Here is a 57,671-nt window from a genome sequence, read left to right as displayed (position 1 = left end):
GCGCGGAACAGGCGCTGTGGCAGCGTTTCCGCGCCGCCTGCGACGATATCTTCGCCAAGCGCAAGGAAACGGCCCACGCGGCCGACCACGAGCGCCGCGAACACCTGCATGCGCGCGAAGCGCTGTGCGCCACGCTGGAAACGGCCGTCGTGCCCGAGGGCGACGACAAGTCCCGCACGGCCTTCATCCATCACTTGCTGCGCGACACGCGCGCCGCCTGGAACGCCACGGGCCCCGTGCCGCGCGCCAGCGAAGCGAAGATCGAGCAGCGCTACCACGCGGCCGTCGCCGGCGTGCAGGCGCAAGCGGACGCCATCGCCGAACGGGCCGGCGCGGCCCAGGCCAACGCCTTGCGCGACAAGCTGCGCCTGGTGCAATCGCTGGAAGCGTCGCTGGCCGAGGGCGGCGCCGATGCCGACGCGTCAGCGTGGAGCGAGCGCTGGAGCGCCTTGCCGCCGCTCGACACGCAATATGAACGCAGCCTGCTGCAGCGCTTTGCCGCCGCCCAGGCCGCGCTGGGCGAGGGCGCTTGCGCCTACGTGCAGCAATTGCAGGCCAACGAGGCCCGCTTGCTCGAAGAAGTCTTGCGCCTGGAAATCGTCGCCGGTGTCGACAGCGGCGCCGAATTTGCCCGCGACCGCCTGAAAATGCAGGTGGAAGTGCTGCAATCGTCGCTGAAATCGGGCCAGAAGCCGCTCACGCAAGTGTCGCAGCTGATGCAGCTGTGCGCGATTGCCGCCGCCACCGATGCGCGCACGGCCAGCCGCATCGAAACCCTGCTGCGCCGTATCGGAGGGCATGCCAAATGAGTACCAGCGTCCGCGTCCAGCAAGCTGATTTTGACTTGAGTCAAGAAATCGCACAATTGCGTGCAGGCAACCCCAAGGTGGGTGCCGTCGTCGGCTTCGTCGGCACGGTGCGCGACATGAACGAGGGGCTGGACGTGGCCGCCATGGAGCTCGAGCATTATCCGGGCATGACGGAAAAGTCCATTGTAGCCATCGTCGAGCAGGCGCGCGCGCGCTGGCCCCTGTCGGGCGCGCTGGTGATCCACCGCGTGGGGCCGCTGTTGCCGCAGGAGCAGATCGTGCTGGTGGCCGTCTCGTCCGCCCACCGGGGCGAGGCGTTCGCCGCCTGCGAGTTCATCATCGACTACCTGAAGACGGAAGCGCCGTTCTGGAAGAAGGAAGATACGCCGGAAGGCGCGCGCTGGGTCGATGCGCGCGACAGCGACGAGACGGCGCTGGACAAATGGGTGACAAAAGCAAGCACCATTTGAATCGTATCTGCCGCGCACGCTAGCATTTGCCCAAATGCAGCGGTTTTCTGCTTTGTGTATGCTTGAAAAGTACTGCCTCACCCCAATTTGGTTAACAACTAATTAACCGGGAGCGCTTTTCATGCGACAAGACAAACTCACTACCAAATTACAGGAAGCCCTGGCCGATGCGCAAAGCTTGGCCGTGGGCAACGACAATCCCTATATCGAACCAGTCCACCTGCTGACGGCCCTGTTGAACCAGGACGACGGCGGCGCCCGTTCGCTCTTGCAGCGGGCCGGCGTCAACGTGGGCGGCCTGTCCAAGGCCCTGGGCGCGTCCATCGAACGCTTGCCGAAAGTGTCGGGCACGGGCGGCGACGTGCAGGTCAGCCGCGAATTCGTGGCTCTCTTGAACCTGGCCGACAAGGAATCGCAGAAGGCGGGCGACCAGTTCGTGTCCAGCGAAATGGTCTTGCTGGCCATGACGGACGACAAATCCGACTGCGGCAAGCTGGCGCGCGAAAACGGCCTGACCCGCAAGGCGCTGGAAGCGGCCATCGAGGCTGTGCGCGGCGGCAACAAAGTCGATTCGCAAGAGGCCGAAGGCCAGCGCGAAGCCTTGAAAAAATACACGCTGGACCTGACGGAGCGGGCACGCAAGGGCAAGCTCGACCCTGTCATCGGCCGCGACGATGAAATCCGCCGCACCATCCAGATCCTGCAGCGCCGCAGCAAGAACAACCCCGTGCTGATCGGCGAACCGGGCGTGGGCAAGACGGCCATCGTCGAAGGCTTGGCGCAGCGCATCGTCAACGGCGAAGTGCCGGAATCGCTGAAAGGCAAGCGCGTACTGTCGCTGGACATGGCGGCCTTGCTGGCTGGCGCGAAATTTCGCGGCGAATTCGAGGAGCGCCTGAAATCCGTGCTGAAGGAACTGGCCATGGATGAAGGGCAAACCATCGTCTTCATCGATGAAATGCACACCATGGTGGGCGCGGGCAAGGCCGAAGGCGCGATGGATGCCGGCAATATGCTGAAACCGGCGCTGGCGCGCGGCGAACTGCATTGCGTGGGCGCGACCACCCTCGACGAGTACCGCAAGTACATCGAGAAGGATGCCGCGCTGGAACGCCGCTTCCAGAAAGTGCTCGTCGACGAACCGACCGTGGAAGCGACGATCGCCATCCTGCGCGGCTTGCAGGATAAATATGCGCTGCACCACAAGGTGGAAATCACGGACGCGGCCATCATTGCCGCCGCCGAGCTGTCGCACCGCTATATCACGGACCGTTTCCTGCCCGACAAGGCGATCGACCTGATCGATGAAGCGGCGGCGAAGATCAAGATCGAGATCGATTCCAAGCCGGAAGTGATGGACAAGCTGGAACGCCGTTTGATCCAGCTCAAGATCGAGCGCGAAGCTGTCAAGAAGGAAAAGGACGAAGCGTCGTTGCGCCGCCTGGCCTTGATCGAGGAAGAGATCGTCAAGCTGCAGCGCGAATACAATGACTTCGAGGAAATCCTGAAGGCGGAAAAAGCCGTGGTGCAGGGCAGCACGCACATCAAGGAAGAGATCGAGCAAGTCAAGCTGCAGATGGAGCAAGCCACGCGCGAGAGCAACTGGCAGAAAGTGTCGGAATTGCAGTATGGCAAGTTGCCGCAGCTGGAAGCCCAGCTCAAGCAGGCTGACAGCGGCATCCCGAAACTCGACCCTGACCAGCCGAAACTGCTGCGCACGGAAGTGGGCGCCGAGGAAATCGCCGAAGTGGTGTCGCGCGCGACGGGTATCCCCGTGTCGCGCATGATGCAGGGCGAGCGCGACAAGCTGCTGCATATCGAAGAGAAGCTGCACGAGCGCGTCGTGGGCCAGGATGAAGCGATCACGGCCGTGGCTGACGCCATCCGCCGTTCGCGCGCCGGCCTCTCCGACCCGAACCGTCCATATGGTTCCTTCATGTTCCTGGGACCGACGGGTGTCGGCAAGACCGAGCTGAGCAAGGCGCTGGCGACTTTCCTGTTCGATACGGAAGAATCGATGATCCGCATCGATATGAGCGAGTTCATGGAGAAGCATTCCGTGGCCCGTCTGATCGGCGCGCCGCCGGGCTACGTGGGCTACGACGAGGGCGGCTACCTGACGGAAGCCGTGCGCCGCAAGCCGTACAGCGTGATCCTGCTCGACGAAGTGGAAAAGGCGCATGCCGACGTCTTCAACGTGCTGCTGCAAGTGCTCGACGATGGACGCATGACGGATGGCCAGGGCCGCACGGTGGACTTCAAGAATACCGTCATCATCATGACCTCGAACCTGGGTTCGCATAAAATCCAGGCCATGGAAAGCGATGATCCCGGTGTCGTGAAGCTGGCAGTGATGGCCGAGGTACGTTCGCACTTCCGTCCCGAGTTCGTCAACCGTATCGACGAAATCGTCGTGTTCCACGGCCTCGACGAGAAAAACATCGGCGCGATCGCGAAGATCCAGCTGAAGATCCTCGAAGAACGCCTGGCGCGCATGGACATGGCGCTGAGCTTGACGGACGCGGCCTTGCAGCAAATCGCCGAGGCGGGCTACGACCCGGTGTATGGCGCCCGTCCGCTGAAGCGGGCGATCCAGCAGCAGATCGAAAATCCGCTGTCGAAGCTGATTCTGGAAGGCAAGTTCGGCCCGAAAGACGAAATCCGCATCGACGCCCAGAACGGCAACCTCGTATTTACGGGGGCGCAAGTGGGGCTGGACAAGGTGTAATGTTGCTTGGGGTCTGACCCCGGCAGTGAAAGCAGGGCGGTATCAGGCTAGACCTGATGCCGCCCTTCTTGTTATGATCGGCACTATTTTCTGACTAATTCCGGAGGCGGTACGATGGCAAACACATGGCAAGCAGGGCGGCGCATTGGAGTGGGACTGACCTTGGCGGCGGCCGTACTGGCCTTGCCTGGCCAAGCTCAGGCTCAGGAAGAAAAGGTTCTGAACATCTATAACTGGTCGGACTATATCGGCGACGATACGATCAAGAATTTTGAGAAGGAAACGGGCATCAAGGTACGCTACGACGTTTTCGACAATAACGAAATCCTCAATGCGAAACTGGTGGCGGGCAAGTCCGGCTACGACATCGTCGTGCCGACGGCCCAGTGGGCGCGCCTGCAGATCGATGCGGGCCTGTTGCGCAAGCTCGACAAGAGCAAGCTGACGAATCTGGGCAACCTGGACCAGAACCTGCAGGCCAAGCTGTCTAAGATCGACCCGAACAACGATTACCTGGTCGACTGGCTGTGGGGCTACACGACGGTGGGCATCAACGTCAACAAGGTCAAGGCCGCGCTGGGCGGCATGCCCATGCCTGATAACGCCTGGGACTTGATCTTCGACCCGAAATACGCGGCGAAGCTGAAATCGTGCGGCGTGTCCTTCCTCGACTCGCCGTCGGAAGTGCTGCCGGCCGCCCTGCAATACCTGGGCAAGCCCGCGTACTCGAAAGCGGCCGCCGATTACCAGGAAGCGGGCAAGGTGCTGCAGGCGATCCGTCCCTACGTGACCCTGTTCAGCTCATCCGGCTACATCAATGACATGGCCAACGGTTCCGTCTGCGTCGCGCTGGGCTGGTCGGGCGACATCAATATCGCACGCCAGCGCGCCATCGATGCGAAAAACGGCAATGTGATCCAGGTGCTGGTGCCGAAGACGGCCGCCCTGATGTTCGATACCATGGCCATCCCCGCCGACGCGCCCCATCCGAGCAACGCGCACCTGTTCATCAACTACATCCTGCGCCCGCAAGTGCATGCCAGCCTGAGCAACAAGGTGTTCTACGCGAATCCGAATCCGGCCAGCATCAAATATGTGCGCAAGGACATCGGTGAAAACAAGGCCATCTTCCTGTCGGACGCCGACAAGCAGCGCATGGCCGCACCGGAAGCGACCACGGCCGACATCCGCCGCTTGATGACGCGTATCTATACGAAGTTCAAGACGGGAGTGTAAAGTACTAGCTCCCTACAAAACTGTAGCGAGCGGAAGGGAGTTGTGATCGAGAAGCGGAACTGTGCTGTGCACGGGGCCGCCGAGGCAGTGAGCATCGCAGATTGCAAATCGCGACGCGCAGTAAGTTTTGTGGGGAGATACAAGGATGGCGCGAGGGACGGGCCTGTAGGCTGTCGCTGGCGCCATGCGATATTGCCGAGGCGAACACTACTCGTGGTAGCGATCCATCAGCTTGTGGTGACTGCCGCGCATTTCTTCGATCAGTTCAAAGGCGACGAAGCCGATGATGGCGGCGAAGATGGCGATGAAGAGAAAAACGACGAAGGTTAACATGGTCTTTCAGCCGCCGTTGGACGGCTGTCCGCTGGGTTGCTCAATGTGCCAGAGCAGCGCTCCAACACGTAGTTGATGCAATTAAACTCTAGCAGATCGGCAGCGCTTTACAAGGCCGCCGAGTTGTAATTCTTGCTAGTATTTGTCCCAGCGCACTTTTTGCGCATTTTCTCTATTTCACCACCCTTATTTCACCACCAAGTCATGCGCCATCACGGCCTTCAGATACACACTGATGGGGGCGCCTGGTGCGCGCTGCGAGAACCCGTCCATCCTTGCGCTGGCCTTGCGCATTTCCCTGCTCGAGCACCTTTATTTCACCACCAGGTCATGCGCCATCACGGCCTTCAGATATACACTGATGGGGGCGCCTGGTTCGCGCTGCGAGAACCACCACGCGCTGGCCTTGCGCAGTTCCCATTCCTGCTCTTCTCCCGTCAATAGCAGGGCGGCGGCCTGGCCCAGGGTGGGCTGGTGGCCGACGATGAGCACGGTTTCCTTGCCGCCGGGCCAGTTGGCCGCCTTCAGGATATCTTCCGCCTCGGCGCCGGGCGCCAGTTCCGGCATCAGCTTGAACTTGCGCCCCAGCGCTTCCGCCGTTTGCAGGGTACGCAAGGCGGGGCTGACGAGGATGCGGCAATTTTCCGGTAGTTGCGAGGCCAGCCATTCCCCCATGCGGCGCGCCTGTTTCTGGCCTTTCACGGTCAGGGCGCGTTCGAGGTCGGGGACGCCCGGCTCGGCTTCTGCGTGTCGCCACAAGATGAGATCCATGCTGTGCTCCTCTGTGTAGAATTGCCTATTCGCCGACCTCCGCGCCCGGCGTGCCCAGTGAGTGCATCAAATACTGCTGGGCACTGAACGGCGTTTGCTTGCCGCGCGGCTTGCGGCGCGCGTAATGGCCCGTCGGCTCCAGTTCCCATGCATTGGTATTATCCTTCAAATACGGATTCAGGCCCTCGGCGATCACGCGCCGCTTCAGCGCCCGGTCCAGCACGGGGAAGGCCACTTCCACCCTGCGGAACAGGTTGCGGCTCATCCAGTCGGCGCTGGCCAGGTAGACATCGTGCGCCAGGTCGTTGCGGAAATAGTAAATGCGGCTGTGTTCGAGGAAACGGCCGATCACGGAGCGCACCTTGATGTTTTCCGACAGGCCAGGCACGCCCGGCTTCAGGGTGCAGGCGCCGCGCACGATCAGGTCGATCTTCACGCCATCGGTCGAGGCCGCATACAGGGCGCGGATCACGGATTCATCCACCAGCGCGTTGACTTTCACGATGATGCGCCCGCGCCGGCCCGAACGGGCGATCTTCGCCTCGTTGCGGATGGCCTTGATGATCTCGCTTTGCAGGCCGAACGGGGCCAGCCACAAATGGTTCAGGTTGTGCGGCTTGGTCAGGCTGGTCAGGTGGATGAAGACTTCATTGACTTCCACGGCCAGGTCCTGGTTGGCCGTCAGCAAGCCGAAGTCCGTGTACAGCTTGGTTGTCGTGGGATGGTAGTTGCCGGTACCCAAGTGGGCGTAGAAGCGCAAGGAGCCTTCTTCGCGGCGTATGACGAGCGCCACCTTGGCATGGGTTTTCAGGCCCACGACGCCGTACACGACTTGCGCGCCGGCTTGCTCGAGCTTGTCGGCCCAGTTGATATTGGCTTCTTCGTCGAAACGCGCCATCAATTCCACGATGACGGTCACTTCCTTGCCCATCTTCGCCGCCGTAATGAGCGACTCCATCAGGTCCGAGTTCATGCCCGTGCGGTAAATCGTTTGCTTGATGGCGACGACGGACGGGTCGTAGGCGGCGCTGCGGATGAAGTCGATCACCGTCTGGAACGACTGGTAGGGGTGGTGCAGCAGGATGTCGTGCTTGGTCAGGGCGGCAAAGATGTCGTTGCCGATGGCTTTGTGCGCGAGGCCGGGGAAGAACGGCGGGAAGCGCAGCTCGGGCTGCTTGACGTGGTCGATCATTTCCGACAGGCGCACGAGATTCACGGGGCCGTTGACGCGGTACAGGCGGCTTTGATCCAGATTAAACTGGTCGAGCAGGAACTGCGACAATTCTGGCGGGCAATTGCGCGCCACTTCCAGGCGCACGGAGGTGCCGAACTGGCGACCGACCAGCTCGCCTTTCAGGGCCTGGCGCAAATTCTTGACTTCATCTTCGTCCACCCACAGGTCGCTGTCGCGCGTGACCCGGAATTGCGAATAGGCAATCACTTCGCGTCCGGCGAACAAGTCCGAGATATGCGCATGGATGACGGAGGACAATAAACAGAAGGACACGCCGTCGCCTGAAATCTCGTCCGGCAGCTTGATGACGCGTGGCAAGACGCGGGGCGCCTTGACGATGGCGATCGCCGTGCCGCGGCCGAACGCATCCTTGCCGCTCAGCGAGACGATGAAATTGAGACTCTTGTTGACGACCTGCGGGAACGGGTGGGCCGGGTCGAGGCCGATCGGCGTCAGCAGGGGGCGCACTTCGCGGTCGAAATATTCCTTCACCCACGCGCGCTGCGCCTCGTTGCGGTCGCTGTCGCGCAGCAAATGCACGCCCGCTTCGCGCAGGGCCGGCAAGACGTCGTTATTTAATATCTCGTACTGGCGTTCCACCAGCGCATGGCATTCCTTGCCGATGCGCTCCAGGTTGGCCGCCAGGGCAGGGTGGCCGGCCAGCGAACCGCCGATGCTGCCGGCCGCCAGCAGGCTGGCCACGCGCACCTCGAAGAACTCATCCATATTACTGCTGACGATGCACAGGTAGCGCAGGCGCTCGAGCAGCGGAATGTTCGGGTCTTCCGCCTGGGCCATCACGCGCCGGTTGAAAGTCAGTTGCGACAGCTCGCGGTCAAGCAGGATGCCCGATTTGGTCACTTCCGTGTGCAGTTCAGGTTTCATATTCTTTTGTCTTTGCAGATAGTTAATTCTAGCCGTATTTCATCATGTATGACGCGCTGTGAGTGTAATCATGAAATATGACGTAAGCGTGACATAAGCTGTCATAAAGCGTCGCCCGGCCTGTCATTTTTCATGCCGAAAAGGGGTATTCTCGGGGCGTAGCCAATTATTTCAGGATTTTTTACCCATGTCATAAAGCTGTCATATTCGCTTGCTAGACTGCGCAGCATTCAACCGGGACTTTGAGCCCTAACAACCCTGAGGACTTGATATGCAAATGAAGCAAATGTTCAAATTTATCGTCGTGGGTGCTTCGGCAGCGATGGCATTTTCTTCCGCTTCCGTCATGGCGGCAGATATGACAGGTGCTGGCGCAACCTTCCCGTACCCTATCTACGCCAAATGGGCTGAGACGTACAAAGCCAACACGGGCAACGGCCTGAACTACCAGTCCGTCGGTTCCGGCGCCGGCATCAAGCAAATCAAGGCCAAGACTGTTGAATTCGGCGCCTCGGACATGCCTTTGAAGGCAGAAGAGCTGGAAGAAGCGGGCCTGATGCAGTTCCCGGCCATCATGGGCGGCGTGGTCACCATCGTCAACCTGGACGGCGTAACCCCAGGCCAGCTGAAAATGACGGGTAAAGTCGTTGGCGACATCTACCTGGGCAAGATCACCAAGTGGAGCGCGCCGGAAATCGCCGCACTGAACACGGGCGTCAAGCTGCCGGACACGGAAATTACCGTGGTACACCGCGCCGACGGTTCGGGCACGTCTTTCCTGTTCACCGACTTCCTGTCGAAAACCAACCCGGAATTCAAATCGAGAATCGGTGCTGGCTCGGCTGTGAAATGGGCCGTGGGCGTGGGCGGCAAGGGTAACGAAGGCGTCGCCGCCAACGTGCAGCGTATCAAGGGTTCGATCGGCTACGTCGAGTGGGCTTACGCCAAGAAAAACAAGATGTCGCACACCCAGCTGCAAAACAAGGATGGCAACTACCTGCAACCTGACGACGAAAACTTCAAGGCAGCAGCCGCTTCGGCACCTTGGACGCAAACCCCAGGCTTCGGCGTGGTTCTGACCGACCAAGCTGGCAAGAACAGCTGGCCGATCACCGGCGTGTCGTTCATCCTGATGCACAAAGTCCAGGCTGATGCGGCCAAGGCCAAGGAAGTCCTGAAATTCTTCGACTGGGCCTACAAAAACGGCGGCCCAGCTGCCGTCGAACTGGACTACGTGCCAATGCCAGCATCGGTCGTGAAACTGGTGCAAGAGTCGTGGAAAGCCAACCTGAAAGACGCATCGGGCAAGTCGATCTACTAATCCGATAGTCTGCATGCCTGACTAAGTACCCATCCTTGCCCCCGCCAGCAGCACGGCGGCGGGGCAGGGAGTTAGCCAGGACCGCCCGCAAGCCCTTGCAGACGGTCCTGGCTAAAAGAGTAACTAAAAGAATAAAAGCAACGACGCCTGACAAAACCGTAGCGAGCGGAAGGGAGTTGCGGTCGAGAAGCGCAACTGTACGAAGGTACAGTGAGCATCGCAGGCCGTAAATTCCGACGCGCAGTAGGTTTTGATAGGCGTATTAAAACAGCAATACCGGCAGTACCACCCACATCTGGCACAATATGAGCGCACAATCTACCTCCTCCACGATCCCCATGCCAGGCGGCACCATGACCGATTCCATCAGTCACGCGCAAATGCTTTCCACCATGCGCAAGCAGCGCATCCAGGATTTTCTGTTCCACAAGGTGACGATGCTGTTCGCCCTGTCGGTGCTGATCGTCCTGGTCGGCATCATCATTTCGCTGATCATGGAATCGATACCGGCCTTCCAGACCTTCGGCCTGCATTTCATCGTGTCCGCGGAATGGGATCCCGTCAATGACCAGTACGGCGCCCTGATTCCCATCATCGGCACCCTGGTGACGTCCGTCATCGCCTTGCTGATCGCCTTTCCCGTCAGCTTCGGCATCGCCCTGTTCCTCACGGAAATTTGCCCGGCCTGGCTGCGCCGCCCGCTGGGCACGGCTGTCGAGCTGCTGGCCGGCGTGCCATCGATCATCTACGGCATCTGGGGCCTGTTCGTCTTCGCGCCCCTGTTCGCCGACCACGTCCAGCCGCTGCTGAAAGCCACCCTGGGCAATGTCCCCGTCATCGGCCAGCTGTTCAGCGGCCCCATGATGGGCATCGGCTTGCTGACGGCCGGCCTGGTGCTGGCCATCATGATCATCCCCTTCATCGCTTCCGTGATGCGCGACGTGTTCGAGATCGTGCCTGCTGTGCTGAAGGAATCCGCATACGGCCTGGGCTGCACGCGCTGGGAAGTGGTGCGCAAGATTGTCTTGCCATACACCAAGACCGGCGTCGTCGGCGGCGTCATGCTGGGCCTGGGCCGCGCGCTGGGCGAGACCATGGCCGTCACCTTCGTCATCGGCAACGCGAACAAGCTGTCGTGGTCGCTGTTTGCCGCCGGTAACAGCATCACCTCGCTGCTGGCGAACGAATTCGGCGAAGCGCAATCGGCGCTGCACGTGTCCTCGCTGTTCTCGCTGGCACTGATCCTGTTTGTCATCACCTTTATCGTCTTATCCGCCGCCAAGCTGATGCTGGCTGGCATGTCCCGCAAGGAAGGCACGAAATGAGCCAAGTAAGCACTCTCGACGTTCCGGCCAAGCCGGCCATGAACCCCGTCTACCGCAAGCGCCTGCTGATGCACCGCGTCGGCATCGCCCTGTCGGTGGCCGCCATGGCCCTGGGCTTGGCCGTGCTCGTGTGGATCCTGTTCACCCTGGTGATCAAGGGTTTCGGCGCCTTGTCCGTCGACCTGTTCACGCAAACGACGCCGGCCCCCGGCAGCGAAGGCGGCGGTCTGATCAATGCCATCGTCGGCAGCGCCCTGATGGTGGGCCTGGCAACCGTCGTCAGCACCCCGATCGGCATCCTGGCCGGCATCTACCTGGCCGAATACGGCGAAGAAAACAAGCTGGCGCAAGTGACGCGCTTCGTCACTGACATCATGCTGTCGGCGCCATCGATCGTCATCGGCCTGTTCGTGTATGCGCTGTACGTGGCGCACGTGAAACACTTCTCCGGCTACGCGGGCGCCATCGCCCTGTCGCTGATCGCCGTGCCGGTGGTGGTGCGCACGACGGACAATATGCTGCGCCTGGTACCGAACAGCCTGCTGGAAGCCGCATTTGCCCTGGGCGCGCCGCGCTGGAAGGTCGCCACCCTGGTGCGCTTGCGCGCCGTCAAGGCGGGCGTCATCACCGGCGTACTGCTGGCATTGGCCCGCATCGCCGGCGAAACGGCACCGCTGCTGTTCACGGCCCTGAATAACCAGTTCCAAAGCTTCAACATGAATGCGCCGATGGCCAACTTGCCGTCCGTCATCGCATCGTTTGCGATGAGCCCGTACGACAACTGGCGCTCGCTGGCCTGGGGCGGCGCACTGCTGATCACCTTCAGCGTGCTGGCCCTGAATATCCTGTCGCGCACCGTGTTCAGCCAAAAAGTCCCTAATTAAACAGATACCGAGCGAAGCGAACCCATATGAATACGCAAATGAATCCAGCACAAGACCTGGCACCAAAGAAAAAAACCATCGAAATTTCGGGCCTGAACTTTTTTTACGGCAAAACGCAAAGCTTGCATAACGTCAACCTGGACATCCACGAAAAGAAGGTTACCGCTTTCATCGGCCCGTCCGGTTGCGGTAAATCAACCCTGCTGCGCACCCTGAACCGCATGTACGACCTGTACCCGGGCCAGCGCGCGGAAGGCTCGATCCTGTACCGCGGCCGCAACGTGCTCGACGCCGACCAGGACGTCAACATGCTGCGCGCCAAGGTCGGCATGGTGTTCCAGAAGCCGACGCCGTTCCCCATGTCCGTGTACGACAACATCGCCTTCGGCGTGCGCCTGTATGAAGACTTGTCGAAGGGCGAGATGGACGAGCGCGTCGAGTGGGCCCTGAAAAAGGCCGCGCTGTGGGGCGAAGTCAAGGATAAGCTGAGCAAGAGCGGCCTGTCGCTGTCGGGCGGCCAGCAGCAGCGTTTGTGCATCGCGCGCGGCGTGGCCGTCAAGCCGGACGTCTTGCTGCTCGACGAACCGACCTCGGCGCTGGACCCGATCTCGACCTCGAAAGTGGAAGAGCTGATCAGCGAATTGAAACAGGATTACACGATCGCCATCGTGACGCACAATATGCAGCAGGCGGCGCGCTGCTCCGACTACACGGCCTATATGTATCTGGGCGAGCTGGTGGAATTCGGCGAAACGGACCAGATCTTCATGAATCCGGCCCGCAAGGAAACGCAGGATTACATCACGGGCCGCTTCGGCTGATCCGCCCCGCGCATACACAACAACTGAATACGGAGAGACAGCATGATAGGCGAACATTCATCCAAGCAATACGACAACGAACTCGAAGCGATCCGCTCGAAAGTGCTCCTGATGGGCGGCATCGTTGAAACCCAGTTCCTCGACGCGATGACGTGCTTTCGCATCGGCAATCCGGAACGCGCCGACCGCGTGATGCGCGAAGACGACGTCGTCAACCAGCTGGAAGTGTCGCTGGACGACGCCTGCAGCCATCTGATCGTGCGCCGCCAGCCGGCCGCCAACGACTTGCGCACCATCATGGCCACCATCAAGGTGATTACCGACCTCGAGCGCGTAGGCGACGAGGCGACGAAAATCGCCCGCGTGGCGAAGAATCTGCACAAGCGTGGCAACGGCGTCGTCAACCATTACGAAATGGTGCGCGGCATTGCCAATACGGCCACCGACATGCTGCACGATGCGCTGGACGCATTCGCGCGCAACGATGGCAAGCAGGCCTTACAATTAATTGCACAAGATGCCATCATCGACCATGAGTTTCGGTCTATCATGCGCAACTTGATAACCTTTATGATGGAAGACCCGCGCACGATTTCGGCGGCGCTCGATACCCTGTGGGTGGCCAAAGCCATCGAACGGATCGGCGACCATGCGAAAAACATCGCCGAATACGTGATTTACGTGGTTGAAGGCAAGGACATCCGCCACACCAAGGTGGCTGCTCCCGCCATTTCCGAGGAGCTCCCTGAGTAAGCTTTATGGCATCTGATAAAACCACGGTATTGATTGTTGAAGATGAGCCGGCCATCGTTGAACTGGTGACCTATTCGCTGCGCGAATCCGGCTGGAATTGCTGTTCTGTACAAAACGTCGCCGATGCCTGGGAATTCATCCAGCATCGCACGCCGCACCTGATCCTGCTGGACTGGATGCTGCCGGACCAGACGGGCTTGCGCCTGCTGTCGCGCATCCGCGCCGACCGCAATTTCGCCGCCATCCCCGTCATCATGCTCACCGCCAAGAGCATGGAAGAAGACAAGCTGGCCGGCTTGAACAGCGGGGCCGACGATTACGTCACCAAGCCGTTCTCGCCGCGCGAGCTGCTGGCGCGCGCCAAGGCCTTGCTGCGACGCAAGAGTCCGGAACACGCGCAGGCGCCCATGCGTGCCGGCAACGTGGCCCTGGACCCCGTCAGCTGCACGGTGATGATGGATGAACAGAAGATCGATATCGGCCACGCCGAATACAAGCTGCTGAAATTCCTGCTGGCCCATCCGGAACGCGTGTTTTCGCGCAGCCAGCTGCTCGACAAGGTGTGGGGCGACCATGTGGTGATCGAGGAACGCACGGTCGATGTCCACGTATTGCGCTTGCGCAAAGCCTTGAAAGAGGCGGAAAGCCTGATCAAGACGGTGCGCAGCGTCGGCTACATGTTGTCTGAAAAGTAAAGTTTGACTCTATGAATCCGAAATTGCTGTTCTGGGTACCGGCCGCCCTGCGCATGGTGCTGGCGCTGCTGGGCGTGGCCGTCGTCTGGTATCTGTTTGGCGCCACGTATGCGCTGGGCATCGCCTTCGTGCTGATGGCCATGATGGTGTTCGTGCAGCTGTCGTATCTGTTCCAGCTGAGTAACTGGCTGGACAATCCGCAAAGCGCCAAGCTGCCCGACGGCTGGGGCGCCTGGACCAGCATTTTCGCGCGCCTGTACCGCATGCGCCGCGACGACGAGAAAAACCAGGCCGAGCTGACGGAATGGCTGGCGCGTTTCCGCCAGGCCATGCACCTGCTGCCCGACGGCGTCGTCATCATGGATGACGTGCTGTTCCTCGAATGGTGCAATCCTGCCGCCGAGAAACACCTGGGCCTCACGCACGAGCGCGACAAGGGCATGCGCGTGACGAACCTGATCCGCAGCCCCGAGTTTATGGATTACATCATCCTGGGCCGCTACGACCAGCCGCTGACGATCACCTTCCGCAACCGCAAGCTGATCGTGCAGATCATTCCATTTGAAAACCGCCGCCAGATTCTCGTCACGCACGATGTGACGGAGACGGAACGCATCGAAATGATGCGCCGCGACTTCATCGCCAACGCCTCGCACGAGCTGCGCACGCCGCTGACGGTTATTGTGGGCTTCCTGGAAATCGCTTCCGCCGAACTGGACCTGGACGCCGCCACGCGCGCCGCCCACCTCAAGCTGATGACGGAGCAGGGCCACCGCATGCAGCATCTGATCGAGGACATGCTGACCCTGTCGCGCCTGGAATCGGTCGACTATCCGCTGCGCCCCGAGCCCGTGGACGTCAAAAAGCTCATGCAGCAAGTCTTGCGCGACGCCAAGGGTTTGTCTGCCGGCAAGCACGAAGTGACCATGGAGTGCAACGGTCCCGATGTGCTGGGCAGCTACGACGAGCTGTATAGCGCGTTCGGCAACCTGGCGTCGAACGCCGTGCGCTACACGCCGGCCGGCGGCACCATCACGCTGCGTTGGCAGGATGGCCCGGCCGGTCCGCAATTCATCGCGCAAGATACGGGCATCGGCATCAGCCAGGAACATATTTCGCGCCTGACGGAACGTTTTTACCGCGTCGACAAGAGCCGTTCGCGCGAAACCCAGGGCACGGGCCTGGGCCTGGCCATCGTCAAGCACGTGCTGCTGCGCCACGGCGGGACCCTGGCCATCCAGTCCGTGGCCGACAAGGGCAGCAGTTTTATTGTCAGCATGCCAAAATCGGTCGTCACGCCGCTGCAGGGCGAGCTGCTGGTCAAGTAGGCCGGGGGCATGGCCCCCCATGTTTCCTGCGCGACTAGTGCAAGGTTGGCATAAGTCGTTACAATCAGGCCATGACTTTAATCAACGCCTCTTTTCGCCACGCCGGCGCGCAGCAACTGGCCCAGTCGCTGCAGGCCGCGCGCCAGGATACGCTTTCCCTGTTCGACTGTTATGTTACTGCCGGCCTGGACGTGGTGGCCGGCATGCCGCGCCATTCGCGGCTTACGCCGCCCCTCTGGCAACTTGCGCAGATCGCCTGGTTTGCCGAGTGGTTCATCCTGCGCGAAGCCGCTACCAGCCACCCGGCCGACGCCATTTATAACTCCCTGCTGACGCGTGGCGACGACTTGTTCGACGCCAACATGGTGGAGCACCGCGCGCGCTGGAAGCTGGAACTGCCCAGTCCGGGCGCCGTGAAGACGTATTGCCGCGAAGTACTCGACCGGGTGCTGGACAAACTCTCGCGCGAAGCCAATGTCGACAGCGCCCTGGCGCCGTACCGGCTGGCCCTGGCGCATGAAGACTTGTGTGGCGAAGAAATGCTGGCCGGTTTGCAATGGCTGGGCCTGGAAGCACCGGAGTCCCTGTCGGCCAGCCCGGCCTTGCCGCCGGGCGCGGGCGAGATCGCGTTTCCTGGGGGCACCATCGAACTGGGCTCGCCGCGCGGGGCCGGTTTTGCCTTCGACAATGAATCGCCGCCCTACAGTTGCTACGTGGCGCCGTTTTCCATCGATGCCTGCGCCGTATCCAACGCTCAGTATGCCGATTTTGTCGCGGACGGCGGCTACCAGAACCGCCAGTTCTGGAGCGCTGCCGGCAGCGCCTGGCTGATGCAGCAGGAGCGCTCGTCGCCCCTGTACTGGCTGCGCGAAGCGACACAGTGGCGCACCATGCGTTTCGGCCAGCGCACGACCTTGCCGCCGAACGAAGCCGTGCGCCACATCAACCTGTTTGAAGCGCAGGCGTACTGCGCCTGGGCGGGGCGCCGCCTGGCGACCGAGGCGGAATGGGAGTATGCTGCGCTGTCCGGCCATCCGCGCTTTCACTGGGGCCAGGTGTGGGAGTGGACGGCGACGCCGTTCGAGCCGTATCCGGGCTTTGCGGTGGACGCCTGGCGCGAATATTCCGCGCCGTATTTCATGCAGCACCAGGTGCTGCGCGGCGCCGCCTTCGCCACGCCGCCGCGCCTGCATTCGGCCCGCATGCGCGCCTTCCACGCGCCCGAGCGGGGCGACGTCTTTGCCGGCTTGCGCACCTGCGCCTGGTAAGTCCCGGGACAGCCAGCCGCTACCCTTTTCAGGAATTCTTTTGAGTACAGATAACGCCCCGCAGTTCATTCCCAAACGCATCACGCCCACGCTGGAACAGGTCGCCATCCAGACGGCGCAAAAGAAAGTGGTGCTGATCGACGCCAATGCCGGCGCGGCCAAGACGACGACCCTGGCCCTGCGCCTGGCCGAGGCGCTGCACCGGGGCCGCGCGCCCGAACGCATGCTGGCCCTCGTATTCACCGAGGCGGCACGCGTGGCCCTGCGCCAGCGCCTGCTGGAAGTGGGCGTGCCGCTGGGCGTCGTCAAGCGCCTGACCATCGACACTTTCGACGCCTTTGCCGCCAAGGTGCTGTTGCAGCTGGAAAACATGCAGGTGGCAGCCATGCGCAGCGATGAAGAGTTGCGCCCGGTTGCCTGGGAAGCACTGGAAGTCGTGTCGGAAAAGTATGCTCATCGTTACCCGCTGGAAATCAATACGACCAACGGGGCGATTGCCGAGTTTTTGAAACTGCAATTGCGCACCAAGGCGCGCCTGGATTTCCAGAATCCCGACTTCGAGAGCAATTCCCTGGATGACAATCTGGAGCTGCTGGGCATGTCGCGCACGCATTATCTGTGGCTGCGCGAATACGAAGGCTTGCGCGGCGCCGACACGGGCGATATCCAGTTCCGCGCGCCATTTGACGCCACCTACGACCTCGTGCGCATGCTCGACGGCGACGAGCCGCTGCGCCAGCAATTGCCCGCCTTCCAGATCATCGTCGCCGATGAATTGCACGATTTGAACGAAGCGTCGTTCCGGCTGCTGACCATGCTGATACGCCGCGGCAACGCGTTTTTCTGCGGCGCGGGCGACAAGGATCAAGTGATCTACACATGGTCGGGCGCCGACCACCGCTTCCTGCGCCAGCGCTTTGAGCAAGAGTTTCCCGCTTTGCAGCGCCTGCCGCTGACGGCCTCCTACCGCTACGGCCCGCAGCTGGCGCACGCCGTGGGTGTGCTGAAAAACAAGGCCAGCGTCTCGGCCCTGTCGCGCGCCACCCACATCGAGCTGCTCGAGTACGACCATGCGCAGCCGCAAGCGTGCAGCGCCCAGCTGATCGCCGCGCTCGAGCACGCGCATGCAGGCACGACGGCCATCTTGCTGCGCGACCGCGATCAGGCGATCCGCGTGGAAACGGCGCTGTTCCAGAGCGGCATCGCGTATGGCCTGGTGGACATGAACAGCTATCTGCTGAGCCTGGAGGTGCTGATGCTGCGCGGCATGGTCGCCATCGCCGGCAAGGATTTGCACGTGATCAAGAGTGGCCCGCGCCGCGGCGAAATCCTCGAAGCCCTCGTGGCCTTCGCGGAAATCCCGTTTACGCGCACGGAATTGCAGCAAGCCAAGGCCGACGTGGCCAACTATCCCGACTTGTTGGAAGGTTTCCTGACGAACCAGTTGGCCAAGTCGCAGAACCAGGACAAGGCGGCGCTGACCCTGGCCGCCGTCGACTACCTGCGCGCGCTGCCTCCCGACGCCCTGGCGGGCGACGCCTTGCAGCACATCTTTGACTTGATGCAGCTGGAACAGACGGCGCGCCGCATCTATGTCGACCCGGCGCAGGCGCGGGTCGTCGCCCGTTCCCTGCACGGTTTCATTGCCGTGTGCCGCGAAGCGGGCGTGGCGCTGGGCGGCTTTGCCGGCTGGCTGGGCGAGATGGAAGATGCCGTGACGGTTTCGACCGGCAAGGCCAAACTCGTCATCGCCTGCATCGACCAGATCAAGGGCCTCGAATACAACCACGTGATTTTGCCTTACCTGGCCGTCGACGAGTTCCCGCGCAGCAAGACCGACCCGCTGGAAGAGGAAAACCGTTTCTATGTGGCCGCCACCCGCGCGCGCGACAGGCTCACCTTGCTGACGCCGCAAGACCCTGCTTACCAGAGCCGCTACATCGCCGCCTTGCAGCTCAAACAGAAGATTGTTGCGCCGAAGTCATAGATCTTTTGCCGTTCGGCTTCTTTTTGCGAAAGACGAAAGCGGGCATACTGGACTGGTGTGATTCACAGCAATCTAACCAGACAGGGAGCAGGATATGAAAGTATTTTTGACAGGCGCAGCAGGTTTCATCGGCAGTTCCATCGCGGCGGGTCTCGTGCGCGCCGGCCATCAGGTCACGGGCCTCGTGCGCAAACCGGAGCAGGTGGCCGAACTGGCCAAGATCGGCGTGTTGGGCGTGCAGGGCGAGTTGAACGACCGCGCATTGCTCATCGAGCAGGCGAGGGCGGCGGACGCCGTCATCAACGCGGCCAGCAGCGACCACCGGGGCGCCGTCGAAGCGATCCTCGACGCGCTGGCTGGCAGCAACAAGCCTTTCCTCCACACCAGCGGTTCGTCCATCGTGGGCGACGCTTCGGGCGGCGAGGGCACCGAGCAGATCTATTATGAAGACAAGTTGCCGGCGCCCACGGCCGACAAGGCGGCCCGCGTCGCCATCGACGACCTGGTGCTGGCCAGCGCAGGCAAGGGCGTGCGCGCCAGCGTGCTGTGCAATACCCTGATCTACGGCCATGGCGCCTTGCCGCGCGACAGCGTGCAGCTGCCCCGTCTGCTCAAGCAGGCGCGTAAGAGCGGCATCGTGCGTCACGTGGGACCGGGCCGCAATATCTGGTCGAACGTGCATATCGACGACGTCGTCAGCCTGTATTTGCTGGCCCTGGAAAAGTCGCCTGCCGGCACGTTTTACTTTGTCGAATCGGGCGAAGCGGCCTTCCGCGACATGACGGCCGCCATTGCCACGGCACTGGACCTGGGGCCTGCGCAGGATTGGCCGCTGCCCGAGGCGATAGCCGAATGGGGTTACGAGATGGCTTCCTACGGCCTCGGCTCCAATAGCCGCGTGCGCGGCGAGCGGGCGCGCAAGCTGCTGGGCTGGCAGCCGCAGGGACCGTCCGTGCTGGCATGGATCAAGAATGACATGCTGCACCCGCCGCATGCCAGCGCCGTTTGATGCAGCTCAGCAAAACCTCATCAGTGTGCGCTAGCGAACGGTGCTTTGTGGCGATCGGGAGTATGATGGCTTTGCTTGATTGAGACGCACTGCCGTGAAGTTGGCGGCATGTTCGATCTTCCAGCAGGTCAGCCGGTCGCCTCAAGGATCGGCACCAGATTCTTGCTGCCGGCGCGCTTGCGCCATGCGGCTGTGCACTGCAACTCCAGGTCGCGGTGTGGACTGCGAACCCCTTCAAGGCCGGCTCTAGCCGGTCTTTTTTTTGCCCGTTGTTTCCATCGCTGCGCCATTCACCGCTGTCTTTCCGCCATTCGCCGAAGCGGTGTTTTCCCATCCCCGAATTGCGCGTATCTTTACGATCAACCAACTTCAAGGGGTGACCGTGAAACCTGAACCAGCTTATTGCCGCCGTACCCAGCTGCTGTGGGGCGTGCTGCTGATCGCCACCGGCGCCATCATCCTGCTGGACCGGCTCGATATGATCTATCTCCATGATTACTATGCACTATGGCATTATTGGCCGGTGATACTGGTTGTTTTCGGCTTGAACAAGCTGCTCACGCCAGTGTCCGCCAAGCAGGTATTGAGCGGCCTGTGGCTGATCTTCTTCGCCGCCTGGTGGTATGTATCGTATGAAGAACTGTGGAACTTGAGTTTTTATAACAGCTGGCCCGCCTTGCTGATCGCCTGGGGCGTGGGCCTCGTGCTGGAGCCGCTGTTGAACAAACATTTTATTGCCTACCGGGAGTCCGAGCATGAAAAATAAACCGCCGCTGCACTCGCCATCGCAGATCGTGCTGGGCGTCATCGTCATCGGCCTGGGACTGCTGTTCTTGCTCGATAACCTCGGTTTCATCGATGTGCGCTACACCTTCCGCTTCTGGCCCACGGCGCTGATCGTGTTTGGCCTGCTGAAACTGTCGCAAAGCCGCAGCGCGAACGGTTATTTATTGGGCGGCATGCTGGTGCTGCTGGGCGTGGCCTGGACCCTCAAGCACATGGGCATCTTCTACATGAACTGGGACTTGCTGTGGCCGCTGCTGATCATCGGCCTGGGCGTGGCCGTGGTGTCGAAGTCCCTGCCCGGCGCGCAGCAGCGCCAGCGCCGCCGGCGCTTTGCCGCGCAACAAGATGGAAGCGCTGCGCCCGACTCGTTCGGCCAGGCCAGGAATGGCGCCGTGTCGCTGGACAAGGATGCCGCCGATGCCACTGCGGCGCCCGGCGCCGGCGGGCAGGCGGACGATGACAGCATCATCGAAGTGACGGCCATCCTCGGCGGCTATGTGCGGCGCGTGTCGTCGCAGCGCTTCAAGGGCGGCGATATCAATGTCATCATGGCCGGCTGCGAAATCGACTTGCGCCAGGCGTCGATCGAAGGCGAAGCCGTGCTCAACGTATTTGCCCTGTGCGGCGGCGTCACCATCAAGATTCCGCCCGACTGGAGCGTCGTGCTGCAGGGCACGCCCATCCTCGGCGGCTTTGAAGAAAAGACCATCGTGCCGCCGAATCAGGCCAAGCGCCTGTATGTGACGGGCTACGCCATCATGGGCGGCCTGGAAATCCGCAACTAGGCGCGCATGTCGGGGGCCTTGTCGAAGCGGCGCGGCGCCGTGGTGGTGTTTTTGGTCTGCATCGCGCTGGGCCTGGCCCTGGCCTTTATTCTGGCCTGGGTGGCGCACGCGCCCTGGCTCAATGCCGTCGTGCTGGTGGTGCCCGCCACGCTCGTGTATGCGATCGGCTCGGGGTTTTCCGCGTTTTACCTGTGCCGCGCCTACCCCTTGCACGCCCGCCATCCGCTCGCCATCGCCGGCGTGGTGGGCGTGGCGGCCCTGTTCGCGGGCTTGCTGTGGGCCACCCTGCTGCAATTTCTGAGTAGCGTCAGCCTGTTGCTGGAGCTGCGCTGGCTGGGCGTGAACCTGACGCAATCGCTGCTGGCCCTGTTCTTCGGCCTGGGCGTGCTGCTGTATTGCCTCGCTGCCGCAGTGCATTATCTGTTGCTGGAATTCGTGCGCGCCAGGATGGCCGAGCAGCGGGGGCTGGAAGCGCAGCTGACGGCGCAGGAAGCGCAATTGCGCATGCTGCGCACGCAAATCGATCCGCATTTCCTGTTCAACAGCTTGAACTCCATCAGCGCCTTGACGTCTATCGATGTGGCGGGCGCGCGCCAGATGACGGTGCAACTGGCCAGTTTCTTTCGCCAGAGCCTGAGCCTGGAAGCGCACAAGCACATCACCGTGGAGCAGGAACTGGTGTTGATCCGCCATTTTCTTGCCATCGAGCACGTGCGTTTTGGCGAACGCCTGCACGTGGCGGAAAGCATCGACACTGCCGCGCTGGCGTGTTTGCTGCCGCCCATGCTGATACAGCCGCTGGTGGAAAATGCCGTCAAGCATGGTATCTGCGGCTTGACGGAGGGCGGCCTGATCGCCATCGAGGCCCGGCGCGCAGGCAGCCTGCTGCAGATCGCCGTGCGCAATCCCGTTGATGCAGATCAAGGGCCTGCCCGCGGCAATGGTGTGGGCCTGGAAAATGTGCGCCAGCGCCTGGCTGGCGCGTATGGCCACGAAGCCAGCGTGCACTGGGGCCGGCGCGACGGCCAGTTCGAAGTGATGATTTCCATGCCGGCGCAGACCGGCGACACGGAGGAAGCATGATGCAGGCAAGAATGCGGGTCGCCATCGTTGACGATGAGTTGCTGGCGCGCAGCGTGTTGCGCGAATACCTGGCGCGCCACGACGATATCGACATCGTGGCCGAGTGCGCCAACGGCTTCGAGGCCGTCAAGGCCATCGCGGAGCTGGAACCGGAACTGGTGTTTCTCGACATCCAGATGCCGCGCCTGGACGGTTTTGAAGTGGCGGAACTGATCGGCACAAAGACGCGCTTGATCTTTGTCACGGCCTATGACCAGTACGCCTTGAAGGCCTTCGAATGCCATGCCCTGGATTACCTGCTGAAACCGTTCAGCGAACAGCGCTTCGACCAGGCGCTTGCCCATGCGCGCGCCAGCCGCAGCACGCCCGAGACGGTGCTGACGGTGGCGCGCGAAGCGGCCACGCGCGCAGCGCCACTGGACCGCGTGCTGATACGCGACGGCGCCAAGGTCCACGTCATCGCCAGCGCGCGCATCGATTACATTGAGGCGCAAGATGACTACATCAGCATCCGCTCCGAGGGCAAGTCCTACCTGAAAAGCCAGACCTTGGCGGAGCTGGAAACACAGCTCGACCCCGCCAAGTTCCTGCGCGTGCACCGGTCATACCTGCTCAATATCGACGGCATCCGCCGCATCGAGGCAGCCACGAAAGACAGCCACGTGGCCATCCTGCGCGATGACACGAGGATACCAGTGAGCAAGGCGGGGTATCAGAAGCTGAGGTTACTGGTTGGCTAAGTAATCCTCAGGAAATTATTGTGAAATTATGACGAACAGAACCGGATGCTATGCAAGGCGCCCGGTGCGACGCAGTGCGAGCACTGCTAGCAGCGGGCAACGCCGCAGAGCGCCGGTTATGGAAGTCAGAAATCACAATAATTTATTGGGGGTTACTTAGCTGCACATCCCACCACGTGGGCAGCAGCTGGCGGATTTCCGGGCGGGAAAAACGGTCGTCGATCAGGTAGACGACGCCCTTGTCCGATTGCGTGCGGATGACCCTGCCTGCCGCCTGCACCACCTTTTGCATGCCCGGATACAAGTACGTGTAGTCGTAGCCGGCGCCGAAGATGTCGCCCATGCGCTGGCGGATCTGTTCGTTGACGGGGTTGATCTGCGGCAAACCGAGGGTGGCGATGAAGGCGCCGATCAGGCGCGCGCCGGGCAAGTCGATGCCTTCGCCAAACGCGCCGCCGAGCACGGCAAAGCCGATGCCGCGCGTGTCCAGGCCGAAACGGCCCAGGAATTGTGCGCGGGCAGCGTCGTCCATGCGGCGCGGCTGTTGCCAGAGTGGCACGTCCGGGTAATGCTGGGCGAACAAGTGGGCCGTCTTTTCCATGTAGTCGAAGCTGCTGAAGAAGGCCAGGTAGTTGCCCGGCGTTTCTGCGTATTGCTTCGCCATCAGCTGGGCGATGGGCAGCAGCGAGGCGGCGCGGTGCTGGTAGCGCGTGGAAATGCTGTCGGCCACGCGCACGGACAATTGCTCCGCCTGGAACGGCGATTCCACGTCGACCCAGGCCGTATTTTCCGGCATGCCCAGGGTGTCGCTGTAGTAATTCCACGGACTCAGGGTGGCGGAAAACAGGGCCGTGCTGTGGCTGGCCGCGAAGCGTTCCTTGAGGAAAGGCGCCGGGACGATGTTGCGGAGGCAGACGGTGGAACCGGTATCCGTTTTGCTGACGTCGAACAGCGAATGCTCGCCAAAGCTTTCCGCCAGGCGGTTGATCAGCAGCACGTCAAAGTAAAAGCGCTGCAAGTCCTCGTCCAGTGCGGCGGCATGCTCGGCCAGGTAGTCGCCGATGGCCGTCGCCACGCCTTGCAGGGCGCCAAAGAATTTGTCCGGCAACGCCGCATGCACGTGGTAATCGCCATCCTGCTCTTTCAACAAGGCCGTCCACTGGCGCGACAGGCGGTCCAGCGGCTTTTTCAAGCCCTCCGGCGCGAACTTGCGTAGCATTTTCAGGTCGATCTGCGCCAGCTCGGCCGAATACATGCTGCGCGCACGCGACACCATATTGTGCGCTTCGTCGACCAGCACGTTGACTTTCCAGTCGTGGGCCAGGGTCATGCTGTACAGCATCGCGCTGAGGTCGAAGTAATAATTGTAGTCGCCGATGACGACGTCGCTCCAGCGGGCCAGCTCCATGCCCAGGTAATACGGGCAAATACCTTGCTGCAATGCGATGGCGCGCACGGCTTCCTTGTCCAGGATCAAACCGCTGGCCAGCGCCACCTCGCGCGCCAGCGGCAAGCGGTCGTAAAAACCCTTTGCCAGCGGACACGACTGGCCATGACAGGCTTTGTCAGGATGTTCGCAGGCGCTGCTCTTGGCGCTCAGTTCCAGCACGCGCAGCGGCAGCAGGGGCGCGCTATCCTTGAGGATGGCGCAGGCGTCGAGCGCCATTTGGCGTCCCGGCACCTTGGCGGCGAGGAAAAACAGTTTATCCAGGCCATGCGCGGCCGTCGCCTTCAACATGGGAAACAGGCTGCCCACCGTCTTGCCGATGCCCGTCGGCGCCTGCGCCAGCAAGCCGCAGCCACGGCTGCTGGCCTTGTACATGGCTTCGGCCAGCTGGCGCTGCCCCGGGCGGAAGTCGGCATGGGGAAACGCCATGCTGGTCAGCTGCGCATCGCGGCTGGCGCGGTGCGCCAGTTCCTGCTCGGCCCAGTCGAGGAACAGCGCGCAATGCTGTTCGAAGAACATGCGCAGCGCCTCGGCCGTGCACTCCTCGTGCATGACCGTTTCCTTCTGGCTCGCGATGTCGAAATACACGAGCGCCACGCGCAGCATGGGCAGGTTCAGCTGCTGGCACAGCAAATGGCCATAGATTCGCGCCTGCGCCCAGTGCAACTGGCGGTGGTTGGCGGGCATCGTGTCCATCTCGCCCCGGTAAGTCTTGATCTCTTCCAGCTGGCGCCGCGCCGGGTCGTAGCCGTCGGCGCGGCCCCGCACGTGCAGGGGGCCGAAGTTGCCGGACAGGCTGATTTCGCGCTGGTAATCGTCGTCGCGCCGGCCAGTGACGGTGGCGTGCCCGGCCATGCCTTCCTGCGCCGTGGGCGAGGGGGTGAAGCGCAAGTCCAGGTCGCCTGCCTTGGCCGTGAATTCGCACAGGGCGCGCACGGCGATCGTGTACTTCCTGACGCTCATGCGGCCGCCTCCCACTGCAGGTAGCACACGCTGACGGGCATGGCGTGTTCGGCGCAATACGCGATCCAGCGCAACTGGTTGTCTTGCAGGCGGTCGCCCGGACCCTTGACTTCGATCATGCGGTAACGCCGTTCGGCCGGCCAGAACTGGATTAAATCGGGAAAGCCGCTGCGGTTGCTTTTGATGTCGAGCAAGATGCGCTCGAACGCCTTCTTCAGGTGGATGGCCGGGATGCAGGCCAGCGCCAGATCCAGCAAGCCATCGTCCAGCACGTCCCAGCTGACGAAGGGCGAGACGATGCCGTGCTTGGCGGCAAGCGTGGCGCGGATGGCGGCGTGGTAGCTGCCGTCGTCCAGTTGCGCCAGGCAAGCGGCAAAGTCCAGGCTGCGGCGCTGGTAAAAATCGGCGCTGTGCAAGTCGGCCGGGCCACGGTGAAATGGGTGGAAGAAGGCGCCCGGCATGGCCTTGAAGATGGCGGGCCAGCAAAGCAGGCCGAACAGCGAGTTGATCAGGGTGTTTTCCACGTAATACACGGGCGCGTCGTCGTGGCTCAGGTGCTGCTGCACCACCCCTTCCACATAGCACGCTTGTTCAGGGCAGGGCAGCAGCAGGTCGATGCGTTCCACGCTGGCCGCCGCGCTGGCCGCCTGCTTCGCATGGCCCAGCTTGCGCCGCAAACGGGGGGCCATGCGCATCAGCAATTGCTGTTCCGCTTCGCTTTCCGGCGCGGCCAGGGCGATCGTCAGGCGCTCGTAGGCTGCTTGCGGCTGCTCATCCTTTTCCAGCACGCGGATGGCGCGGCCACGCGCGCCCGGATAGCGGCAATCGGCGTAGGCGCGGTAGGCGGCCGGCCAGTCCTGGCATTTTTCCAGGTGCTGGGCGATCTGGAAGCGCAGCTTGTCGCGCCGGCTGGCCAGCCAGGTATTGTCCTGCGACAAGGGCAGCGCCGCCAGTTCCTGCAGCACTTCGTCCGCGGGCGCGCTGTCATTGTAGCGTTCGCGGCACTGGTGCAGCACTTCATAGTGCTCGATATCCTGGCGCGTGCGAAAACCGCGCGAAGCGGGCGAGAATTCCACTTTTTCATATTGGTACACACCCAGGTCGGACAGCACGAATTCCGACCAGTCCTGGTGATAGTTGCCAAAGTAAATCAGGCGCAATCGGTCGCACAGCGCTTGCAGGCCGAGGCGGTACAGCACGTCGCCGGAGGCGGGATGCCAGGCGGAAAACGGCTTCTCATTCACATGCTGTTCGCGCAAGGTGTCCAATTGTTCCGCCTTGCGCGCCGCCTTCAGGGGCGCGGCGAGGTCGAAGGCCTGGGCGATTTCCGCTTTCAGCAGCAGTTCGAACAGCTCGTCTAGAGAAATGACCGGATCGGCCACCACCCAGCCGGTGGCCAGCAGGGGCAGGGCGGCTGAGCGCGTGTCGCCGATTTCCGGATAATTGAGCTTGCTTGCGCGAAACAAGCAACCCTTGCGCATGACGAGGCGCACGAACAGGGCGCGCGACGGCAGCGGTAGTGCGCCGAAGTCGGCGATGAACTGCGTTTCCTCAACACTCAGCAGATCGGCGTAACGCGCGCTGATCCAGTTCAGCACATCCTGGAAATTATCCAGATAGTACAGGGGATTTTCCAGGACTCTCAACATGGGGGCAATAGGCAAGGTGATCGGTTTTACTGTGTTTATATACAGTTTAAACCTTCAGCCGCCGCTTGCACAGCGATTTTGTGTTCAGCCAGCCGTGCTGTAGGCAAAACAGCTGTCGAACTTTTCGTAGGGAATCAGTTCCGCGCGCAAGCCAGCCAGTTCGATATCGGTCAGCAAGCCCCGGTGCGCTTCCTTGCGTCCCTTCGGCAACAGCACGTCGTAATCGATGATGTCCCTGGCCAGCAACGCTTGCAGCACTTCGGCCTGGCGCGCCGTCAGGTAGCGCGCATGCGTGCCCAGGGTGTTTGCCAGTTGTTCCTTGAATTCCCCGTCGCTGACGTCGTTGTACGTATCCTGGTCGGCCATGCTGTTCAACAACATGTGAAACAGGAACTCCTGCAGGTTCTTTGCCAGGTATTGGGCTTCATCCTGGTCATGCCACAGCAGCACGACGGGCATGTCGCCATCGTGCTGGCCAGATGCGAAGAAGCAGTAGTGGTCGCCCGCGCCCGTTTGCGCGAACGGGATAAAGCGGAAGGCGGGATCGATCTGCCGGTAATCGTCGGGATCGGCCAGTTCTTCCATGGCTGCCGCTGCGGCTTTGACGCTCAGCAACTCGAAATCGTCCGCATGCAGCAGCAGGGTGGGCCGCTCGGTCAAGGTGGGATAGACCAGCTTGTACCAGTCGGGGCCGTATTCGCCCACGGCCAGCATGCCGTCGCGGTCCAGCTGCCGGTACAGCGCAGGATAAGTGAAGCCGTGTTGCTGTTCAATTTCTGCCAGTGTCATGTTTTCCCTGTTCAACGTGAGTCATGCGGCAATGATAGCCGAGGCGATGGCGCGCACGGCTGGTCCCACGGCGACAATGATGCGCATAATTAATAAACATTTTTGTTTACTTATGTGGCGTGCTCACGTAGTCTGGCCAGACCATCTCCATCGAGCCCGCATGAAAAACATCATCCTGATTTCCGCCGCCTGTTTGCTGGCGTTGCTGTCGACCATCGGCGCCTCCCTGCCGTACCCGATCCTGCCGCCCCTGTTCGCGGCCGAGGCGCCGAATGCTTTCAACAATTTCCTCGGCTTGCCATCGAAACTGCTGTTCGGCCTGGCGCTGACCATCAACCCGCTGGGCTTGCTGATCGGCTCGGCTTTGCTGGGGCCGCTGTCGGACCGCTATGGCCGCCGTCCCTTGCTGATGCGCACAGCCGTGGGCGCCGCCATCGGCCACGCCTTCACGGCCTGGGCACTGGTGATCCAGTCCTATCCCCTGTTCATCGTCGCCCGTTTCATCACCGGTTTGCTGGAAGGTAACGGCGCCGTGGCGCGCGCCATGCTGGCCGACCAGCTGACGGGGCCGTTGCGCCTGCGCGCCATGTCCTGGCTGAATGGCGCGTTCTACCTGGGCTGGCTGGTGGGGCCGATCCTGGCGGGCGCCACCCTGCATTGGGGCGTGACGGTGCCGTTCTGGATCGCCGCCGCCGCCCTGATGCTGGTCGCCGTGCTGGTGGCCGCGGGCTTGCCGCGCGAAACTCCGTCCCTGCTGACGACGTCGTGGTGGCAAGTGGCGCGCGACCGCCATTCGCTCAATTTGCTGCGTCATGACGAGCTGCGCACCCTGTTTATCGTGCAACTGGCGCTGACCTGCGGCGTGGCCAGTTTTTACGAGTTCTATCCGCTGTGGCTGGTCGAGACGGCCAATTACCATGCGCAAGAGATTGCCTGGGTGAATGTGGGCCTGTGCGGCACGATGACGATCACTTCGCTGCTGGCGGGCGGTCCCAGCCGCCATGCACCGCTGCTGCGCGCCAGCTGGTATGCGTGCGGCGTGGCGCTGGCCGTGGGAATCTTGGCGCTGGGCAATATCTGGGTGGGCATCGCCGCCATCGTGCTGTTCGGCATTCCGAATGCGCTGTACAACACGGTGATCCAGGGCTGGTGCGCCGAGCGCTTCAGCGCGCATGGGCAGGGCGCCGTGATGGGCTTGCTGGCTACCACCTTTTGCATCGCCAACATCGTCGTCGCCCTCAGCGGCTCCGTGCTGACCCTGATCGATACGCGGCTGATCCTCGTCGCGGGCGCCTGTTCTGCCGCCTGGGCCGCGTGGCGCATGGCCGCCTGGCGCCGCCAGCTGGCCGGCGCCGTCGATGCCGAGGCGGTGGCATGAATACGTCCGAGCAGACGCTGTTCTTGCTGAAGATGCGCGGGCCGCAGACGGCGCAGCAACTGGCGGCTTTGCTCGATATCACCTCCATGGGCGCGCGGCGCCAGCTGGAAGCGGCGCAGGACAAGGGCCTGGTGGCTTGCGGGGACGTGGCCGACAAGGTGGGGCGCCCGTCGCGGCGCTGGCAGCTGACGCCAGCGGGCCACGCGCGCTTTCCCGACCGCCATGCCGACCTGACCCTGGAATTGATCGCGCAAGTGAAAACCCTGTTCGGCGACGAGGGGCTGGATAGACTGATCGGCGCGCGCGAGCGCAGCAGCGAAGCCGCCTACGGCAAGCTGGTCGACCCTGGGCTTGATCTGGCGCAACGGGTGGACAGCCTGGCGCGGGCGCGCGATGGCGAAGGTTACATGGCCCATGCGGAACCGCAGGACGATGGCAGTGTCTTGCTGGTGGAAAACCATTGCCCGATCTGTGCGGCCGCCAAGGCGTGCCAGAATTTCTGCCGCGCCGAACTGGCCATCTTTCAGCGGGTATTGGGGGACGATTGCACCGTGGAACGCAGCGAATATCTGCTGGAGGGGGGGAGGCGCTGCGTGTACCGGATCATACCTATCGGGACCTGAAGAATCAGGCCCCGATAGCTGCAAACTGACTTCTTGTCAAATTACTTCTTGGCAGCCTTCGGCTTGGCGGCAGGCGCCGCCTTTTCAGCCGCGGCGGTGGCGCCGCCCGTCGCCTTTTCCGTGGCTTGCGCCACTTGCGCGCTGGCCTTGGCGATCTGCTCTTCTACCGTTTTCACGGCCTGTTTCGTGGCCTTGGTCACTTGTTCGTAGCCGAGGAAGGCGTTGTCGATGGCGGCCTTGACGATGGCGACGGCGTTTTCCGAGCCTGGCGGCACGTTTTTCGTCACGTCGTAGATAAGGGCGCTCAAATTGCTTTTCGCTTCGGCTACATGGGCTTCGGCGGCCGTCGTGAATTCCGTGTGGATTTCCTTGATGATGTCGTCGAGTTGCTGTTTATACGCTTTCGCGCCGGCCACGCCCGGTTGCAGCTGGGCAGCGGCGGCGGCCATGGCGGCCTTCGGATCCTTGGCCTGACTGATTTCCTTGCTGGCGGCCAGGCCATCCTCGATGCCGGACTTGGCGGTGGCCATGTTCAGCGCCAAGACCTGTTCCACGCCTTGCACGGCCTTGGAGGTGAGGGTGTTGAAGGTCATCAGCTGGAATTCAAACAGGGCCTTGGTGGCCGTTGCGAATTGTTCGGGATTCGTAAACATGTGGTCTCCTCGGTTTGAATAGATACGTTCTTATCGTTCCATACTCTTTCGACGCCGCATTGCCATCGCTTGCTCTCAAGCCGGTGCCCCGTGTGGTCATGGCCCCATTATTTAACAAGCGCCGGTTTTTCGCAACGGCTATCTTTGTACGGTCCCGAGGCCAGTTCCCAGCCAAATCCCAGGGTCGATTGGGCGCACGACAGGGTGCCGTCGATCTTGCTGCGCCATTTGTACCAAGGGGCAGGTCCGGCCATTGCGCCAGCGCAAACTGCCAGCAGGGCAGTGGCGATAAGGTATTTCATGGGTGCTCCGAAAGAAATGCTTGCTGGCATTGTAGCGCGCTTGCCCGTCAGGGGGCGGGCGCTTGCGGCGCGGCGGCGGGCAGCTGCAAGGTGAAGGTGGTGCCGCTGCCGTCGCCGGTGCTGCTGGCAACATGGATATGGCCGCCCAGCACGCCCGTGACGATGTTGTGCGCCACATGCAGGCCCAGGCCCGACCCGCCGGAACCGAGCTTGGTCGTGAAGAAGGGGTCGTAGACATGCACGAGGTCATCGGCGGCGATGCCGACGCCCGTGTCGGCGATAGACAGGGTGATCGTCTGCCCGTCGTCGCTGCCGCGCGCGGCGATGGCGATGGTGCCGCCGCTGCGGCCCTCGAAGGCATGGCGCAGGCAGTTTTCCAGCAGGTTGCTCAGGACCTGGCCCAGCGGACCCGGATAGCTGTCCATGGCCAGGCCCTCGGGCACGTCCTGCGTCAGGCTCAGGCCGGCGGCCTTGAGCGGCGTCGACATGGGCAGCATCAGTTCGGCGATGAACTGGCGCAGCAGGAAGTGGCGGCGCTGCGAGCTGGCGCGGTCGACGGCGATCTGCTTGAAGCTCGACACCAGGTCGGCGGCGCGCTGCAGGTTGCGCAGCATGATGGCGTCCGCCTCGCTGGCCTGGGTCAGGTAGGCGCCCAGTTCGGAGCGGCGCAAGCCGTCGAGGAAGCTGGCCTGGATTTCGCGCGTGCGCTCGGCCATGGTGGTGGCCACCACCAGGCCGTTGCCGATCGGCGTATTGAGTTCGTGCGCGATGCCGGCCACCAGCGCGCCCAGCGCGGCCAGCTTGTCGCGGCGCACCAGTTCTTCTTGCGTGATGGACAGGTTTTCCAGCGCGGCGGCCAATTCGAGGTTCATTTGCTCCGAGTGTTCCTTGGCCTGCGTCAGCGCTGCCGTGCGTTCGGCCACCAGCTCTTCCAGGTGGGCGCGGTGGCGCTGCAGCTCGCGTTCGTGGCGCATGCGGCCAATCGCGATGCCGGCCAGGTCGGTGGCCGTGTCGATCAGTTCCAGGTCGCGCGCGTCGGGCTGGCGCACTTCGCGGTAGTACATGGCGAAGGAGCCGAGCACGGTGCCATCCTGGCCGAAGATGGGGCGCGACCAGCAGGCGCGCAAGCCGAATGGCGCCGCCAGTTCGCGGTAGGGCGCCCACAGCGGATCGCGCATGATGTCGGTGACGACCACCGGTTCGCGCAGGAACATGGCCGTGCCGCAGGAACCCACGCCGGGGCCGATGGCCACGCCTTCGAGCAGGGCCATGTATTCGGCCGGCAGGCTGGGGCCGGCCGCGCTATGCATGTGGATGCCGTCGTCGTCGAGCAGCATGATGGAGCAGAGCACGCCGCGCGACTGGCCTTCGATCAGCAGCAGCAAGTGGTTCAGGGTGGGGATCAGCGGCGCGCCCTTGGCGACCATTTCCAGCAGGGCGCTCTGGCCCGAGCGCATCGCTTCGGCGAGGTTGCGTTCGGTCAAGTCGATGATGCGCGCATGCACCAGCTGGCGGCCGGGCACGGACAGGCGCATCAGGCGGATTTCGCAGGCGATCGGGTGGCTGTCGCGGTGGCAGCAACTGGCGCGGAAGACGACGATCTTGCCTTGCAAGGTATCGCGGATCTTTTCTTCCAGCAGTTGCGGCGAAGCGCGGCCGTCGCTCTGGTGCCTGGGGAACAGCGGTTCCATGCCGCCTTGCAACAGCTCGGCCAGCGGCATGCCGAACAATTCTTCGGCCAGGTGGTTGGCGTCGATCAGCAGGCGGTTGTCGATATCGAACAGCAGCACGGCGTCGGGCGAACCGGCCAGGATGGAGTGGTAATTGACTTCCAGCGTTTGCGGATGCAGGGGGCGCGGCGGCGTGGCGGCGCGCGGCGCGGGCGCCTCGGCCTTGTGCAGCGCCAGTTCCATGAGGATTTTTTCCGCCACGTCGCGCGCATTGAAGGGCATCTTGATGTAGTCGGAAGCGCCGGCGCCCACGCTGCGGCCTTGCTCTTCGGCGCTGGGGGTGGCCGACATCAGCAGCAGGGGCACGCCGTGGCGTCCGCCCGCATTGCGCAGGCGCATGCAGGTGGCGCCGATATTCGTGCCCGCCAGGGCCGCGTCGAGCAGGATCAGGTCCGTGCCGCCGGCCGCCAGCTCCACGCCTTCGTCGATATCGCCCGCCAGCCCCGTACCCAGGTTATGCCGGTCCAGCACATACAGCAGTTCGCGCACATCGTTCGGCGAATTGCTGACCAGCAGCACATTGGCCCGGTCAGTGATGGAAGAAATCAACTGGTTCATGGTGTCGCGCCCTTACGCGTTTCATGGGCCTAGTATTACATCAAGGCAAGTAGGAGTAAACGATAATTCTTGATGACTAAAAGCAATGCGGATGGCCCTCGTTCACGCGGCGTTTTGCACGGCAGGCGCCGTGGCCAGGTCGGCGCGCGCCTGTTCGATGCGCGGGTAATTGTCCTCGATCCAGTCGACCAGCACGGCCAGGCGTTCGGCCGCCTCGCGTCCCAGCGGCGTGAGGCTGTATTCCACCTTGGGCGGGATCACCAGGTACGCCTGGCGCAGCACGAAGCCGTCGCCCGCCAGCGCTTCCAGGGTTTGCGCCAGCATTTTTTCGCTGACGCCGCCCACTTCGCGGCGCAGTTCGCTGAAGCGCCGCGTGCCGCTCAGCAGCAGTACCAGCACCAGCACGGCCCAGCGGCTGGTCAGGTGGCTGAGCACGGCGCGCGACGGGCAGGCGGCCGCCAGCAGGTGCGCGCCCTGGTTTTGGCGGGCGAGGGCGGCGCGCAGGCTGGCGCCGGGAGTGTCTGTGGACATGATAGTTGGCCTTCGAAGTTTGGTATCCAAGAGTACTTACCAAAAGGTACGTACTTACAATTGGTAAGTAATAGTCCTATTATAGGGTTTTACCACCCACGTACCAAGGAGAAATCATGATCGTCATCACCGGCGCCACAGGCAACCTGGGCCAGCACGTCATTGCCAGCCTGCTCAAATCCGTCCCTGCAGCCAACATCATCGCCGCCGTGCGCAACCCGGCCAAGGCCGCCAGCCTGGCCGCACTGGGCGTGCAAGTGCGCCAGGCCGATTACAACGATGGCGCCAGCCTCGATGCGGCGTTCAAGGGTGCAACGAAAATCCTGCTGATCTCGTCGAGCGAAGTGGGCCAGCGCGCGCAGCAGCACCAGAACGTCATCGATGCGGCCAGGCGCGCCGGCGTAGCCCTGTTGGCCTATACCAGCGTCTTGCGCGCCGACACGTCGCCGCTGGGCCTGGCCGCCGAGCACGTGATCACGGAAGCGGCCATCCGCGCATCCGGCTTGCCATACACTTTCCTGCGCAACGGCTGGTACCTGGAAAACCATACGGAACACCTGGCGCCCGTGCTCGAGCATGGCGTCGTGCTGGGCGCGGCGCAAAACGGGCGTTTCTCGTCGGCCGCGCGTCTCGACTACGCGGCAGCCGCCGCTGCCGTGCTGACGGCGGCCCAGCCGCAAGCCATCTATGAACTGGCGGGCGACCAGGGCTTTACCCTGGCGGAATATGCGGCCGAAGTGGCGCGCCAGTCGGGCAAGGCGATTGCGTACAAGGATATGCCGCAGGCGGACTTCAAGGCGGCGCTGGTGGGCGTGGGCGTGCCGGAAGGCTTTGCCGATCTGCTGGCCGATTCCGATGCGGGCGCGGCCAAGGGCGGCCTGGAAGACCATGGCAAGCAATTGAGCGCGCTGATTGGCCGTCCGACGACGAGTCTGCATGACGCCGTGAAGGCGGCGCTGGCCAAATAAGGGGAGGGTGCCGCAGGGATGCGGCATTCTGGAATCATTCTGGAATGAAAAAAGCCGCAAACTCGTGAAAGTTTGCGGCTTTTTTGCGAATTAGGTAATGGTGCCCACGAAGGGACTCGAACCCCTACACCCGAAGGCACATGGACCTGAACCATGCGCGTCTACCAATTCCGCCACGTGGGCACTGATGCTGCTACTGCTATATCTCACTACTGTACTGCGGATTACAACGAAAACGACTCGTTGCTGGTGGTGCCCACGAAGGGACTCGAACCCCTACACCCGAAGGCACATGGACCTGAACCATGCGCGTCTACCAATTCCGCCACGTGGGCATTGTGCTGCTTTTACTGCTATCGACTACTTTACTGCGGATCACAACAATGAACAACTTGTTGCTGGTGGTGCCCACGAAGGGACTCGAACCCCTACACCCGAAGGCACATGGACCTGAACCATGCGCGTCTACCAATTCCGCCACGTGGGCATTGTTACTGCTTGCTGCTTGCTGCTTGTCGCTGCATGTTCTGCAGCGAGGACAAAATCATAAGGGCTGGCGCGCATTCGGTCAATCAACATTTTGCACTTTTCTGCAAGAAACATGTTTTTTCGCCTGAAAAGGGCTTTTCCCTATGAGAAAAGGCTGAATCTGCCTCTTTTTTCAGCGTTTTTGATGACGGATGGCGTTCGCTGGAGTGCGGGGAGTGAATGTCATTGCCTGGCAGGTGTGAGGCGATTGCGGGGAGGGGGAATAGATTTTCGTTTCGGAAATGAAAAAAGCCGCAAACTCGTGAAAGTTTGCGGCTTTTCTGCGAATTAGGTAATGGTGCCCACGAAGGGACTCGAACCCCTACACCCGAAGGCACATGGACCTGAACCATGCGCGTCTACCAATTCCGCCACGTGGGCACTGATGCTGCTGTGACTTATTACTTTTACTGCTCGAGTACTTGTTGAAAAATAACTTCACAACAATTCTGCTATTATAGCGACTTGAAGAGTTTTGCGCCAGATGAGCTTTCGCTCCATACTGCACATCAACCCTGTACCGCTTTCCTGCAACTGCATCCCCGTGAAGGTTTGTCGCTGCAAGAGACCGAGATTATAGAGCAATATTTGCCGAAGTCAAATGCATTGCGCAGCTTTTCTCCTTTTTTTCATCGGCGGGGCACTTGTTCGGTTTCCGCTACGCTGTCCGTTAGGCAAACCAAGGCGTCCTCCGGTACACTACCGGACATCACCGTGTCAATATTGACGGTGATGTCATCGGTCTTTGTCTTCCGTTTGATCACTGTCAATAACAACTATAGAAATACTTTTGAGCCAAAATACCCACACCATCCCCAGCCGGGAGGACATTCTCGGCATATTCCGCAGCGTCAGCGCGCCTCTCGACCCGCAGTCTCTCGGGAAAACGCTGCAAGTGCATGCCGATTCCATGGATGTCCTGGTCCGTCGCCTGAAGGCGATGGAGCGCGACGGCCAGCTCAAGTCTGACGCCAGCGGTGTTTTCAGCCTGGCCGACCAGAGCGCGCTTGTCGCCGGTCGCGTCACCAGCCACCGCGATGGCTTCGGCTTTGTCATTCCCGACGACGCCAGCGCCGACCTGTTCCTGCCTGAGAAAGAAATGCAGAAAGTACTGCATGGCGACAAGGTCATGGCCCGCATCGTCGGCACGGACCGCCGCGGCCGTCCGGAAGGCACGATCGTCGAAGTCACCTACCGCGCCAATACCCACGTCATCGGCCGCCTGATCCAGGAAAACGGTACCTGGGTCGTGGCGCCGGAAGACCAGCGCATCGGCCAGGACATTTTGGTCACCGGTTCGGTGGGCAAGGCGAAGGCCGGCCAGATCGTCAGCGTCGAGCTGACGGAGCAACCGATGCGCTTCAAGCAGCCGGTCGGCAAGATCGTCGAAGTGCTCGGTGCGCTCGACGATCCCGGCATGGAAATCGAGATTGCCGTACGTAAATTCAACGTGCCGCACGTCTTTTCCGCCGCCGCCTTGAAGCAAGCTGAAAAGCTGCCGTTCGAAGTGCGCGCCGCCGACCTGAAAGACCGTGTCGACCTGCGCGACGTGCCTTTGGTAACCATCGATGGCGAAGACGCGCGCGATTTCGACGATGCCGTGTATTGCGAACCCGTCAAGATCGGCCGCGCCAACTGCTTCCGCCTGATCGTGGCGATTGCCGACGTCAGCCATTACGTGAAACCGAACGACGCGCTCGATATCGACGCGTTGGAACGCAGCACGTCCGTCTACTTCCCGCGCCGCGTCATCCCGATGCTGCCGGAAAAGCTGTCGAATGGCCTGTGCTCGCTGAACCCGGCCGTCGACCGCCTGACCCTCGTCTGCGACGCCGTCGTCAGCGACAAGGGCGAGTTGAAGGCGTACCAGTTCTATCCGGCTGTCATCCATTCGGCCGCGCGCCTGACCTACGACGAAGTCGCTGCCGTGCTGGGCAACACCAAGGGACCCGAAGCGGCACGCCGCGCGGACATCCTGCCGCACCTGCAGAACCTGGAAGCCGTCTACCGCGCCTTGCTGAAAGCACGCACGGAGCGGGGCGCCATCGATTTCGAGACGACGGAAACGTATATCGTCTGCAATAGCGCGGGCAAGATCGAAAAGATCATCCCCCGCACGCGCAACGAAGCGCACAAGATCATCGAAGAGTGCATGCTGGCGGCCAACGTCTGCGCGGCCGATTTGTTGCTGCGCAACAAGCATCCAGGCACCTACCGCATCCATGCCAGCCCGACCAAGGAAAAGCTCACGCAAGTGCGCACCTTCCTCAAGCAGGTGGGCCTGAACCTGACGGGCGGAGACACGCCATCGGCCTCCGATTACCAGACCCTGATGCAGCAGATCAAGGCGCGTCCCGACGCGGCCCTGCTGCAAACGATGCTGCTGCGCTCGATGCAGCAAGCCGTCTACAGCCCGGACAATATCGGCCACTTCGGCCTGGCCTACGAGGCGTATGCCCACTTCACCAGCCCGATCCGCCGCTATCCCGATCTGCTGACGCACCGCGCCATCAAGGCCATTCTGCAAGGCAAGAAATACGAGCCGAAGCTGTCTGAAAAGACCGTGCTGAACACGAACGTGTCGAACGCCACGCGCAAGCAGCAGGCGAAGGACAAGGCCGACGGCAAGCCGAAGAAGACGGATTTGACGATCTGGGACGCGCTGGGCGTGCATTGCTCGGCCAACGAGCGCCGCGCCGACGAAGCGTCGCGCGACGTGGAAGCCTGGCTGAAGTGCTACTTCATGCAGGACAAGCTGGGCGAAGAGTTTACCGGCACCATCACGGGCGTGACGACGTTCGGCGTCTTCGTGCAATTGGATACCCTGTTTGTCGAAGGCCTGGTGCACGTCACCGAGCTGGGCACCGATTACTTCCAGTACGACGATGCGCGCCATGAATTGCGCGGCGAGCGCACGGGCAAGCGTTATCAATTGACCGACCGTTTGACGGTGCAAGTGGCGCGTGTCGACCTGGAAACGCGCAAGATCGACCTGCGCCTGGTCACCGATGCGGAACTGGCGGGCGAAGAAGCTCCAGCCAAGCCGAACGGCAGCGGCAAGCGCAAGGGCGAAAAGAAATCGATGGTCAAGCCCGGTCCAGCGACCGAGCAGCGCCATGAGATCAAAACCAGCGTCAACAACGGTGGCAAACCCGGCAATGGTTCCGGCGGCCGTGCCAACGGCGCCAAGGCGCAAGCCAAGCCTGCAGCCAAGGCTGCGCTGAAGGAAGCCCCGAAGGCGGCGGCGCCCAAGGCCGCCGCGCCGAAACGCAGCAAGAAACCAGCCGCGGCACCCGCTGCGGCGGCACCACGAGCAGCAAAAACTGTATCTGTATCAAAAACAAGCAAGAAGAAACGATAAATAATGAAGAATAAAATGATTTTCGGCTTCCACGCCGTCACCTCGCGTCTGCGTCATGAAGCGTCGTCCGTGGAAGAAATTTTTGTCGATGCCAGCCGCGTCGACGGCCGCATGAAGGACATGATCGCCGCAGCCAAGGCTGCCAACGTGCGCGTCATGCCTGTCGACTCGTCGCGTCTGGACAAGATCGTCGGCACGCGCCGCCACCAGGGCGTGATCGCGTTTGCCTCGCAACTGTCGCTGGCGCGCAATCTCGATGAGTTGCTGGACGCCATCGACGGCCCGCCGCTGCTGTTGATTCTCGACGGCATCACCGACCCGCACAACCTGGGCGCCTGCCTGCGCGTGGCCGACGGCGTCGGCGCACATGCCGTCATCGTGCCGAAGGACCGCGCCGTGGGCCTGAACGCCACGGCCGCCAAGGTCGCCAGCGGCGCCGCCGAAACCGTCCCGTACATCACCGTGACGAATCTGGCGCGCACCATGCGTGAACTCAAGGAACGCGGCATCTGGCTGATCGGCACGTCGGACGACGGCGAAAAAGGCTTGTACGAAGCCGATTTCACGGGCCCGACGGCCCTCGTCATGGGTTCCGAAGGCGAAGGCATGCGCCGTTTGACGCGCGACACCTGCGATATCCTCGTCAGCATCCCGATGTTCGGCTCCGTCGAGAGCTTGAACGTGTCGGTCGCTTCCGGCGTCTGTCTGTACGAAGCCCGCCGCCAGCGGATCGCTTTGGAAGCTTAAGAACGTCCTGAACGTTTTGTAGCGCTTCCATGATCGGCCGCCGCCCTGGTGCTGGCGGCCGATTTGCTTTCCCCTCCAGCATTCCCCCGCCGAATACGCTACCATTTGCGTTCCACCTTATTCATTGTCATTATGTTCCACCACCTGCGCGAAGATATCAACAGCATCATTGAACGTGACCCCGCCGCCCGCAATGGCTGGGAGGTGCTGACCTGTTATCCGGGCTTGCACGCCATCGTCATGCACGGCTGGGCGCACTGGTGCTGGACGCGGCACATGAAGTGGGTAGGGCGCTTCATTTCGTATATCGGCCGCATCATCACGGGCATCGAGATCCATCCGGGCGCCGTCATAGGCCGGCGCGTCTTCATCGACCATGGTTTCGGCGTGGTGATCGGCGAGACGGCCGTCGTCGGCGACGACTGCACCATCTACCAGGGCGTGACCCTGGGCGGCACCTCGCTGCACAGCGGCAGCAAACGCCATCCGACCCTGGAACGGGGCGTCATCGTCGGCGCCGGCGCGCAGGTGCTGGGCAGCTTCACGGTGGGCGAGTACGCCAAGGTGGGCTCGAACGCCGTGCTGCTGAAACCCGTGCCGTCCGGCGCCACGGCCGTCGGCAACCCCGCGCACATCGTGCAAAAGGATGTCAGCGCCCTGCGCGAGGGCAGCACGGCCCATTTGTTCGCCGCGTATGGCGTCACGCCCAACGGCGACGATCCCCTGTCGAAAGCCCTGCAAGGCTTGATCACGCACGCCGTGGCGCAGGAACAGCGCATCGAGACCATCCTCGCCACCCTGAAGGCGGCGGGCATCTGCTGCCAGGGCGTGCCCGAGTGTGATAAATTTGATTCCGAGCAAATGAACAAGCTGGTTGATTAAGGATACAGGCATGACTACAGACGCAAACGCAGCAGAGAAAAGCAGCGACAATCCGAATCTGCTCGACCCCTTCGAGATCCGCGTGCTGGCCGTGCTGGCCGAAAAGGAAGCGCTGACGCCGGACAGCTACCCGCTGTCGCTGAACGCGCTGACGAACGGCTGCAACCAGCTGTCCAGCCGCGACCCCGTCATGGCCCTGTCCGAAGAAACCGTCTACGACGTGTTGCAGCGTTTGATGCAGCGCAAATTCGTCAACGGCATCACGCAGGCGGGTGCGCGTGTCGCCAAGTACGAACACCGCATGCGCATCAAGTGGTCGCTGGAACAGGATAAATTGGCCATCCTGACGATATTGATGCTGCGCGGCTTGCAGACGGCAGGCGAGATCCGCAGCCGCAGCGGCAGGGTGCATGAATTCAAGTCCGTGGCGGAAGTGGAAGCCGGCCTGCAATTCTTGATCGACAAATACCCGCCGCTGGCGGCCAAGCTGGCTGTCGCGCCCGGCGCCAAGGAACCGCGCTACGGCCATCTGCTGGGCGGCGAAGAGGCGCTGGCGCAGATCGAGACGGCGGCCGGTTTTGCTGGCGCCGTCAGCGCGCCGCAGCAGGGCAGCAGGGTCGCCCAGCTGGAACAGGAAGTGCTGCAATTGCGCAGCGACTTCGATGGCCTGGCGGCGCAGTTCGAGGCGTTCCGCAAGCAGTTCGAATAGTTTTCAGGGCACGCCTATTGGGCCTGCGGGTCGAAATAGGCGGTCCAGGTCAGGCTGGAAGCGGCAAGACCCTGCGCCTTGCCAAATTGCGCCATGGCCTTGCGCGGTTTTGCCAGTCCCGCCAAGGCCACCCCCAGGTTGTAATGGGTATGGCTGTCCGTCGAGCCCAGCTTGAGCGCTGTTTCCAGTACGTTGACGGCGTCCCTGTACTTGCCCTGGTCGCACAGCACGGCGCCCAGGCACGTGATCAGGGCCGTGTCTTGCGGGGCCGCTTGCAAGGCGCCGCGCAGCACGGCCTCAGCTGCCGCCATGTGCGCCTCCCATTGCCCGGCATCGCCTTCGGCCAGCTGGATATGCGCCCTGCTTGCGGCGATGGCGTCCATTGCCGCCCTAACCAGGCCAGGCGGCGGAATTGCTTCCGGTTTCATAGTCGACGCTGGCGGTAAAATCCCAGTCATCGGTGTCACGCCCTGTCTTCTCGGACCAGGCCTCGGGAGCGACGCTCAACAGTTCCTCCAGCCACTCGTCCGTTTGATCGGGCATCAGTGTGGGGTTGGCCAGAACGCTGTCGTACGTGGCCTTGCCCGAGCCGACGACGAAACAGCGCGCATACAGGAAACTGTCATCCGACTTCCCTGAATCACCGGCCTGCTCCGCAAACACCTTGCCATCGAGCTGGTACAGTGCCTGCGCCAGGCACTCTTCGAAGCCCTTGATGTCCTTGACCGGCAACTCGGCGAGGGCTTCCGTCAATGGTTCCACCGCGGCATCGGCGTCGCCGTCTTGCAGGGCTTCACGGTCGATTTGCTCTATCAGCTGCCAAAATTTTTCTTCGTTCATTGTTCATTCCAGGTAAATGGTCCATCGATACTGAAAGAGGCCAGGCATGCAATGCCCGTGGCGCGATGCGTCCCGTCTGTGCATCTTGGGATTGTTTAGAATATCATCTTGCCCGAATGCCAAGCGCACAGTTTCTCCAAGTAACTTTTTGCATGCAACACCACAAACAATTCGACCAAACGTCCTTACCACATGACTTTTTCCTTCCTGTGCCGCTCCTGCGGCGAGACCCACACGGGCATGCCCAGCTTCGGCGCCGATGCGCCGTGGCTGTACGAGCAGATGGCGCCCGCCGAACGCGAAGCACGCTGCCAGCTCGACAGCGACGCCTGCATCGTCGACGAAGCGCACTGCTTCGTGCGCGCCACCATCGACATCCCCGTGCACGGCGCGGACGAGCCGTTCAGCTGGGGCGTGTGGGTGTCGCTGAGCGGCGACAGCTTCGACGCCTGGGACGCCTGCTTCAACGATGCCAAACGGGCGCACATCGGCCCCTTCTTCGGCTGGCTCAGCACGCAACTGCCCGTGTATCCGGACACCCTGAACCTGAAAACCCGCGTGCACCTGCGCGACGATGGCCTGCGTCCGGCCATCGAGCTGGAACCGACGGATCACCCGCTGGCCGTGGAACAGCGCGACGGCATCACGGCAGAGCGGGTGGCCGAGCTGTATGCGCGACTGATGCATGGCGCATGACAGGCCCGGCGTTGCAGCCGCTCCCTGTCGGACCGGTCATGTTTCCGGTATCATTCGGCATGAATACTATTTCCTTCCAACCGTTTGTTATTGGTGTCGCTGGCGGAAGCGGCAGTGGCAAGTCCACCGTATCCCAACAAGTGCTGGCGTCGTTCGGCGCCGACATGGTCTCGGTCGTAATGCAGGACGATTACTACTGCGACCAAACCCACCTCTCCCCTGAAGTGCGCCGGCAGCAGAATTACGACCATCCGCAGGCGTTCGAGTGGCCATTGCTGGTGCAGCACATCCAGGCCTTGCGCAATGGCGAATCGATCGAGATGCCCGAATACGACTTCACGCTGCACAACCGCTCCGACAGGACCATCTTGGTCAAGCCGGCGCCGGTGATCGTCATCGAGGGCCTGTTTGCCCTGTATGACGAAGACTTGCGCGACATGATGTCGCTGAAGATCTTTGTCGACACGGCCTCCGACGTGCGCTTCATCCGCCGCATGCAACGCGATATCACGGAACGTGGCCGTTCCGTGGAAAGCGTCATCGAGCAATACCTGGAAACCGTGCGCCCGATGCACAAGCAATTCATCGAACCGACCAAGCGCAATGCCGACGTCATTTTGCCGCATGGCGCCAATGGCCCCGCGGTCGACATGATTACGGCCAAGGTGGCCAGCGTCATCGGTCAATTGAAACCGGCCGTTTGAAGGCTGCCGGTGACGCAGCCTGCTGCGTCACCGCTCTCCCATCGACTCCGAGAACGTCTTGGTGATCGGTTTCGTCAGGTAGCGCAACACCGTCTTGCGGCCCGTGTTGATTTCCACGGTGGCCGTCATGCCGGGCTGGATCAGGATCGGCTCGCCATTCTTGCCCATCAGGTTGCGCCCGCTGGTCTTGATCTGCACGCGGTAGTACGGCTGCTCGTTACCCTTGTTGTCTTCGCTTAAAGTGTCCGCGCTGATGTAGCTGACGGTGCCGCGCAGGCGCCCGTAGATGCCGTAGTCATAGGCGTCCAGTTTCACAGCCGTGGGCAGGCCGGGCTTGATGAAGGCGATGTCGGCCGGTTTGACCTTCGCCTCGATGATCAGGTCATCGTCCGTGGGCACGATCTGCAGGATTTCCTCGCCCGGCTTGGCCACGCCGCCCAGTGTGGTGAGGCGCACGTTGCGCACGATGCCGTCGGTGGGCGCGTAAATGTCCGTCGAACCCAGCTGCTCCTTGCGCTGGGTCACGGTCTGCAGCACGCCGGCCAGGTCTTCCTGAGCTTTCACCAGGTCCGTCTGGCTATCCTGCAGGTATTTGTTGCGGCGGTTGGTAATCTGCGCCTGGATGTCGACCACCTGCCGCCGCAGTTTCAGCACTTCGGCGCGGCTGACGTCTCCCGTTTCCAGCAGCGGCAGATTCATTTCCAGCTCTTCCTTGATCAGTTTCATGGCGCTTTCCAGCGAACTCACTTCCGCCTGCACGGCGCCCTGGCGCTTGCTGAACAAGGCCAGCTGGTTGGCGCGAAATTCCGGAAACACCTGCAGTTCGGGCGGGAACTTCGGCGCGCCGCCAAATACTTCCGCCTGCAGGCGCGCCACGGCCGCCTTCAGCCCCGCCGCCTTGGCCGTGCTTTCCAGGTAGCTCGTTTCGGCCCGCGTGCGGTCGAAACGGGCCAGCAATTCGCCTTTCTTCACGACGCTGCCTTCATGCACGCGCAACTCGGCCAGCACGCCGCCATCGGCCACCTGGATGATCTGGTTGCGCGAACTGGCGATCACCTGGCCGTTGGCGCGCGTGACCTGGTCCAGCTCCGCCCAAGAAGCCCAGGCGATGACGCCCGCCAGCGCCGCCGTGCAGCTCCAGATCAGCACCCGGCCCCGTTTCGCTTCTTCCCTCGTTTCGACCTTGGCCAGTTTCATGCGACGGCTCCTTGCGCTGCCGCAGCCTGGACCACCGGCGCGGGCGCGGAAGCGGGAACGGCTTGCGGTTTGCCCGACAACTTGGCCAGCACGGCATCGCGCGGGCCGTCCAGCAGCACCCGTCCCGCCTGCAGCACCACCAGGCGGTCGAGCAGGGGCAGGAGGGCGTTCTTGTGCGTGGTGGCGACCATGGTCACGCCTTCGGCCGCCAGCTCGCCCAATAGCCCGACGATGCGCGCTTCCGTCTTCGCATCCATGGCGCCCGTCGGCTCGTCGAGCAGCCAGATGCGCGGCTTGGCCAGCAGCAGGCGCGTGACGGCGATCAATTGCCGCTGGCCGCCCGACACGCCCCGTCCGCCTTCGGTGATGCCCAGCGCCAGTCCCCGTGGCTGGCCCAGTATCAGCTCGATCAGGCCCGTGCGTTTGGCGGCGGCCAGGATCGCTTCCTCGCCCGGGTCGGCCAGTCCCAATAACAGGTTGTCGCGCAGGGTGCCGCTGAACAGCCGCGTTTCCTGCGGCAGGTAGCCGACCATTTCGCGCACCACGGCCGGCGCCAGCAGGGCCATGTCGACGTCGCCCAGGTAGGCTTTCCCCTCGGCCGGCAGGTACAGGCCCGATGCCAGTTTCAGCAGGGTGCTCTTGCCCGAGCCGATGGCGCCCACCAGGCCGACGCGCTCGCCGGGGCGGATGGCGAGGTTTTCCACTTCCAGCGCCACCTTTTGCGCGCCGCCATACGTAAAGCGGATGCGTTCGAAGCGCAAGCCCGTGTCGAGGCTGCGCGGCGTCAGCGCGAATTGCGCGTTGTCCGCTTCGTTGGGCAGGCTGATGACCTGTTCCAGGCCGTCGATCGAAGCGCGCGCATGCGCCCATTGCACCATCACGGCGGGCAGCTGCACGATGGGCATCAGGGCGCGGTTGCTGATGATGGTGCAGGCCATCAGGGCGCCCATGGTCATCTGGTTTTCGGCCACGAACCAGGCGCCCATGGAGATCAGCGCCACATTGGTCAGCTGCTGGAAGGCGGCCGTGATGTTTTGCGACAGGGCCGCATAGTCGCGGATATTCTGCTCCGCGTGGCTGCTCTCGGCCACCAGTTCGGCCCAGCGCGCCTGCATCATCCATTCGGCGCTGCTGCCCTTGAGCGTTTCGACGCCGTCGACGGCTTCCACCAGCAAGCCGGCCTTGCGATTGCTGGCGTTGAGGTTCTTGCGCGTATGGCTTTCGATGGCGCGCTGGAACATCAGCCCGCACGCGAGGGCCAGCGGCAGGGCCACCAGCGGCACCACCACCAGCCAGCCGCCGATGATGGTGATCATGGCGAGAAAAATCACGGCGAAGGGCACGTCCGTCAGCACGAACAGCGATGTCGACGTGAGCACGCCGCGCACCATTTCAAAGCCTTTCACCTGCGCCGCCAGGGTGCCGACGGACGCGGGGCGCGCCTCCATGCGGATGCCCAGCATGCGCTGGAAAAACCACTCTGACAGTTCATGGTCGACGTCATTGCACGAGTGGTCGACGATGCGGCTGCGCACCTGCTTGAGGATGAATTCCAGGCCGATCGACAGGGCCACGCCCACCACCAGTACCCACAGGGTGCTGAAGCTCTGGTTCGGGATCACGCGGTCGTACACCTGCATGGAAAACAGCGAGGTGGCCATGGTGAGCAGGGTCACCAGCGCCGTGGCCAGCACGGCGTCGACAAACACGCTTTTCTTCAGCCACAGGGCGTTGCGCACCAGGCCCAGGGCGCCGGGGCGGGCGCCGCTTTTTTCGCTGCGGCGCGGCAGCCCCACGCAAGCCAGGCCGGCCAGCGAGGCCAGTTGCAAGGCGCGCCCGTCGATGCCTTCGCCGCGCCAGGCGCCGTCGGCACCGCGCGACTGCAGCAAGCCCCAGCCCGTGCTGGCGCTGTAGACGGCGAACGGCAGCTCGCCCGGCGTCGGCTCGTGCAGCGCGCGCGCCGCGCCTTCCAGCCCGGCCGCCTGCCAGATGGTGGTCAACACCACGCCGGGGGCGCCGTTGTCGTCGACGTCATCGAGCTGGCGCTGCAGGTCGGCCAGGCGGGCGGCGGGTACGTGCTGTCCCGTCAGGCGGGCGGCCCGCTCGATGAGTGTCAGCAAGCCATGTTTGATGGAGGTATCCACGCTGTCTCCTGTTCGTGTTCTGTGGCGGTCAATTGGCGCGCACCGACGCGGCCGGCGCCGTGCGCCCGGCCAGGGTGCCCGTTTGCGCGGCCAGGCGCAGGCTGGCGGCGATCGCCTGCGCGCGCGTGTCTTCCAGCGAAAACTGCGCCTGGGTCGCTTCGCGCACGGCGTTGAGCACGTCGTTCCAGCTCTTGCGGCCGATCACGTACTGGCGCGCATACGATTCGAATACCTGCGTCGAGGTGGTGCTGGCCTCGCCCGCGTTGCCCAGGCGCTGGCGGCTCGCCTCGGCCTCGTTCCAGTCCAGGGTAAAACGCTCGCGCACCTCGCGTTCGGCCACGTCGTGCGCGGCGCGCGCGCCTTCGCGGCGGGCCACGGCGGCATCCACGCCCGCCTTGGCCGACAGGCCGGCGCCCGGCTGCGCCTGCAGCACCAGCATGGCGCGCGTGCGGTTGTCGGCATTGATGCCGCCCGTCGGCTTTTCCATGCGCAGCACGACTTTCGGCATGTAGGCCGAGCGCTGCATGGTGATTTCGGAATCGGCTGCCTGCGCCTCGAAATCGAGGCGGTGCAGGGTGGGGGAATAGTCGATGGCCTGGCGCATGACCCGCTCCAGGCTGGCGTCGGGCAGCGGTTCGCCCACGCCGATGCCGGTGGTGCTGACGAGGCGCACGGGCTTGCCCGCCAGCTGCGACAGCTGCGCCAGCGCGTTTTCCAGCGCCTGGCGCGCATTCGACACGTCGTTGGCCGCCTGGTAGGCGCGCGACTCGGCCAGGCGCTGGTCCGTCTGCGAGCTGACCGACTGCACCACGCGGCGCTTGATCATGTCCAGCAGGCGCTGGTGCTCGGCCAGGCCCGCCTCGGCGGAACGCACGCGCGCCGTCTGACGCAACGCCTCGGTATAGGCGGCGATTACACGCAGGGACAGGGTCAGGCGTTCTTCCTCGATGGCGGCGCCGGCCGCGTCGACCCGGCTGCTGGCGGCATCGATGCCGGCGTCGATGCGCCCGCCGCTCCACAGCGGCTGCTCGATGCGCACCACGCCGCCCGTTTCCTGCGAACCGGTGGGCACCTCGGCCGACAGGCTGGGAAAGCGCTGCCATTGCGCGCCATCGAGGTCGGCCCGCGCGGCTGCCTGCGCCGAGCGCCTGCCCTGCACGGCGGGATGGCTTTGCAGCGCCTGCTGCAAGACCTGGTCGAAGTTCCAGGCGGTGGCGCCCTGGGCGCCGGCGAAAGGGGTGACGCTGGCCATGGCGACGGCTGCCAGTACAGCCGCGATGCAGGGCAGGATGCCGGGCCAGGGGCGCCGGCGGCAGGGTAGTGCTGGCAAACTGCGTAATCTCATCCCGTGTTTTTCCGGCCTTGCGGCCTGCAGGGTTGCAACGAGGATCACCAGGGCCGCAGGAGCGCGGCGCGACTGCGTACGCGCCCCTGCGGCTGTTGTGGCTACGTTTCCATGAGCATGACCTCAGACATGGAAGTTCGCCGCCGTCAGCTGCGTGATGTTCACGCCGCTCAGCAGCACCAGCGCCGTGTCGATGGCGTTGGCGTTGCTCAGGTCACTCGAGTGATAGACCGTGACGGCGCCGCTGTTTTGCGCATCGGCGATGACGATGTAGCCCTGTCCCGACAAGACGCTGTTGTCGGCCGCGATGGCGCCGGCGGCATCGTGGATCGACACGGCCGTGCTGTCGAAGATGAACAGATTGTCGTTGCCAAAGTCCGTGCTCAGGTTGACGCCCACCGCCACCGCTGCCGTCAGGTGGGCGATGGCCGACATGTCGATCACGTCGCCGCCGGCGGCTGGCAGGCCGGTGCTGAAGTCGCTCACCGTCAGCGGGTTGTGCAGTGCGTTCTGGCTCAGCACGAACAACTGGCTTGCATCCGTCAGGTCGGCGTGGGCCTGGGCTGCCGCTGCCGCTGCGGCTGCGGCGTTTGCCGACACCGTCAGCGAGTTTGCGTCCGTCAGGTCCGCCTGCGCCTGCGCCTGCAGGGCCGCTGCCGCTGCCGCATCCGCTGCCAGGTGCAGGGCGGCGGCGTCCGTCAGGTTGGCCGTCTGCGCCGCGGCCAGGGCGGCGGCCGCAGCCGCATCGGCGGCCTGGGTGAGCGCCACGGCATCGGTCTGGTCGGCCAGCGCTTGCACGGCGGCGGCGTGGGCGGCATCCGCCGCCGATATCACTCCCAGGGCGTTGGCGTCCGTTTGCGCGGCCAGGGCGTTCGCTTGCACCAGGGCCGCATCGGCTGCCTGCGCGTTGGCGTTGGCCTGAGCCGCCGCCGCATCGTCCGCGTAGGCCGCGTTGGCATTGGCATGCGCCTGAGCCGCTGCTGCCGCCGCGTTGGCGGCGGCGGCATCGTCCGCTTGCGCCGCCTGGAAGGCCAGCAGCGAGGCGGCTGCCTGGGCCTGGGCCAGCGGCGCGGCCGCATCGGCGGCATGGGCGGCCAGCGCGGCTGCGGCCGCATTGTTCGCGTTGACGGTGGCCGCTGCCGCTGCCGCATCGTCGGCCTGTGCCTGTTGCGTGATGGCCAGCGAAATGGCGGCCTGGGCGGCGGCCGCCGCCGCGGCGTCATCGTCGTTCTGCGCCGCGGTGGCGGCGGCCAGAGCGGTGGCTGCCGTTGCCGCCGTGCTGACGGCGAGGGCATCGGCGGCGATGGCTGCCGTGTGCGCGGCGGTGGCGGCGGCGGCATTTGCCGCCGCCTGGTTGGCGGCCGTGTCGTCGGCTTGTGCTGCCTGGGCGGCGAGCAGTGCCGCTGCTGCCGCCGCGGCGCTGGCGGCGGCGGCGACATCGGCGGCTGCTGCTGCCGTCGCTGCCGCTTGTGCGAGGGAGGCGGCGGCTGCGGCGTCCGCTGCGGCCTGGTCGTCGGCGACGGCGGCGTTGTGCGCTGCCTGGGCGTTGGCGGCGTTGGCCGCGGCCAGGGCGGCTGCCGCATCGTCGGCCTGGGCTGCCTGCGTGGCTGCCAGGGTAATGGCGGCCGCGACGGCCGCTGCCGCGGCGGCGGCATCGGCGTCGTGCGCGTTTTGCGCCGCCAGCTGGGCGGCGGCGGCTGCAGCTGCGGTGGCGGCGACGTTGGCGTCAGCGGCGAGGGCCGCGTTCAATGCCAGTTGCGCATTCGCGGCGGCCGTGGCGGCCGCTGCTGCCGTGGCGTCATCCGCCTGGGCATTGAGCGTGGCGGCCAGCGAGATGGCCGCCTGCGCCGCCGCCGTTGCTGCGGCTGCATCGGCGTTCTGCGCTGCGACGGCCGCCGCATGCGCGGCTGCCGCATTGTTGGCAGCCGTGACGGCCGCCGCATCGTCGGCCTGGGCTGACGCCAGCGCCGCATGGGCGGCTGCCGCATTCGCGTCGGCCTGGGCTGCCGCATCGGACGCATTTTGCGCGGAAATGAGCAGGTTCAGCTTGAGCGTCTTGTCATTGTCGGCGTCCAGGGCGTTGGTATCGGCCGTTACCGCCGCGTTCAGGTTGGCGATGGCCGCGTTGAGCGCCGCATGGGCATTGAGGGCGGCCGTGTCGGCCAGTTGCGCCGCCAGCGTGGCGGCTGCCGACAGGGCTGCCGTGTGCGCGGCACTGGCGGCCGCATCGTCGGCGGCCAGCGCGGCGCTGGCCGCGGCCAGTGCATTGTTGGCCGCCGTGGCGAGGGCCGCCAGGCCGGCGTCGGCCTGCAGCGCGGCGTCGGCAATGATCTGCGCGGCCGCGGCGGCGGCTGCCGTGCTTGCCGCCGTGGCGTCGGCACCCACGGCGGCATTGGTGGCGGCGAGCGAGGCGCTGGCCGTCAGGATTGCCGCGTTGAGCGCCGTCGTGGCCGCATTCAGGGCCGCTTGCGCATTGTTGGCCGCCGTGGCCGCTGCTGCGGCGACGTTGTCGTCGTTCAGGGCCTGGTTCAGGGCGGCCAGTGCGGCTGCTGCCGCCGCCGCCGTCGTGCCGACGGCCAGGTCGGCCGCCTGCGCGGCTTGCGTGGCGGCCAGCGAGATGGCCGCCGTGAGGGCGGCTGCCGCTGCTGCGGCATCGTCCGCCTGCGCATGCTGCGTGGCGGCGGCCGAGATGGCGGCGACGGCGGCGGCAGCGGCGGCGGCCGTATCGGCGGCGGTAGCGGCCGCAGCGGCGGCCGTGGCGTTGGTGGAGTTGAGGACGGCGGCAGCGGCGGCCGCATCGTCGGCCAGTGCCTGGTTCAGCGCGGTCAATGCATTGGCCGCGATGGTGGCGGCGCTGGCGGCCGCATTGTCGGCCAGCTGTGCCGCTTGCGCGGCCGCTTGCGAGGCATTGGCGACGGTGGCGGCCGTGGCGGCGGCCAGATCGTCGGCGACGGCGGCGGCCGTGGCTGCATTGGCCGTGACGGCAGCCGCGGCGGTAGCTGCCGCATTCGCGTCGGCAGCCAGGGCCGCATTCAAGGCGGCCAGGGCATTGGCTGCCGTCGCGGCCGTCGCGGCGGCGGCGGCATCGGCCGCTTGCGCTGCCTGCGCCGCTGCCAGCGAGGTGGCGGCCACGCCGGCGGCGGTCGCCGCGAGAGTGTCGTCCAGCTGCGCCGCCGTGGCGGCGGCCTGCGAGGTCAGGGCCAGCGTGGCGGCGGCGGTGGCGGCATTGTCGGCGGCAATCGCATTGTTCAGCGTGACCAGCGAGGCGGCAGCCGTGGCGGCCGTCGAGGCGGCAGCCGCATCGTCCGCCTGCGCCGACACTGCGGCGGCGTGCGACAGGTTCGCCGTCGTGGCGGCCACGGTGGCGGCCAGCGCGGCCACTAGGTCGAGTGGATGGGCGGTCGAATAGGCGGCCAGGGCGGTGGCATTTGCGGCATCGTTGTTGGCGATGGTGGTCAGCGCGGCCGCGTCCGTCAGCGCCGCCTTGGTGGCGGCCACGGTGGCGGCCGTGACGTCGAGCGTATGCTGGGTGCCCAGCACGACGGCGTCGGTCAGGCCGGCGACGGTGGCGGCGGTGGCGGCGGCCGTGGCATTCACGGTCGCCACCAGGCCCAGGGCGACGGCGTCCGTCAGGTTGGCCGTTGTTTGCGCGGCGGTGGCGGCGGCCGCATCGACGGTGGCCGTCAGCCCCAGGGCCACGGCATCGGTCAGCGCGGCGGTGGCGGCAGCCGTGTTGGCGGCAGCCGTGGCGGCCGCCGAGACGGTGCCCAGGGCAACGGCGTCCGTCAGGTTGGCTGTCGTGGCGGCCAGGCTGGCGGCCGTGTTGGCGGCCGTCGAGACGAGGCCCAGCGCCACGGCATCGGTGAGGTTGGCCGTCGTCTGCGCCGTGGCGGCGAGCGCCGCATCGGCCGTGGCGACGAGGCCTAGGGCCGTGGCGTCCGTCAACGAGGCGGTGGCGGCGGCCGTATTGGCGGCCGTGGTGGCGGCGGCCGAGAGCGTGCCCAGTGCCACCGCATCGGTCAGGTTGGCAACATTCGTCGCCGTATTGGCGGCGGCGGCCGCGGCGGCGGCGGCCAGGCCCAGGGCGGCAGCGTCCGTCAAGTTGGCCGTTGTCAGCAGGGTGGCGGCCAAGGTGGCATCGGCGGTCGAGATCACGCCCAGCGCCGTGGCATCCGTCAGCGCCGCCAGGCTGGCGGCCGAGGCGGCAGCCAGGCCATCGGCGTTGGAAATGAGGCTCAGCGCGATGGCGTCCGTCTGGCCCGCCGTCGTGACGGCTGCGGCGGCGGCCGCATCGGCGGTCGACGACGCCACGGCCAGGGCCGCGGCATCGGTCTGGCCGGCCACGAGCTGTGCCGCGGTCAGGGCGTTTTGCGCCAGCGTATTGGCGGCCGTCAGTGTGCTGACGGCGGCCTGGGCGGCAAGTTCGGCGGCGGCATCGGCGGTGGAGACAAGGCCCAGCGCGCCTGCATCGGTCAGCGCGGCGGTGGCCGCTGCGGCCGTGGCTGCGGTCTGGGCCGCAACGGCGGCGCTGACGGCCGAGATGTCGATCCCGCCCAGCAGGGCAGCCGTTTCCGCCGCCGCAACGGCCGCGGCGGCGGTGTTGGCGAGCGCCACGGCGTCGGTCAGGTTGGCAGTGGTCAGCGCAGTCGCGGCCGCCAGCGCATCGGCGGCGGAGATGCCGGCGAGGAAGAGGGCATCCGTCAGGTTGGCAGTGACGTCAGCATTGTCGGAATCGAGCTGCAAGGCGTTGACGGTGGCCGTCAGGTCGACGACGCTGGTCTGCCCGGCCGTGACGTTGGCGGCCAGGGCGGCGAGGTTGGCCAGGTTGAAGGCATTCAGGGCGACGTTGACGTCCAGCAGGCTCGCTTGCGAATGGGCGGCCGCCGCATCCGCATCGGCCTGGTCGGCAGCTTGCTGCAGAGCAACTACATCGGTCTGATTGGCCACGGCCTGGGCATTCGCGGCATCGCTGGCTGCCGCCGCGTCGGCAGCGGCCAGGGCGGCAGCGTCCGTCTGGTCGGCGGTGGTTTGCGCTGCCAGCGCGGCGGCGGCGTCATTGTCGGAGACGATTTGCAGCGCGGCCGCATCGGTCAGCGCCGCTTGCGTGGCGGCGGCGGTCGAGGTGTTGGCGGCGGCATCGGCCGTGATCTGCAAGGCGGCTGCGTCGCTCAGGTTGGCTGTCACCACGGCGTTGGCGGCGGCAGTGGCGGCAGCGGCGGCAGCGATGTCGAGCGCGGCGGCATCCGTGTTGCCGGCCAGGGTGGCTGCTGTCGCCGCTGCGGCGGCATCGGCGCTGGAAATCAGGGCCAGCGCTGCCGCGTCGGTCAGGTCGGCCTGCGCCTGCGCCGCATCCGACGCCAGGGTGGCCGCATCGGCGATCAGCCCCAGGGTGGGCGCGTCCGTCATGTTCGCTTGTGTCTGCGCATTTGCGGCGTTCGTGGCGGCCGCATCGGCGGCGGCCTGCAGGGCCACGGCATCGGTGGCGTTGGCGATCGAGGCATCCCAGGCGGCTGCGCCGGCGGCGGCGTCCGCTGCCATGGTCAGCGTCACGGCGTCGGTGAGTCCTGCTTGCGTGCTGGCCGCGGCGGCGGCACTCACTGCAGCCGTGGCGGCGATGCCCAGTGCCGCGGCGTCGCTGGCATTGGCGTTGGCGGCCGCATTCGCTGCCGCGGTAGCGGCCGCATTCGAGGCGGCGGTCAGGGCGACGGCATCGGTGGCGGCGGCCACGCTGGCGGCCGCGGCGGCGGTGGCCGCATCGGCATCGGAGATGACTGTCAGGGCGGCGGCGTCCGTCAGGCTGGCCTGTATGCCGGCCGTGACGGCGGCGTTGGCGGCGGCCGTTGCCGCCAGGTCCAGCGCGGCGGCGTCCGTGGCATTGGCCAGCGCCGTGGCGGCGGCCGCGGCGGCGGCATCATTGGCCGAGATGACACCCAGCGCCGCGGCATCGGTCAGCGCCGCCTGGGTGTTGGCGGCGGCGGAGACGACATCGGCCGCATCGGCGATGACTTGCAATGCGGGGGCGTTGGTCTGGTCCGCTTGCGTTTGCGCCGCATCGGCAGCGGCGTGCGCGGCGGCGGCGTTGGCGGCGGCCGTGACGGCAGCCGCATCGGCATTTTGTGCCGACGTGGTGGCGGCCAGCGAAATGGCGGCGGTGGCCGCCGCGGCAGCGGCCGCGTTGTCGTCGGTCGTGGCAGCCGTGGCAGCGGCTTGCGCACCGGGCACGGCGGCTGCCGTGCTGGCGGCCAGCACATCGTCGCTGGTGGCGTTATTGGCTGCGAGCAAGGCTGCTGCCGCTGCAGCTGCCGCGGCAGCAGCCTGCTGGTCGGCGAGCGTGGCCGCATTCGCCGCTGCCAGCGCAGCTGCTGCCGTGGCTGCGGCTGCTGCTGCGGCGGCATCATCGGCCAGGGCACTGTTGGCCGCCGCGACCGCTGCTGCTGCGGCCAGCACGGCCGCGTCGGTAATCGTCGTGGTCGTGGATTGATTTCCCGTGCTACCGCCGGTCGAGCCACCCGTGCCGCCAGTTCCTCCCGTTCCGCCCGTGCCACCGGTTCCTCCCGTGCCCGTGCCGCCAGTGCCGGTCCCGCCCGTACCCGTGCCACCCGTGCCTGTGCCTCCGGTCCCCGTGCCACCGGTGCCGGAACCGCCAGCCGCGGCACCGCCTCCGCCGCCACCGCCTGCTGCGGCGGCTACCAGGCCAAGGCCGCCGAGCGCGCCCAGCACGCCAAGTCCGCCCAGGCCGCCTGCAGCACCGGCGCCTGCGCCCGCTCCAGCTGATGCTCCTGCGACATCCACGACGCTGCCGCTGGGGATGCCGGCGGCGCCTGCGCCGGCGCCTGCCGCGCCCGCCGCACCGCCGTTGTTGTCGCCTTGCGACGTGCCGGGATCGGCACTGCCGTTGCCGGCCTGGCCTGCAGCCGCGCCGCCACCACCGGCCGCCAAGGCGGCTGCAGCCACTGCCGCGGCCGTGCCCAGGGCCGCGGCATTGCCGCTATCGGCGCTTCCCGTGACTTCCACGACATTTTCAGGCGGCATGGTCGCGCTGGCATCGGCCCCTTTTATCAGTTCGTCTTCGTCATACTGCTTGCGGTCGCCGTTTTTCGGATTGAGCGCTTTTTTAGCGGGCGTCGCGATCTTGGCGCCAGCGCCTTCGGCATTGACGGGAACTTGTGCTGGATTTTGGGTGGTGGCCATTTGAAAATCTCCGGAAGAAGGTTATATGTTCGTTTAATTTTTTAAGATATTAAAAAATCAATAATGTGGTTCGTTTCCTTGCTTACTCCGGCGTGGCTTGGGCCGTGGTTGAAATTGGGTATTGCCGATGCAGATGGTGAAAGTAAAACATAACTGGGAAAAAAACGCTGGCGTAATGGAACGCCGGCCCTGAAATATTTAAAATGCCATTTTTGCATTTGTTTTGCATGGCGTTATTTTCTTGCATCCTGTTTTTGCGATAACTGGCTTGCCATCCGATACACCTTGAAAGATAGTGGTATTTACATGCAGGCCGCACCAGCTCTCACTCTGATGGTAGTTTCAATTTTGAAACTTTCAATTTCATTTTAATCATTTTTCATGACTCTATTCTGTCAAGCTTTGCGCAAGCGAATAATCACGGATTGTCACGGAATGGGACTTTTAGGATGAATCCGCTACCCAGTTGCAATGTTTCTGCGATTTTCATCGAAAAAACCCTATCGCTATCGAATTGCTAGTTGTTGCTTTTTTGCATGGTGATTATCAAATTTGATTGGTAATAAAATACGATAGAAATAATTATTTGTAATTTTTATATCGGATTGATGCTATCGAATGAATAGTCTTTATTCGGGGAGGGAATTTTTTAATAATCACTATCAGAAAGGTAGTTATTATTTTCAGATGTTTTGCCAGCGCAGAAATAGAAAACGCCCCGATGGGCGGGGCGTTTTTGAGGGGGAAGAGATAGTGCGCTGTCAGCCTTCCTCGCGCCAGCTGCGCAGGCGGATGGCGGCGTAAATCAGCGCCGCGCCTGCCGCCGCACCGAGCCAGACGGCCGGCAAGGCCAGGCTGGACCAGGAATTGCTGAACACATCGATGCGTGTCATGTGCGATCCCCCCTCTGCCAGGGCGTGCATGCGCGGCAGCAGTTCCGGTTCGAACAGATACCAGCTGCCGGGGAGGGTACCCAGCAGGGCGCGTCCGATGACATTCATCTGTATCCAGCTGACATCGCTTTCCGTCTGCGTCAGCTTGCCGGCCCAGACTGTCAGGATGAGCAGCAGCAACGGCACGCCGACGGCCCACAGGAAGACTTTCGACTTGGCCCAGCTCGATACCATCAGCAGCCAGCCGACAGTCGGCAAGGCCCACAGGCAATACACGGGCAGCAAGCCAAACACGCGCAGCGGTCCCAGGTACAGGCCGGAAGAGCCCAGCAGTTCGGCAAACACGTGGATGCCGTTGGCCGCCAGCACGCCGCTGAGGATCAGGATCAGGGCCAGCGACGTCAGGCTGGCGGCGGCGGCCACGATCAGCGGCGCGACCAGCAGGGCGATGGCCGCTTTCGACAGCACCGTCTGCGCATCCGAGATGGGCAGCGATTTCCAGAACAGCACGCTGCGGTCGCGGCGGTCGTCATGCAGGGCGCTGAGGCAATAGAAAAACACGAGGAAGCCCAGCGCCAGGAACAGCGGTGCGGCCGTGTACGTATAGTTGTTGGCGACGGCGTCGATGATTTCCGTGCGGCGCGGGCCAAAGGTGCGCGTATTGAAGACGGTGCTCCAGGAAATTTCCTCGCCATTGACGATGAGCGCCGTGTGCATTTTGGTCTTTGCGACGGTCGCGGCCGCCATCAGGGCGCCCAGCACCGTCATGACGACGCCGATCACGGCAGGCGTCCACACCAGCATGCCCTTGTGTTCCCACAACTCGCGCCGGAGCAGCCATTGCATCTTGTTTACTGGGGAAATACTCATTGGTACGATCCTTTCATGGTCGCGACAAACAGGTCAGCCAGGCTGGGCGTGCGTACTTCGCCGAGGGCAGCCAGTTGGGTGCGGGCGACGCCATCGAACAGCATCACGGACTTGCCGAACACGCTGCGTTCGCTGATCGGCTGCAGGGCGCGCGCCGGATTGACGTGCTGCGGGCCCACCATCACCTCGATATAGCGCTCACCCACCTCTTCCATGCTGGACGCCAGCACGATCTTGCCGTCGCGAATGAACATCAGGTCGCTGAGGATGTGTTCCACTTCCTCGATCTGGTGCGTGGTGATGACGATGGTCTTGTTTTCATCGAAGTAGTCTTCCAGCAAGTTCTGGTAGAACTGCTTGCGGTACAGGATATCCAGGCCCAGGGTCGGCTCGTCGAGCACCAGCAGCCGGGCGTCGATGGCCATCACCAGCGCCAGGTGCAGCTGCACCACCATGCCCTTCGACATGGCCTTGACCTTTATCTTCGGCGACAGCTTGGTGTGGGCCAGATAGCGTTCGGCCTTGCTGCGGTCGAAACGTGGATGCACGCCGGCAACGAAATCGATGGCGTCGGCCACGCGCAGCCAGCCCGGCAGGATGGCCACGTCGGCGATGAAGCACACGTCGTCCATCAGCGCGTCGCGTTGCACGCGGGGATCGCGCCCCAGCACGGACAAGTCGCCATCGAAGCCCGTCAGGCCCAGGATGGCTTTCAGGGTGGT

At 63.7% G+C, this 57,671-nt stretch carries 45 protein-coding genes and 4 tRNA genes (2 of these 49 only partly in view); 27 read left to right on the top strand and 22 right to left on the bottom strand.

Annotation, left to right across the window (positions count from 1 at the left end):
• The 4 genes from O0881_RS14020 to O0881_RS14005 all read left to right on the top strand — a co-directional run.
• On the top strand, positions 1-809 hold the 3' portion of the coding sequence (locus O0881_RS14020; protein WP_289911807.1) for a DUF349 domain-containing protein. Its footprint begins 1,771 nt before the window's first position; only the last 809 of its 2,580 coding nucleotides appear in the window; its start codon lies off the left edge, out of view; its stop codon occupies positions 807-809.
• Positions 806-1,279 carry a molybdopterin synthase catalytic subunit MoaE gene (gene moaE, locus O0881_RS14015; protein ID WP_289911806.1) on the top strand — a complete coding sequence of 158 codons (474 nt, stop codon included), beginning with the start codon at positions 806-808 and terminating at the stop codon, positions 1,277-1,279. The genes O0881_RS14020 and moaE overlap by 4 nt, the downstream gene beginning before the upstream one ends.
• Positions 1,280-1,400: 121 nt before the next feature.
• Complete coding sequence (clpB, locus tag O0881_RS14010) at positions 1,401-4,007, top strand: ATP-dependent chaperone ClpB (RefSeq protein WP_251351801.1); 2,607 nt, start codon at positions 1,401-1,403, stop codon at positions 4,005-4,007.
• Positions 4,008-4,121: 114 nt separating this feature from the next.
• Positions 4,122-5,243: a polyamine ABC transporter substrate-binding protein gene (locus tag O0881_RS14005; RefSeq protein ID WP_289911805.1), complete on the top strand. Its 1,122-nt coding sequence runs from the start codon at positions 4,122-4,124 to the stop codon at positions 5,241-5,243.
• A gap of 207 nt (positions 5,244-5,450) precedes the next feature.
• Here the strand turns inward: O0881_RS14005 and O0881_RS14000 are convergent, their stop codons facing one another.
• The 3 genes from O0881_RS14000 to ppk1 all read right to left on the bottom strand — a co-directional run bounded on the left by O0881_RS14000 (position 5,451) and on the right by ppk1 (position 8,466).
• The gene (locus O0881_RS14000; RefSeq protein WP_257218666.1) at positions 5,451-5,576 is read right to left on the bottom strand and encodes a hypothetical protein; all 126 of its coding nucleotides are present in this window, start codon (positions 5,574-5,576) and stop codon (positions 5,451-5,453) included.
• Between the two features lie 312 nt (positions 5,577-5,888).
• On the bottom strand, positions 5,889-6,347 hold the full coding sequence (gene sixA / locus O0881_RS13995) for a phosphohistidine phosphatase SixA (protein WP_289911804.1): 459 nt from the start codon (positions 6,345-6,347) through the stop codon (positions 5,889-5,891).
• 25 nt (positions 6,348-6,372) lie between these two features.
• Positions 6,373-8,466, bottom strand: a complete 2,094-nt coding sequence (gene ppk1 / locus O0881_RS13990) for a polyphosphate kinase 1 (protein ID WP_099664711.1) — start codon at positions 8,464-8,466, stop codon at positions 6,373-6,375.
• A gap of 271 nt (positions 8,467-8,737) precedes the next feature.
• On the opposite strand from ppk1, the gene pstS reads away from it, so the two are divergent.
• The 14 genes from pstS to O0881_RS13920 all read left to right on the top strand — a co-directional run bounded on the left by pstS (position 8,738) and on the right by O0881_RS13920 (position 23,251).
• Positions 8,738-9,787, top strand: coding sequence for a phosphate ABC transporter substrate-binding protein PstS (gene pstS / locus O0881_RS13985; protein WP_289911802.1), 1,050 nt, complete (start codon positions 8,738-8,740; stop codon positions 9,785-9,787).
• A 353-nt stretch (positions 9,788-10,140) separates the two neighbouring features.
• Positions 10,141-11,112, top strand: coding sequence for a phosphate ABC transporter permease subunit PstC (gene pstC, locus O0881_RS13980; protein ID WP_099664709.1), 972 nt, complete (start codon positions 10,141-10,143; stop codon positions 11,110-11,112).
• Positions 11,109-11,996, top strand: a complete 888-nt coding sequence (pstA, locus tag O0881_RS13975; RefSeq protein ID WP_077402151.1) for a phosphate ABC transporter permease PstA — start codon at positions 11,109-11,111, stop codon at positions 11,994-11,996. The genes pstC and pstA overlap by 4 nt, the downstream gene beginning before the upstream one ends.
• A 26-nt stretch (positions 11,997-12,022) precedes the next feature.
• Positions 12,023-12,817, top strand: a complete 795-nt coding sequence (pstB, locus tag O0881_RS13970; protein ID WP_029496304.1) for a phosphate ABC transporter ATP-binding protein PstB — start codon at positions 12,023-12,025, stop codon at positions 12,815-12,817.
• A gap of 42 nt (positions 12,818-12,859) precedes the next feature.
• Positions 12,860-13,570, top strand: a complete 711-nt coding sequence (gene phoU, locus O0881_RS13965; RefSeq protein WP_034778131.1) for a phosphate signaling complex protein PhoU — start codon at positions 12,860-12,862, stop codon at positions 13,568-13,570.
• A gap of 5 nt (positions 13,571-13,575) precedes the next feature.
• Positions 13,576-14,265 carry a response regulator gene (locus O0881_RS13960; protein WP_034755074.1) on the top strand — a complete coding sequence of 230 codons (690 nt, stop codon included), beginning with the start codon at positions 13,576-13,578 and terminating at the stop codon, positions 14,263-14,265.
• A gap of 11 nt (positions 14,266-14,276) precedes the next feature.
• Positions 14,277-15,593 carry a phosphate regulon sensor histidine kinase PhoR gene (phoR, locus tag O0881_RS13955; RefSeq protein ID WP_289899113.1) on the top strand — a complete coding sequence of 439 codons (1,317 nt, stop codon included), beginning with the start codon at positions 14,277-14,279 and terminating at the stop codon, positions 15,591-15,593.
• 71 nt (positions 15,594-15,664) lie between these two features.
• Positions 15,665-16,861 (top strand): selenoneine synthase SenA, encoded by a 1,197-nt coding sequence (senA, locus tag O0881_RS13950; protein WP_289911801.1) that lies wholly within the window; start codon positions 15,665-15,667, stop codon positions 16,859-16,861.
• A gap of 40 nt (positions 16,862-16,901) precedes the next feature.
• On the top strand, positions 16,902-18,848 hold the full coding sequence (locus O0881_RS13945) for an ATP-dependent helicase (protein WP_289911800.1): 1,947 nt from the start codon (positions 16,902-16,904) through the stop codon (positions 18,846-18,848).
• 94 nt (positions 18,849-18,942) lie between these two features.
• Positions 18,943-19,857 (top strand): NAD-dependent epimerase/dehydratase family protein, encoded by a 915-nt coding sequence (locus O0881_RS13940; protein ID WP_289911798.1) that lies wholly within the window; start codon positions 18,943-18,945, stop codon positions 19,855-19,857.
• Positions 19,858-20,239: 382 nt separating this feature from the next.
• Entirely contained in the window at positions 20,240-20,623 is a 384-nt protein-coding gene (locus O0881_RS13935; RefSeq protein WP_289911795.1) for a DUF5668 domain-containing protein, read from the top strand.
• Positions 20,613-21,428, top strand: coding sequence for a DUF5668 domain-containing protein (locus tag O0881_RS13930; RefSeq protein ID WP_099664706.1), 816 nt, complete (start codon positions 20,613-20,615; stop codon positions 21,426-21,428). Before O0881_RS13935 ends, O0881_RS13930 begins: the two co-directional genes overlap by 11 nt.
• Before the next feature lie 6 nt (positions 21,429-21,434).
• Complete coding sequence (locus tag O0881_RS13925; RefSeq protein WP_289911794.1) at positions 21,435-22,511, top strand: histidine kinase; 1,077 nt, start codon at positions 21,435-21,437, stop codon at positions 22,509-22,511.
• A gap of 11 nt (positions 22,512-22,522) precedes the next feature.
• Complete coding sequence (locus tag O0881_RS13920) at positions 22,523-23,251, top strand: response regulator (protein WP_289912231.1); 729 nt, start codon at positions 22,523-22,525, stop codon at positions 23,249-23,251.
• Between the two features lie 142 nt (positions 23,252-23,393).
• Here O0881_RS13920 and O0881_RS13915 read toward each other — a convergent pair whose 3' ends face one another.
• From O0881_RS13915 to O0881_RS13905, 3 genes are all read right to left on the bottom strand, one after another.
• Positions 23,394-25,661 carry an ATP-dependent DNA helicase gene (locus tag O0881_RS13915; RefSeq protein ID WP_289911793.1) on the bottom strand — a complete coding sequence of 756 codons (2,268 nt, stop codon included), beginning with the start codon at positions 25,659-25,661 and terminating at the stop codon, positions 23,394-23,396.
• Complete coding sequence (locus tag O0881_RS13910) at positions 25,658-27,310, bottom strand: VRR-NUC domain-containing protein (RefSeq protein WP_289911791.1); 1,653 nt, start codon at positions 27,308-27,310, stop codon at positions 25,658-25,660. The genes O0881_RS13915 and O0881_RS13910 overlap by 4 nt, the downstream gene beginning before the upstream one ends.
• An 84-nt stretch (positions 27,311-27,394) precedes the next feature.
• Entirely contained in the window at positions 27,395-28,099 is a 705-nt protein-coding gene (locus O0881_RS13905) for an SMI1/KNR4 family protein (protein WP_289911790.1), read from the bottom strand.
• Positions 28,100-28,259: 160 nt separating this feature from the next.
• On the opposite strand from O0881_RS13905, the gene O0881_RS13900 reads away from it, so the two are divergent.
• Together O0881_RS13900 and O0881_RS13895 are read left to right on the top strand one after the other, a co-directional pair.
• Complete coding sequence (locus tag O0881_RS13900) at positions 28,260-29,477, top strand: MFS transporter (protein ID WP_289899103.1); 1,218 nt, start codon at positions 28,260-28,262, stop codon at positions 29,475-29,477.
• Positions 29,474-30,100: a metalloregulator ArsR/SmtB family transcription factor gene (locus O0881_RS13895; protein WP_289906636.1), complete on the top strand. Its 627-nt coding sequence runs from the start codon at positions 29,474-29,476 to the stop codon at positions 30,098-30,100. Before O0881_RS13900 ends, O0881_RS13895 begins: the two co-directional genes overlap by 4 nt.
• Positions 30,101-30,141: 41 nt before the next feature.
• Here the strand turns inward: O0881_RS13895 and phaP are convergent, their stop codons facing one another.
• The 4 genes from phaP to O0881_RS13875 all read right to left on the bottom strand — a co-directional run bounded on the left by phaP (position 30,142) and on the right by O0881_RS13875 (position 33,874).
• A complete protein-coding gene (gene phaP / locus O0881_RS13890) occupies positions 30,142-30,753 on the bottom strand; it encodes a TIGR01841 family phasin (RefSeq protein WP_077402186.1) in 612 nt (203 codons plus the stop codon).
• 107 nt (positions 30,754-30,860) lie between these two features.
• Positions 30,861-31,055, bottom strand: a complete 195-nt coding sequence (locus O0881_RS13885) for a hypothetical protein (protein WP_099664698.1) — start codon at positions 31,053-31,055, stop codon at positions 30,861-30,863.
• Between the two features lie 47 nt (positions 31,056-31,102).
• Positions 31,103-33,343 carry an ATP-binding protein gene (locus O0881_RS13880; protein WP_289899100.1) on the bottom strand — a complete coding sequence of 747 codons (2,241 nt, stop codon included), beginning with the start codon at positions 33,341-33,343 and terminating at the stop codon, positions 31,103-31,105.
• A 102-nt stretch (positions 33,344-33,445) separates the two neighbouring features.
• Entirely contained in the window at positions 33,446-33,874 is a 429-nt protein-coding gene (locus O0881_RS13875) for a helix-turn-helix domain-containing protein (RefSeq protein ID WP_289911789.1), read from the bottom strand.
• Positions 33,875-33,990: 116 nt separating this feature from the next.
• Here O0881_RS13875 and O0881_RS13870 point away from each other — a divergent pair, with 116 nt between their 5' ends.
• Complete coding sequence (locus O0881_RS13870; protein WP_289911788.1) at positions 33,991-34,842, top strand: SDR family oxidoreductase; 852 nt, start codon at positions 33,991-33,993, stop codon at positions 34,840-34,842.
• A 98-nt stretch (positions 34,843-34,940) separates the two neighbouring features.
• On the opposite strand, the gene O0881_RS13865 is transcribed toward O0881_RS13870, so the two are convergent.
• The 4 genes from O0881_RS13865 to O0881_RS13850 all read right to left on the bottom strand — a co-directional run bounded on the left by O0881_RS13865 (position 34,941) and on the right by O0881_RS13850 (position 35,751).
• Positions 34,941-35,025 (bottom strand) — tRNA-Leu (locus O0881_RS13865).
• A gap of 67 nt (positions 35,026-35,092) precedes the next feature.
• Positions 35,093-35,177, bottom strand: a tRNA-Leu gene (locus O0881_RS13860).
• A gap of 67 nt (positions 35,178-35,244) precedes the next feature.
• A tRNA-Leu gene (locus O0881_RS13855) sits at positions 35,245-35,329 on the bottom strand.
• Positions 35,330-35,666: 337 nt separating this feature from the next.
• Positions 35,667-35,751, bottom strand: a tRNA-Leu gene (locus O0881_RS13850).
• A gap of 409 nt (positions 35,752-36,160) precedes the next feature.
• On the opposite strand from O0881_RS13850, the gene rnr reads away from it, so the two are divergent.
• The 4 genes from rnr to O0881_RS13830 all read left to right on the top strand — a co-directional run bounded on the left by rnr (position 36,161) and on the right by O0881_RS13830 (position 41,069).
• On the top strand, positions 36,161-38,731 hold the full coding sequence (gene rnr / locus O0881_RS13845; protein WP_289906640.1) for a ribonuclease R: 2,571 nt from the start codon (positions 36,161-36,163) through the stop codon (positions 38,729-38,731).
• Between the two features lie 3 nt (positions 38,732-38,734).
• Positions 38,735-39,478 (top strand): 23S rRNA (guanosine(2251)-2'-O)-methyltransferase RlmB, encoded by a 744-nt coding sequence (gene rlmB, locus O0881_RS13840; protein ID WP_034756912.1) that lies wholly within the window; start codon positions 38,735-38,737, stop codon positions 39,476-39,478.
• 132 nt (positions 39,479-39,610) lie between these two features.
• Positions 39,611-40,360, top strand: coding sequence for a serine O-acetyltransferase (gene cysE, locus O0881_RS13835; protein ID WP_099664693.1), 750 nt, complete (start codon positions 39,611-39,613; stop codon positions 40,358-40,360).
• A gap of 10 nt (positions 40,361-40,370) precedes the next feature.
• Entirely contained in the window at positions 40,371-41,069 is a 699-nt protein-coding gene (locus O0881_RS13830; protein WP_289911787.1) for a DUF480 domain-containing protein, read from the top strand.
• Positions 41,070-41,083: 14 nt separating this feature from the next.
• Here the strand turns inward: O0881_RS13830 and O0881_RS13825 are convergent, their stop codons facing one another.
• Together O0881_RS13825 and O0881_RS13820 are read right to left on the bottom strand one after the other, a co-directional pair.
• Positions 41,084-41,452: a tetratricopeptide repeat protein gene (locus O0881_RS13825; protein WP_289911786.1), complete on the bottom strand. Its 369-nt coding sequence runs from the start codon at positions 41,450-41,452 to the stop codon at positions 41,084-41,086.
• A gap of 7 nt (positions 41,453-41,459) precedes the next feature.
• On the bottom strand, positions 41,460-41,909 hold the full coding sequence (locus tag O0881_RS13820) for a DUF4240 domain-containing protein (RefSeq protein WP_289911785.1): 450 nt from the start codon (positions 41,907-41,909) through the stop codon (positions 41,460-41,462).
• 192 nt (positions 41,910-42,101) lie between these two features.
• Between O0881_RS13820 and O0881_RS13815 the strand changes: the two genes are divergently transcribed.
• Both O0881_RS13815 and udk read left to right on the top strand, forming a co-directional pair.
• The gene (locus tag O0881_RS13815; protein ID WP_289911784.1) at positions 42,102-42,605 is read left to right on the top strand and encodes a DUF2199 domain-containing protein; all 504 of its coding nucleotides are present in this window, start codon (positions 42,102-42,104) and stop codon (positions 42,603-42,605) included.
• A gap of 59 nt (positions 42,606-42,664) precedes the next feature.
• A complete protein-coding gene (gene udk / locus O0881_RS13810) occupies positions 42,665-43,309 on the top strand; it encodes a uridine kinase (RefSeq protein ID WP_289906644.1) in 645 nt (214 codons plus the stop codon).
• A 27-nt stretch (positions 43,310-43,336) separates the two neighbouring features.
• Here the strand turns inward: udk and O0881_RS13805 are convergent, their stop codons facing one another.
• The 6 genes from O0881_RS13805 to O0881_RS13780 all read right to left on the bottom strand — a co-directional run.
• A complete protein-coding gene (locus tag O0881_RS13805; protein WP_289911783.1) occupies positions 43,337-44,506 on the bottom strand; it encodes an HlyD family type I secretion periplasmic adaptor subunit in 1,170 nt (389 codons plus the stop codon).
• On the bottom strand, positions 44,503-46,650 hold the full coding sequence (locus tag O0881_RS13800) for an ATP-binding cassette domain-containing protein (protein ID WP_289911782.1): 2,148 nt from the start codon (positions 46,648-46,650) through the stop codon (positions 44,503-44,505). Before O0881_RS13800 ends, O0881_RS13805 begins: the two co-directional genes overlap by 4 nt.
• Before the next feature lie 28 nt (positions 46,651-46,678).
• On the bottom strand, positions 46,679-47,902 hold the full coding sequence (locus O0881_RS13795) for a TolC family protein (RefSeq protein ID WP_289911781.1): 1,224 nt from the start codon (positions 47,900-47,902) through the stop codon (positions 46,679-46,681).
• Positions 47,903-48,118: 216 nt separating this feature from the next.
• Positions 48,119-55,186 carry a hypothetical protein gene (locus tag O0881_RS13790; RefSeq protein WP_289911780.1) on the bottom strand — a complete coding sequence of 2,356 codons (7,068 nt, stop codon included), beginning with the start codon at positions 55,184-55,186 and terminating at the stop codon, positions 48,119-48,121.
• A gap of 761 nt (positions 55,187-55,947) precedes the next feature.
• Positions 55,948-56,949: a hypothetical protein gene (locus O0881_RS13785; protein WP_289911778.1), complete on the bottom strand. Its 1,002-nt coding sequence runs from the start codon at positions 56,947-56,949 to the stop codon at positions 55,948-55,950.
• Positions 56,946-57,671, bottom strand: the 3' portion of a protein-coding gene (locus tag O0881_RS13780; RefSeq protein ID WP_289911777.1) for an ABC transporter ATP-binding protein. Its footprint extends 147 nt past the window's final position; the window shows 726 of its 873 coding nt (coding positions 148-873); its start codon lies off the right edge, out of view; it ends in the stop codon at positions 56,946-56,948. Before O0881_RS13780 ends, O0881_RS13785 begins: the two co-directional genes overlap by 4 nt.

Origin of the sequence: Janthinobacterium sp. SUN100, assembly GCF_030397705.1 — a bacterium.
Lineage (GTDB): Bacteria > Pseudomonadota > Gammaproteobacteria > Burkholderiales > Burkholderiaceae_D > Janthinobacterium > Janthinobacterium kumbetense.
This window is presented reverse-complemented; position numbering and strand designations above follow the sequence as displayed.

Bases quoted from the DNA above. Each gene is read 5' to 3' on its own strand.
- moaE (WP_289911806.1), top strand. From the start codon at position 806: ATGAGTACCAGCGTCCGCGTCCAGCAAGCTGATTTTGACTTGAGTCAA.
- clpB (WP_251351801.1), top strand. From the start codon at position 1,401: ATGCGACAAGACAAACTCACTACCAAATTACAGGAAGCCCTGGCCGAT.
- O0881_RS14005 (WP_289911805.1), top strand. From the start codon at position 4,122: ATGGCAAACACATGGCAAGCAGGGCGGCGCATTGGAGTGGGACTGACC.
- O0881_RS14000 (WP_257218666.1), bottom strand. From the start codon at position 5,576: ATGTTAACCTTCGTCGTTTTTCTCTTCATCGCCATCTTCGCCGCCATC.
- sixA (WP_289911804.1), bottom strand. From the start codon at position 6,347: ATGGATCTCATCTTGTGGCGACACGCAGAAGCCGAGCCGGGCGTCCCC.
- ppk1 (WP_099664711.1), bottom strand. From the start codon at position 8,466: ATGAAACCTGAACTGCACACGGAAGTGACCAAATCGGGCATCCTGCTT.
- pstS (WP_289911802.1), top strand. From the start codon at position 8,738: ATGCAAATGAAGCAAATGTTCAAATTTATCGTCGTGGGTGCTTCGGCA.
- pstC (WP_099664709.1), top strand. From the start codon at position 10,141: ATGACCGATTCCATCAGTCACGCGCAAATGCTTTCCACCATGCGCAAG.
- pstA (WP_077402151.1), top strand. From the start codon at position 11,109: ATGAGCCAAGTAAGCACTCTCGACGTTCCGGCCAAGCCGGCCATGAAC.
- pstB (WP_029496304.1), top strand. From the start codon at position 12,023: ATGAATACGCAAATGAATCCAGCACAAGACCTGGCACCAAAGAAAAAA.
- phoU (WP_034778131.1), top strand. From the start codon at position 12,860: ATGATAGGCGAACATTCATCCAAGCAATACGACAACGAACTCGAAGCG.
- O0881_RS13960 (WP_034755074.1), top strand. From the start codon at position 13,576: ATGGCATCTGATAAAACCACGGTATTGATTGTTGAAGATGAGCCGGCC.
- phoR (WP_289899113.1), top strand. From the start codon at position 14,277: ATGAATCCGAAATTGCTGTTCTGGGTACCGGCCGCCCTGCGCATGGTG.
- senA (WP_289911801.1), top strand. From the start codon at position 15,665: ATGACTTTAATCAACGCCTCTTTTCGCCACGCCGGCGCGCAGCAACTG.
- O0881_RS13940 (WP_289911798.1), top strand. From the start codon at position 18,943: ATGAAAGTATTTTTGACAGGCGCAGCAGGTTTCATCGGCAGTTCCATC.
- O0881_RS13930 (WP_099664706.1), top strand. From the start codon at position 20,613: ATGAAAAATAAACCGCCGCTGCACTCGCCATCGCAGATCGTGCTGGGC.
- O0881_RS13925 (WP_289911794.1), top strand. From the start codon at position 21,435: ATGTCGGGGGCCTTGTCGAAGCGGCGCGGCGCCGTGGTGGTGTTTTTG.
- O0881_RS13920 (WP_289912231.1), top strand. From the start codon at position 22,523: ATGCGGGTCGCCATCGTTGACGATGAGTTGCTGGCGCGCAGCGTGTTG.
- O0881_RS13915 (WP_289911793.1), bottom strand. From the start codon at position 25,661: ATGAGCGTCAGGAAGTACACGATCGCCGTGCGCGCCCTGTGCGAATTC.
- O0881_RS13910 (WP_289911791.1), bottom strand. From the start codon at position 27,310: ATGTTGAGAGTCCTGGAAAATCCCCTGTACTATCTGGATAATTTCCAG.
- O0881_RS13905 (WP_289911790.1), bottom strand. From the start codon at position 28,099: ATGACACTGGCAGAAATTGAACAGCAACACGGCTTCACTTATCCTGCG.
- O0881_RS13900 (WP_289899103.1), top strand. From the start codon at position 28,260: ATGAAAAACATCATCCTGATTTCCGCCGCCTGTTTGCTGGCGTTGCTG.
- O0881_RS13895 (WP_289906636.1), top strand. From the start codon at position 29,474: ATGAATACGTCCGAGCAGACGCTGTTCTTGCTGAAGATGCGCGGGCCG.
- phaP (WP_077402186.1), bottom strand. From the start codon at position 30,753: ATGTTTACGAATCCCGAACAATTCGCAACGGCCACCAAGGCCCTGTTT.
- O0881_RS13885 (WP_099664698.1), bottom strand. From the start codon at position 31,055: ATGAAATACCTTATCGCCACTGCCCTGCTGGCAGTTTGCGCTGGCGCA.
- O0881_RS13880 (WP_289899100.1), bottom strand. From the start codon at position 33,343: ATGAACCAGTTGATTTCTTCCATCACTGACCGGGCCAATGTGCTGCTG.
- O0881_RS13875 (WP_289911789.1), bottom strand. From the start codon at position 33,874: ATGTCCACAGACACTCCCGGCGCCAGCCTGCGCGCCGCCCTCGCCCGC.
- O0881_RS13870 (WP_289911788.1), top strand. From the start codon at position 33,991: ATGATCGTCATCACCGGCGCCACAGGCAACCTGGGCCAGCACGTCATT.
- rlmB (WP_034756912.1), top strand. From the start codon at position 38,735: ATGAAGAATAAAATGATTTTCGGCTTCCACGCCGTCACCTCGCGTCTG.
- cysE (WP_099664693.1), top strand. From the start codon at position 39,611: ATGTTCCACCACCTGCGCGAAGATATCAACAGCATCATTGAACGTGAC.
- O0881_RS13830 (WP_289911787.1), top strand. From the start codon at position 40,371: ATGACTACAGACGCAAACGCAGCAGAGAAAAGCAGCGACAATCCGAAT.
- O0881_RS13825 (WP_289911786.1), bottom strand. From the start codon at position 41,452: ATGGACGCCATCGCCGCAAGCAGGGCGCATATCCAGCTGGCCGAAGGC.
- O0881_RS13820 (WP_289911785.1), bottom strand. From the start codon at position 41,909: ATGAACGAAGAAAAATTTTGGCAGCTGATAGAGCAAATCGACCGTGAA.
- O0881_RS13815 (WP_289911784.1), top strand. From the start codon at position 42,102: ATGACTTTTTCCTTCCTGTGCCGCTCCTGCGGCGAGACCCACACGGGC.
- udk (WP_289906644.1), top strand. From the start codon at position 42,665: ATGAATACTATTTCCTTCCAACCGTTTGTTATTGGTGTCGCTGGCGGA.
- O0881_RS13805 (WP_289911783.1), bottom strand. From the start codon at position 44,506: ATGAAACTGGCCAAGGTCGAAACGAGGGAAGAAGCGAAACGGGGCCGG.
- O0881_RS13795 (WP_289911781.1), bottom strand. From the start codon at position 47,902: ATGGCCAGCGTCACCCCTTTCGCCGGCGCCCAGGGCGCCACCGCCTGG.
- O0881_RS13790 (WP_289911780.1), bottom strand. From the start codon at position 55,186: ATGGCCACCACCCAAAATCCAGCACAAGTTCCCGTCAATGCCGAAGGC.
- O0881_RS13785 (WP_289911778.1), bottom strand. From the start codon at position 56,949: ATGAGTATTTCCCCAGTAAACAAGATGCAATGGCTGCTCCGGCGCGAG.